Source organism: Pseudotabrizicola sp. 4114 (assembly GCF_031457365.1).
Taxonomy (GTDB): domain Bacteria; phylum Pseudomonadota; class Alphaproteobacteria; order Rhodobacterales; family Rhodobacteraceae; genus Pseudotabrizicola.
This window is the reverse complement of sequence record NZ_JAVDWP010000008.1, coordinates 114010-155858: the sequence shown is the minus strand read 5'-3', so window position 1 is coordinate 155858 and position 41849 is coordinate 114010. Positions and strand designations below refer to the sequence as shown.

General features: G+C 63.4%; 44 protein-coding genes and 2 tRNA genes. 25 read left to right on the top strand and 21 right to left on the bottom strand.

What is annotated here, in order from left to right; all coding sequences use genetic code 11:
- The first annotated feature begins 123 nt into the window (after positions 1–123).
- From J2X53_RS17240 to J2X53_RS17205, 8 genes are all read left to right on the top strand, one after another.
- Complete coding sequence (locus J2X53_RS17240; protein WP_349038729.1) at positions 124–687, top strand: hypothetical protein; 564 nt, start codon at positions 124–126, stop codon at positions 685–687.
- A 327-nt stretch (positions 688–1014) separates the two neighbouring features.
- The gene (locus J2X53_RS17235; protein ID WP_349038728.1) at positions 1015–1383 is read left to right on the top strand and encodes a hypothetical protein; all 369 of its coding nucleotides are present in this window, start codon (positions 1015–1017) and stop codon (positions 1381–1383) included.
- 97 nt (positions 1384–1480) lie between these two features.
- Positions 1481–1891, top strand: a complete 411-nt coding sequence (locus tag J2X53_RS17230; protein WP_349038727.1) for a hypothetical protein — start codon at positions 1481–1483, stop codon at positions 1889–1891.
- Between the two features lie 171 nt (positions 1892–2062).
- Entirely contained in the window at positions 2063–2893 is an 831-nt protein-coding gene (locus J2X53_RS17225) for a hypothetical protein (RefSeq protein WP_349038726.1), read from the top strand.
- A gap of 12 nt (positions 2894–2905) precedes the next feature.
- Positions 2906–3208 carry a hypothetical protein gene (locus J2X53_RS17220; RefSeq protein WP_349038725.1) on the top strand — a complete coding sequence of 101 codons (303 nt, stop codon included), beginning with the start codon at positions 2906–2908 and terminating at the stop codon, positions 3206–3208.
- Complete coding sequence (locus J2X53_RS17215; RefSeq protein WP_349038724.1) at positions 3208–3903, top strand: hypothetical protein; 696 nt, start codon at positions 3208–3210, stop codon at positions 3901–3903. The genes J2X53_RS17220 and J2X53_RS17215 overlap by 1 nt, the downstream gene beginning before the upstream one ends.
- 94 nt (positions 3904–3997) lie before the next feature.
- Complete coding sequence (locus J2X53_RS17210) at positions 3998–4129, top strand: hypothetical protein (RefSeq protein WP_349038723.1); 132 nt, start codon at positions 3998–4000, stop codon at positions 4127–4129.
- Positions 4126–4320, top strand: coding sequence for a hypothetical protein (locus tag J2X53_RS17205; RefSeq protein ID WP_349038722.1), 195 nt, complete (start codon positions 4126–4128; stop codon positions 4318–4320). Before J2X53_RS17210 ends, J2X53_RS17205 begins: the two co-directional genes overlap by 4 nt.
- 172 nt (positions 4321–4492) lie before the next feature.
- On the opposite strand, the gene J2X53_RS17200 is transcribed toward J2X53_RS17205, so the two are convergent.
- The 10 genes from J2X53_RS17200 to J2X53_RS17155 all read right to left on the bottom strand — a co-directional run bounded on the left by J2X53_RS17200 (position 4493) and on the right by J2X53_RS17155 (position 12648).
- The gene (locus tag J2X53_RS17200) at positions 4493–4795 is read right to left on the bottom strand and encodes a hypothetical protein (protein ID WP_349038721.1); all 303 of its coding nucleotides are present in this window, start codon (positions 4793–4795) and stop codon (positions 4493–4495) included.
- A gap of 649 nt (positions 4796–5444) precedes the next feature.
- Positions 5445–5518, bottom strand: a tRNA-Gly gene (locus J2X53_RS17195).
- Between the two features lie 487 nt (positions 5519–6005).
- Positions 6006–6548 (bottom strand): fasciclin domain-containing protein, encoded by a 543-nt coding sequence (locus J2X53_RS17190; RefSeq protein WP_349038720.1) that lies wholly within the window; start codon positions 6546–6548, stop codon positions 6006–6008.
- Positions 6549–6676: 128 nt separating this feature from the next.
- Positions 6677–7321 carry an anti-sigma factor gene (locus J2X53_RS17185; protein WP_349038719.1) on the bottom strand — a complete coding sequence of 215 codons (645 nt, stop codon included), beginning with the start codon at positions 7319–7321 and terminating at the stop codon, positions 6677–6679.
- Positions 7318–7872, bottom strand: a complete 555-nt coding sequence (locus J2X53_RS17180) for a sigma-70 family RNA polymerase sigma factor (RefSeq protein ID WP_349038718.1) — start codon at positions 7870–7872, stop codon at positions 7318–7320. Before J2X53_RS17180 ends, J2X53_RS17185 begins: the two co-directional genes overlap by 4 nt.
- A gap of 51 nt (positions 7873–7923) precedes the next feature.
- Positions 7924–9954: an ASKHA domain-containing protein gene (locus J2X53_RS17175; RefSeq protein WP_349038717.1), complete on the bottom strand. Its 2031-nt coding sequence runs from the start codon at positions 9952–9954 to the stop codon at positions 7924–7926.
- Positions 9955–10131: 177 nt separating this feature from the next.
- Positions 10132–10359 (bottom strand): N-(5'-phosphoribosyl)anthranilate isomerase, encoded by a 228-nt coding sequence (locus tag J2X53_RS17170; RefSeq protein WP_349038716.1) that lies wholly within the window; start codon positions 10357–10359, stop codon positions 10132–10134.
- A 38-nt stretch (positions 10360–10397) separates the two neighbouring features.
- A complete protein-coding gene (locus tag J2X53_RS17165; protein ID WP_349038715.1) occupies positions 10398–11378 on the bottom strand; it encodes a methyltetrahydrofolate cobalamin methyltransferase in 981 nt (326 codons plus the stop codon).
- Positions 11379–11393: 15 nt separating this feature from the next.
- Complete coding sequence (locus J2X53_RS17160; protein WP_349038714.1) at positions 11394–12314, bottom strand: methylenetetrahydrofolate reductase; 921 nt, start codon at positions 12312–12314, stop codon at positions 11394–11396.
- A 31-nt stretch (positions 12315–12345) separates the two neighbouring features.
- Positions 12346–12648, bottom strand: a complete 303-nt coding sequence (locus J2X53_RS17155) for a virulence factor (protein WP_349038713.1) — start codon at positions 12646–12648, stop codon at positions 12346–12348.
- A 260-nt stretch (positions 12649–12908) separates the two neighbouring features.
- Between J2X53_RS17155 and J2X53_RS17150 the strand changes: the two genes are divergently transcribed.
- The gene (locus J2X53_RS17150) at positions 12909–14045 is read left to right on the top strand and encodes a Ppx/GppA phosphatase family protein (RefSeq protein WP_349038712.1); all 1137 of its coding nucleotides are present in this window, start codon (positions 12909–12911) and stop codon (positions 14043–14045) included.
- Positions 14042–14791: an RlmE family RNA methyltransferase gene (locus J2X53_RS17145; RefSeq protein ID WP_349038711.1), complete on the top strand. Its 750-nt coding sequence runs from the start codon at positions 14042–14044 to the stop codon at positions 14789–14791. The genes J2X53_RS17150 and J2X53_RS17145 overlap by 4 nt, the downstream gene beginning before the upstream one ends.
- 91 nt (positions 14792–14882) lie before the next feature.
- Here J2X53_RS17145 and J2X53_RS17140 read toward each other — a convergent pair whose 3' ends face one another.
- Positions 14883–15452 carry a DUF882 domain-containing protein gene (locus J2X53_RS17140; protein ID WP_349038710.1) on the bottom strand — a complete coding sequence of 190 codons (570 nt, stop codon included), beginning with the start codon at positions 15450–15452 and terminating at the stop codon, positions 14883–14885.
- A 350-nt stretch (positions 15453–15802) separates the two neighbouring features.
- Between J2X53_RS17140 and J2X53_RS17135 the strand changes: the two genes are divergently transcribed.
- From J2X53_RS17135 to J2X53_RS17120, 4 genes are read left to right on the top strand one after another with little or no spacing between them, the layout of a single operon-like run.
- Positions 15803–17386, top strand: coding sequence for a L,D-transpeptidase family protein (locus J2X53_RS17135; RefSeq protein ID WP_349038709.1), 1584 nt, complete (start codon positions 15803–15805; stop codon positions 17384–17386).
- Between the two features lie 42 nt (positions 17387–17428).
- Entirely contained in the window at positions 17429–18508 is a 1080-nt protein-coding gene (locus J2X53_RS17130) for a UDP-3-O-(3-hydroxymyristoyl)glucosamine N-acyltransferase (protein WP_349038708.1), read from the top strand.
- Between the two features lie 40 nt (positions 18509–18548).
- Complete coding sequence (locus J2X53_RS17125) at positions 18549–18812, top strand: acyl carrier protein (RefSeq protein WP_349038707.1); 264 nt, start codon at positions 18549–18551, stop codon at positions 18810–18812.
- Positions 18813–18818: 6 nt separating this feature from the next.
- Entirely contained in the window at positions 18819–20021 is a 1203-nt protein-coding gene (locus J2X53_RS17120; RefSeq protein ID WP_349038706.1) for a beta-ketoacyl-[acyl-carrier-protein] synthase family protein, read from the top strand.
- Between the two features lie 78 nt (positions 20022–20099).
- Here J2X53_RS17120 and J2X53_RS17115 read toward each other — a convergent pair whose 3' ends face one another.
- A complete protein-coding gene (locus J2X53_RS17115) occupies positions 20100–20777 on the bottom strand; it encodes an invasion associated locus B family protein (protein ID WP_349038705.1) in 678 nt (225 codons plus the stop codon).
- A gap of 483 nt (positions 20778–21260) precedes the next feature.
- Between J2X53_RS17115 and J2X53_RS17110 the strand changes: the two genes are divergently transcribed.
- Positions 21261–22826: a helicase HerA-like domain-containing protein gene (locus J2X53_RS17110; RefSeq protein ID WP_349038704.1), complete on the top strand. Its 1566-nt coding sequence runs from the start codon at positions 21261–21263 to the stop codon at positions 22824–22826.
- Between the two features lie 42 nt (positions 22827–22868).
- On the opposite strand, the gene J2X53_RS17105 is transcribed toward J2X53_RS17110, so the two are convergent.
- Genes J2X53_RS17105 through J2X53_RS17090 form a run of 4 tightly spaced genes read right to left on the bottom strand, consistent with a single transcriptional unit; the run spans position 22869 to position 26901 of the window.
- Complete coding sequence (locus tag J2X53_RS17105; protein WP_349038703.1) at positions 22869–24173, bottom strand: HlyC/CorC family transporter; 1305 nt, start codon at positions 24171–24173, stop codon at positions 22869–22871.
- A gap of 58 nt (positions 24174–24231) precedes the next feature.
- Positions 24232–25185: a site-specific tyrosine recombinase XerD gene (locus J2X53_RS17100; RefSeq protein WP_349038702.1), complete on the bottom strand. Its 954-nt coding sequence runs from the start codon at positions 25183–25185 to the stop codon at positions 24232–24234.
- Positions 25182–26735, bottom strand: coding sequence for a hypothetical protein (locus J2X53_RS17095; RefSeq protein ID WP_349038701.1), 1554 nt, complete (start codon positions 26733–26735; stop codon positions 25182–25184). Before J2X53_RS17095 ends, J2X53_RS17100 begins: the two co-directional genes overlap by 4 nt.
- Positions 26725–26901, bottom strand: coding sequence for a hypothetical protein (locus tag J2X53_RS17090; protein ID WP_349038700.1), 177 nt, complete (start codon positions 26899–26901; stop codon positions 26725–26727). The genes J2X53_RS17095 and J2X53_RS17090 overlap by 11 nt, the downstream gene beginning before the upstream one ends.
- Before the next feature lie 214 nt (positions 26902–27115).
- Between J2X53_RS17090 and J2X53_RS17085 the strand changes: the two genes are divergently transcribed.
- Both J2X53_RS17085 and aroB read left to right on the top strand, forming a co-directional pair.
- Complete coding sequence (locus J2X53_RS17085) at positions 27116–27694, top strand: shikimate kinase (RefSeq protein WP_349038699.1); 579 nt, start codon at positions 27116–27118, stop codon at positions 27692–27694.
- Positions 27691–28806 (top strand): 3-dehydroquinate synthase, encoded by a 1116-nt coding sequence (aroB, locus tag J2X53_RS17080; protein ID WP_349038698.1) that lies wholly within the window; start codon positions 27691–27693, stop codon positions 28804–28806. The genes J2X53_RS17085 and aroB overlap by 4 nt, the downstream gene beginning before the upstream one ends.
- Positions 28807–28881: 75 nt before the next feature.
- Here the strand turns inward: aroB and J2X53_RS17075 are convergent, their stop codons facing one another.
- Both J2X53_RS17075 and J2X53_RS17070 read right to left on the bottom strand, forming a co-directional pair.
- A complete protein-coding gene (locus J2X53_RS17075) occupies positions 28882–29184 on the bottom strand; it encodes a hypothetical protein (protein WP_349038697.1) in 303 nt (100 codons plus the stop codon).
- A gap of 55 nt (positions 29185–29239) precedes the next feature.
- Positions 29240–29314 (bottom strand) — tRNA-Gln (locus tag J2X53_RS17070).
- Between the two features lie 134 nt (positions 29315–29448).
- On the opposite strand from J2X53_RS17070, the gene J2X53_RS17065 reads away from it, so the two are divergent.
- Positions 29449–30630 (top strand): NAD(P)/FAD-dependent oxidoreductase, encoded by a 1182-nt coding sequence (locus J2X53_RS17065; protein ID WP_349038735.1) that lies wholly within the window; start codon positions 29449–29451, stop codon positions 30628–30630.
- Positions 30631–30666: 36 nt separating this feature from the next.
- Here the strand turns inward: J2X53_RS17065 and J2X53_RS17060 are convergent, their stop codons facing one another.
- The gene (locus J2X53_RS17060) at positions 30667–31713 is read right to left on the bottom strand and encodes a lysine-2,3-aminomutase-like protein (protein WP_349038696.1); all 1047 of its coding nucleotides are present in this window, start codon (positions 31711–31713) and stop codon (positions 30667–30669) included.
- An 8-nt stretch (positions 31714–31721) separates the two neighbouring features.
- A complete protein-coding gene (locus J2X53_RS17055; RefSeq protein ID WP_349038695.1) occupies positions 31722–32195 on the bottom strand; it encodes a lytic transglycosylase domain-containing protein in 474 nt (157 codons plus the stop codon).
- A gap of 157 nt (positions 32196–32352) precedes the next feature.
- Here J2X53_RS17055 and J2X53_RS17050 point away from each other — a divergent pair, with 157 nt between their 5' ends.
- The 7 genes from J2X53_RS17050 to J2X53_RS17020 all read left to right on the top strand — a co-directional run bounded on the left by J2X53_RS17050 (position 32353) and on the right by J2X53_RS17020 (position 40863).
- Complete coding sequence (locus J2X53_RS17050; protein ID WP_349038694.1) at positions 32353–33069, top strand: response regulator transcription factor; 717 nt, start codon at positions 32353–32355, stop codon at positions 33067–33069.
- Positions 33070–33123: 54 nt separating this feature from the next.
- The gene (locus J2X53_RS17045; RefSeq protein WP_349038693.1) at positions 33124–34344 is read left to right on the top strand and encodes an FIST N-terminal domain-containing protein; all 1221 of its coding nucleotides are present in this window, start codon (positions 33124–33126) and stop codon (positions 34342–34344) included.
- Positions 34337–36535: a PAS-domain containing protein gene (locus tag J2X53_RS17040; RefSeq protein ID WP_349038692.1), complete on the top strand. Its 2199-nt coding sequence runs from the start codon at positions 34337–34339 to the stop codon at positions 36533–36535. Before J2X53_RS17045 ends, J2X53_RS17040 begins: the two co-directional genes overlap by 8 nt.
- Before the next feature lie 82 nt (positions 36536–36617).
- The gene (locus tag J2X53_RS17035; protein ID WP_349038691.1) at positions 36618–37148 is read left to right on the top strand and encodes a carbon monoxide dehydrogenase subunit G; all 531 of its coding nucleotides are present in this window, start codon (positions 36618–36620) and stop codon (positions 37146–37148) included.
- Positions 37149–37188: 40 nt separating this feature from the next.
- Entirely contained in the window at positions 37189–37674 is a 486-nt protein-coding gene (locus J2X53_RS17030; RefSeq protein WP_349038690.1) for a (2Fe-2S)-binding protein, read from the top strand.
- 9 nt (positions 37675–37683) lie between these two features.
- Entirely contained in the window at positions 37684–40062 is a 2379-nt protein-coding gene (locus J2X53_RS17025) for a xanthine dehydrogenase family protein molybdopterin-binding subunit (protein WP_349038689.1), read from the top strand.
- A gap of 12 nt (positions 40063–40074) precedes the next feature.
- Positions 40075–40863: a xanthine dehydrogenase family protein subunit M gene (locus tag J2X53_RS17020; RefSeq protein WP_349038688.1), complete on the top strand. Its 789-nt coding sequence runs from the start codon at positions 40075–40077 to the stop codon at positions 40861–40863.
- 142 nt (positions 40864–41005) lie between these two features.
- Here J2X53_RS17020 and J2X53_RS17015 read toward each other — a convergent pair whose 3' ends face one another.
- A complete protein-coding gene (locus J2X53_RS17015) occupies positions 41006–41743 on the bottom strand; it encodes a DsbA family protein (RefSeq protein WP_349038687.1) in 738 nt (245 codons plus the stop codon).
- Positions 41744–41849: the final 106 nt, after the last annotated feature.

The window sequence follows — 41849 nt, the reverse complement described above, 5'->3', positions numbered from 1 at the left end:
GCTGGAAGACATGCTGCGCTCCGGCGCGGTGGCCGATCAGGTCATCGGCGCCTGAATCTGGTCCTAAGCTCCTGATATAAAATCCATATTGCTGCCCCGCCCCGGCACCTTGAATTGCAATCATTGGAAACGATCAATCGCAAGCTGGCATCGCATATCGGAAAGTATGACGGCCTATTCGCCCGGCTTTGTGTGATCTGGCATTGTGTGGAGTATGTGGAAAGCACAATGCTTTGCGATGCGCCCGAGTTTGACAGCGCCGGATTGCCCGGCACGGTCACGGAGGCGACTGCACAGCGCGTTGCCGAGTTTCTGCACCGATTCCTGCTTGCGCACTCTATCGCCTTCTACAGCGGCGTTTTGGGCTTGTCTGATGACCACGACAGACTGACCTCAATCGCCGGGCATATCCTTGCGCATAAACTGGAGCGGATCACCAACCGCGATGTTCAGCGCGGCGACAAAACAATGCGCGGATTGAAGGAATTTGAAATCCGCCCGCTACTCGAACAACTGGCCGCGCTTGGATGGCTGGACAAGCTGGAAGGGCCGCGTCCGTCATCGCCACCGCATTGGCAGGTAAACCCCATGGTGCATTCAAGGTTTGCTGCACGCGGCCAGCGTGAGTTGGCACGGCGGAAAGAGGCACGCGAAACTATTCAGGCACTAGCAGGCAGCAGGCAATGACTTTTGTCACAAATGTCCCTTGCGCATACGTCACAGGGGCAGAGAAAGACCTCTTTTTCTATAGCGACAAGTTTCTATCTCACGCGCGCAAGGGACAACGGTGACAAATCTTGGCGATGGTCGCGCGTTATATCCGGCTGGAAATATCGCACCCTCGACCGTGTTTTAGTCCAGATCGACAGAAACGGCGGTTCGGTTCACCATACTGCACCCGATGCAACAGAATGAAATAGTGATAACAACGCCTTAGCGTGTTACATTATATCAATCCGCCCTTTAACCTGCCCTTAATGCAGTCGAGGGCATCCATTCAAGGCCGCGCATAGCATGACCAAAGCACCACCACCGCCACAGTTTAGCACCCGGAAAGGCACCGGGGCAGTGGTGCTGGCCGGGGTTGATGGGCGATCCATGATGGCGCGACGGTTCCGCGAGATCACCGCCACGATTGAAAGTGATCTGGGGGGCGATCTGTCAGAGGCGCAAAGGCATCTGGTCGCACGGGCGGCAACGCTGGCGTGCTGGTGCGAGGAACGCGAGACCGAACTGGCACAAGGTCAAGACTTTGACGCCAGCCAATACGCCACCATCGCCAATGCCTTGCGGCGCTTGCTTTCTGATCTGGGGCTAGAGCGCAAAGCCCGTGACGTGACGCCAAGTCTTCAAAGCTACATCGCACGGAAGGTGGCGCAATGATTGCTCTTGCTCTTGTCCTGACCCGTGATCCGGCCCTTGCCTTTATCCTTGGCCTTGCCGCTGATTTGCTGGCCGTTGCTGCATGGCGGGCCATGCGATGACAGTCACGATCCGCGATGCGATGACAGATCAGGCGTTGTTCGGCGGTGTCTTCGGCGGGGACAGTTTCACCGCGTGGCGGGCTTTGCTTTCGGGCTTTTACGGGCTGGAACTGGACGCCACCGATCTGGACACGTTCCGCACCCTTACTGGACGCCGGAGCGCGCCACTGGACGCCTTTGTAGAGTTGTGGCTGGCAATCGGGCGTCGTGGTGGCAAGAGCCATGCAGCGGCGTTTCTGGCCGTGTATCTTGCCGCGTTCCATGACTACAGCGCCAAGCTGGCACCGGGCGAGGTGGCAACTGTGATGGTCATCGCTGCGGATCGAAAGCAGGCGCGGGCCGTCATGCGCTACATCAGCGGCATGGTGAACGAAAACCCCATGTTGCGGCGCATGGTGGAGCGGTAAAACTCGGAACAGATCGAGTTGAACAACCGCACCGTGATCGAGATCACCACGGCGTCACACCGATCTGTCCGGGGCTATACCTTGGCCGCGTGCATCTGCGACGAAATCGCATTCTGGCATGTTGACGGGGCCAGCCCTGACCGCGAAATCATCGCGGCAATCCGGCCAGCCTTGGCAACGCTTGGGGGCAAGCTGATTGCCCTGTCATCGCCCTACGCCAAGCGCGGCGTTTTGTGGGATACGTTCAAGCGCGCCTTTGGGGATGATACAGACAGCCGCGTTCTGGTGGCGCAGGCACCATCCCGCCTTATGAACCCGACCTTGCCGCAACGTGTCATTGATGACGCCATGCGTGATGATGCGGCACGGGCGTCTGCTGAATATCTGGCACAGTTTCGGAGCGACATTGCCAGCCTGATTGACCCCACATTGATCGAGGAATGCACCCGGCCCAAGCCGCGCGAATTACCCATGGTGCGTGGCGTTGAATACCACGCCTTCACCGACCCGGCAGGGGGCGGGCAAGACGAATTCACCTTGGCAATAGGACACCAGGAAGGTGACTGCATTGTGATCGACTTGGCGCGGGGTCTGAAAGGTTCCCCTGCTGAGATCGTCGGCGAGTATGCGCGGGTATTGAACGCATATGGCATTAGCAACGTGACAGGCGACCGATACGCGGGGCGCTGGCCGAGGGATGAATTCAGCAAGCACGGGATCAATTACACCGTGTCGGAACTGGACCGATCCGGCCTTTACCTTGAACTGCTTGCCGCCCTGAGTTCCGGTCGCGTGGAATTGCCGCCCGATCCGAAACTAAGCCGACAGCTTGCGGCTTTGGAACGTCGCACGGGCCGGGGCCGCGACAGTATCGACCATTCACCCGGCGGACACGATGACCTTGCCAACGCTGTTGCGGGCGTCGTCGCTAATCTCTGCACCAGACCCGTAACGGCGATGGTTTTCATGAAGGCGCGACACCGCGCCGAAACGCTCACATAAGGAGACACCACAATGGGCGCTAAGCACTATCTCACCGCCAACAAACAACCTTCCCCGGCCTTTGTCGAAATGTCCACCATGCTTGACGGCATGAGCAAACAAATCGACGAATTGCGCGAAATGCTGCAATTGCTGGGGGCCGCGTCCGAGGTCATCAAGGGCAAAGCCGCCAAGGCTGATGTCACAAAGCAGACCAATGTGCGCCAGCTTGATCGTGCATCGCTGGCAGGAACGTTTCTAGCCGATGACCAGATGGATCGCCCTGCGCTGGCTGGTTCGCTGGCCGGACTGTTCCCGACAGAAGGAACACACTGATGCAGGCAGAATTGCAGGATGATGATGCAGACACCGCGCCAGAGGTCAGGGATACCGCTTCCCCCGATCTGACCATGATTGTCGATGTGGAGGCGCTTTGGCACAAGCCAGAGGATTGCCCGGTGGGCCTGTTCGATCTGGACCCGACATTGCCCCAAGCCGAGGAAATGCTGGCGGGGCTTGCTCGTCGCTGCAATGGGGGGAAGCCGACCCGCAAGCCGACCCCGGCGGAATGCGCGGCAGCTTTGGCAACGCATTTTTCAGAGCGAAATCGGGCGATCAGTGGCCAGTGGGAACGGCAGTGGGATGCGATGGGCGGGCCTTTCGCAGACCTTGCCCCTAGCAGCCGGTCGCGCTCGTCGTTTGATATTGTCCAGGCGGTTTACTTGCGCGGGCATGTCAGGCGGTTGCAACATGCCGCTGATCAGGCGACCAAGCGGCGGCAGGCCGATGCAGCACGGGTGCAGACGGCAAAGGTAAGTGCTTTCGCTGGTCACCTGCAACGGATGGAAGCCGAGATTGCAGCCAGCACAGAGGCGGCGGCGCGTCATGCGCAGCGCGTCAAGGATGAGGGGATGGCGCGTGCGCTTCCCTATCTGCGGATCGATCTTGAGCGTGTCTGGCGAGAGGCTTGCACAGCGGCGGAAGCAATCGGGGAGATTGCCCCGCCGAGGCCGTCAATCTTGGACCAATGAACCCCGCGCCGTCAGGCACGGGTGGCAGCGAGGTGTCCCGCTGCTTTGGGGCAGGCTTTCGGGCTTGCCCCATTCAACAAGAGAGGGGCTTCACATGTATCTGCTGACAATCCGACCCGGCCCTGTGCTGCATGTTTGGCGTGACGGGAAAGAAGTTGCCGCCGTGCCTATGGATCATGGGGCGGCGCTTTGCCTTCTGCGCGATCTGGTGGGGGCGATCCGATGAAAAACCCCGATCTGCACCTATGGCGTTCTGTCCTGATCATGGGCCTGCATGACGCTGCGAAGGGCAAGGAAGCCGACTGGCTAGGATCACCCGACTTTGTGCAAGTCTGCTATCTGGCACAGGTTGAGCCGCAAGCGGTGCTGCGCGCCTATCGCCCGGAAAGGTTCGAGAGGTTCCGGCAGGCGGCTTAAGGGCAGGCATCTTGATGCGCTTTTTCGTTTTGGGGGCGCATAAGACAGAACCCGGAGTTGCACTTGTGGCGCACCGTCCTAGCCTTGGCCTTGCGGCATGGTGGTGCTGCGCGCCGGATCAGGACCGACGACGGGTTGCGGCAGAGGGCTGTGTGTTCAAGTCAGAGCGGGCCTATGGCTTCTTCTTGCCCTTATTGAAAGCGGTGTAGCAGTCAAATTCGCGGTCATTGCGAAATTTGGCAATAATCATGTTTTTGTCGCCAAACACCATAAGAGGCTCTCGATAGGCAAGCATGACGAGTTCTTTCAGCAGATCAATGGAAGCGTAGCCCATGACGGTGGACATGGGCACGTTATCTTGGCGCATTCGCATAATTTCTTCGGCGCGGTTGCCATAATCTTTACAAAGTCCGCCATCTTGTGCTGGTGCGGGAGACGCAGCGGCGATACAGGCCGCAAGAACAAAATAGCGCATGCGAAGTCATTTTTAGGTTTAGGCGGCAAGCATGGCCCTGCGAAGGTTACTATTCAATGGTCTACGCTCTGGCTTACCAGACAAGCCATTTGAACACCTAGTAAGCGGTTGCTTCGTGTTCAGGGACCTTAAAGCCTCTCGCTTCGTATGCGTCACACGCTCTTTTGTGGTTATCGGAACTAAACGCCCCTCGTGCAAATTCACATTCGACGAAGATTGTGCTTGCTGTGCCGTGTTCGTGCTCGCTTGCCGAGACACCTTGGGAAGCGGGATACCTTAGTTCCCAAATCGTACGGCGGACAATGAAAGTTTCGTATCCTACTTCTTCGTCACGCAAGATCGAAATGTAGTCGCCCGTTTGTGGAATCGCCGGTAGCTCAAACTGCAGTTGATAGTCCGCCTCACCCCCGCCGGGGGGCACGAAAATAAGCCTTACCTTCATGGCCTTGAAATTCCTTCTCTCTTGTATGGAGGCAGAACGTGTCAAATGAGGTTGAATTGTTCAAGTGCCATCTGGCACGGCAAGCAGGGGCTGGGCACACCCCTCTTGTTGTTACTTTCTAGCAACTATCTAAGGGCGGATTGAAGGGGGTGTTGAAAACTCTGATCCAAAAGAAATGGTTTAATTTCAATATTTTACAAGAGAGAATGGAGCGGGTGAAGGGAATCGAACCCTCGTCATCAGCTTGGGAAGCTGCTTCTCTACCATTGAGATACACCCGCAACGGCATATCAGGTAAGCCAGCCGCGCGCCCGCGTCAAGCGGCAACGCGCGGGTTCGGGCACGGGATGGCCGCTGGCATTTGCTGCTTGGCAAATACTCCCGCGCGGAGCGCTCTTTTCTTTCCTGACGACCGCCAGATTGCCGGAGGGCGGTTCGGGCGGCGGGGCAGGGCGCGGGTCACAGACGGCGGGCAGGGCCGGTCGGGTCAGGTCCTGCCAGTCGCAGGGGCAGGACGCGCCAGGTGTTCGGTAGTGCCGTCCGCGCGGGCCAAGGACAGCAGAAACAGACAGCGGCGCGGGATGTTGGTGTGCATCGGCGATCATCACCACGGCTGCGCAAAACTGAAAAGCCCCCGGTACCAAGGTACCGGGGGCGGGCCACGCATCGCCTTGCCGTGTCCGAGGGACATAAAAGACCACGGCGACCGATGCGGGCATCCAGAGCACGAAGGGGAGTGACGCCCCCGTGCCCTGTCCTTTTGCGCGCTTACATGGCGGGCAGAAGCACCGTGTCGATCACGTGGATCACGCCATTCGACTGCTTGACATCGGCAATCGTGACAGTGGCGACATTGCCCATGCCATCGGTGATGTTGACCGCATCGCCATTCATCGTGATGGCAAAGTCACAGCCGCCAACGGTGCTGACGGTATGGGTGCCGCCGCCATCCGTGATCATCTTGCCGATGTCAGCTGCCATCGCATTGGCGGCCACGACATGGCAGGTCAGGATCTTGGTCAGCTGATCCTTGTTTTCCGGCATCAGCAGGGTTTCAACCGTGCCAGCGGGCAGCTTGGCAAAGGCGTCATTGGTCGGCGCGAACACGGTGAACGGGCCCTCACCCGACAGGGTTTCCACCAGACCGGCGGCCTGCACGGCGGCAACCAGCGTGGTGTGGTCGGCCGAGTTCACGGCGTTTTCGACGATGGTCTTGTCTTCGAACATCGCGGCACCGCCGACCATCGGGTTTTCGGCAAAGGCCGCCATGGTGGACAGCGCAAGGATCGAAGCTGCAAGGGTCAGTTTCATCAGACATCTCCCGGTAAGGTGAGGCAGGATCATCCTGCCTTCCCCCTGAGATACGAGCGCTGTCCGGGGCGAGTTTCAGGTGTCGGAAAAAATAGAGCAGGCTCACGGGTCTGTGATGACGGAGCCGTTCAGAGTTCCGCAGTCAGGATCACCGGGCCGGTCGGCGCGCCAGTGGGCGAGCCGCCCGCCGGTTCGACCGAGACCGCCAGCACCCAGCCCGCAGGCGGGCGCGGATATTCGACATCCAGCGGATCGGTGCCCAACAGGCCCAGCGAGACCGGGGCTGCACCGGGGGCAATCACCCACAGCTCATGGGTCTGACCCTCTGGCGCCGGAGTGCCCGCCACGCGGGTCACCAGCAGGTGCGATCCGTCATGACGCGCCTCATAGACCAGCGCCGAGCCGCCGTCGCCGAGGCTGGCGATCACCGCACCCGGTGCTGTCGGCGGCATCAGCATGAACACGCCAACGCCGACCACCGCCGTCACCGTCCCGGCCAGCCACAACCGCCAGCCGCCCCGCAGGGCGCTGGCCTTGGGGAACAGCCGGGACTCGATCTTGGGCAGCAGATCGGGCGGCACCGGCACGCTGGCATAGGCCTCGTTCAGCGGCGCGAAATGCGCCACCCAGACCGAGACCCGCGCGGCAAGATCCATATCGGTTTTCAGCCGCGCCTCAACCGCCAGCCGTTCGGGCAAGGGCAGCACGCCCAGCACATATTCGGCGGCGAGCGCGTCATCTTCTTCCAATGGGGTCAACGGGGTGTCGGTCATTGCTCCAGACACTCCTTGAGCTTCAGCAGGCTGCGGCGCAGCCAGGTGCGCATGGTGTTGAGCGGAATGCTGTGTCGGGCGGCCAATGCTTCATAGGACAGACCGTCCAGATAGGCCCCGCGTACGGCATCGGCACGGGCCGGTTCCAGTGTGTCAAAGCATTCCGTGACCCGGCGCGCCTCGCCTTGCGCAATCAGCCGGGTTTCGGCGCGCGGCGCGGTGTCTGCAATCAGCTCTGCCACGCCATCATCAGTCTGTTCGGGCTTGCGGGCGCGCAGCCGGTCAATCGCGTGGTTGCGGCTCAGTGCCACCAGCCAGGTCATGCCTGCGCCGCGCGACGGATCAAACCGCCCCGCCCGCAACCAGACTCTGGTAAACACCTCTTGCAACGCATCCTCCGCCTCTGACCTTGTGCCAAGGATACGCAGCAGCACGCCCATTAGTTTCGGACCGGCAGAATGATAGAGGTCGCGGAACGCCGTCCGGTCCTGCTGCGAGATACGCTCCAGCAGCAGGCAGGTTTCGGTGCGGATCTGGGCCGTGGCGTTCATGCCGGTGACGCTATCATGCAAAGCTGGCGTTGCCAGCCCCAAAACCGGCGCTCAACTGCGCCGCCGCCGCCCTTCGCGCCCGCCCGAGGTGTTGAACGACACATCCGGCAAGGTCACCACCGCCGCCAGCGACGGAAAGCTGTCAACCGCATGCGGAATTGCGTTGGCGTTGACGAAATGCTCCTGAAACCTTGGCTCGATTGCGGTCTCGACCTTGTGGATCTGATGGACGGTCGCCTCGATCTGATCGCGCGCGGCGACATTGCACAGGGCAATCCGCGCGCCGGTGCCAGCGGCATTGCCGGCACTGGTCACCTTGTCCAACGGCGCATCGGGGATCATGCCCAGCACCATGGCGTGTTTCGGGCTGATATGCGCGCCAAAGGCCCCCGCAAGGGTCACCCGGTCGACATGATCAATCCCCATTTCATCCATCAACAACCGCGCCCCGGCATAAAGCGCTGATTTTGCCAGCTGAATCGCGCGGATATCGCCTTGGGTCACCAGAATGCGCGGCCCGCCGTCCGCGCTGCCATCATGCAGCAGATAGCTGTGAGTGCGGCCTTCGGGCACGCAGCGCAGCGTTCCGGTCTGGTCCGGCCCGCCGATCAGCCCGCCGGGATCAACCAGCCCCGCCATCCGCATCTCGGCCACCGCCTCGATGATGCCGGAGCCGCAGATGCCGGTGATGCCAAAGGTTTCGGTGGCTTTGGCAAAACCGGGATCATCCGACCACAGATCCGAGCCGATCACCCTGAACCGCGGCTCTTTGGTCAGCGGATCAATCTCCACCCGTTCAATTGCGCCGGGGGCGGCGCGCTGGCCGGAACTGATCTGCGCGCCTTCAAACGCCGGACCGGTGGGCGAGGAACAGGCCAGCACCCGTGTCTTGTTGCCCAGAAGCAGCTCGGCATTGGTGCCGACATCGACGATCAGCACCATATCTTCCGACTTGCCCGGCTCTTCCGACAAGGCCACCGCTGCGGCGTCGGCCCCGACATGGCCCGCGATGCAGGGCAGCAGATAAACCCGCGCCGAACGGTTGATCGCGGCCAGATCCAGATCACGCGCATCAAGGCTGAGACTGCCCGAAGTGGCCAGCGCAAACGGCGCCTGACCCAGCTCCACCGGATCAATGCCCAGAAGCAGATGGTGCATCACCGGGTTGCAGACCACGACTGCCTCGTAAATGCTGGCCGGATCAATGCCCGCCTCCGCCGCGATCGACCCCGCCAGCGCATTCAGCGCCTCGCGCACCACGCGGGTCATTTCGACATCGCCGCCCGCGTTCATCATCACATAAGACACCCGGCTCATCAGATCCTCGCCAAAGCGGATCTGCGGGTTCATCACCCCGCCCGAGGCCAGCACCCGCCCGTCGCGCAGATCGCACAGATGCGCCGCGATGGTGGTGGAGCCAAGGTCAATGGCCAGACCGTGAATCGCGCCGTCATGGAAGCCGGGCCAGAGGTCGAGAATGCGGGGGCGGGCGTCGTGATTGCCCTTGTGCAACGCCACGGTCACCTTCCATGCGCCTTTGCGCAAGGCGGGCTGCAGACGGCGCAGGATCGCCAGATCGGCGGTCACATCCTCAACCTGCCACTGATCGCGCAGGGCGCGGGCGAGGCGTTCAAAATCGCCGGTTGGTTCGTGCATGTCGGGCTCTGCCACCTCGACGTAAAGCAGACGGGTGGCGGGATCCATCGCGATGACCCGTTCGGTCGCCGACTTGCGGATCACCTGTTTGTGGACCTGGCTTTCGGGCGGCACGTCGATGACGACATCGCCCATCACCTGCGCCTGACAGCCCAGACGGCGGCCATCCAGCATGCCGCGTTTGGATTTGTAGCGCTCTTCAACCGCGTTCCATTCGCTCAGCGCATCCTCGGCCACGGTGACGCCGTGCTTGGGGAATTCGCCGTAACCGGGGCTGATCTGGCATTTGGAGCAGATGCCGCGCCCGCCACAGACCGAGTCGAGATCGACCCCCAATTGGCGGGCGGCAGTCAGGACCGGGGTGCCAAGCGGAAAGTGCCCCCGCTTGCCCGAAGGGGTAAAGATCACGAGGGGGTCGTCAGACATGGGGGTACTCCTGCGCGCGTCGGTTCTGCAGACTCTGGCGCGACGGCAATTGGACTGAGAGCGCGATTTTTCTGCGAAAAATCAAAGGATCGAACTTTCTGCGAAAATTCAGTGTGCCGGTCGCGATCATGAGTTTTCGCAGAAAACTCGATATGCAGAATTTTCGCAGAAAATTCGTCAGAACAGAATCTGAACCGGTCTTGGATCGCAGATGACGATGAACTGATCGCCGGCCCGCAACAGGTGAAATCCGCGGGCGCGCACCTCCTGCACAAATCGGTCGCGTCCAATTTCGCGCTCCACCCAGGGCACCGCGCGGCGGACCACACCGCCGCGCGCCTGCCGGGCCGCAAAGACCTGATCCACCCAGTAATCCGCGCTGCTTTGCCTGATGATCGGTTCCATGCGGCAAGCTTAGCCGCCCCATGGTTAACATCCGGTTATCATGCCCGCCCGCGGCGGCCGCCACGACGCCCCCCGGCAGACTGGCTGGCCGCAGCCGAGGCCTCGGCAAAGCTTAGCCCGCCTTCAACCGCTTCCAGCACCTTGGCAAAGCGGATCCACTCGCCGCCATTGGAATCGTGGTTCATCAGGAAGTTGGCGGCACGGATCGCCTCCATCTCGACCTGACGCACCGGGTTCATGATCGCGCTGGTCATCCCGGCCCCGATTGCCATCGGCAGGAACGCCGCGTTGATGCCATGCCGGTGCGGCAGACCAAAGCTGATGTTTGACGCGCCACAGGTGGTGTTCACGCCCAACTCTTCACGCAACCGGCGCACCAGCGCAAACACCTGCTGCCCGGCGCTGCCCATGGCACCCACCGGCATCACCAGCGGATCGACCACGATGTCATGCGCAGGAATGCCGAAATCTGCGGCGCGTTCGACGATCTTTTTTGCCACCGCAAAGCGCACATCCGGGTCGGGCGAAATGCCGGTGTCGTCGTTCGAGATCGCGACCACCGGCACGTTGTATTTCTTGACCAGCGGCAGAACCAGTTCCATCCGGTCCTCTTCTCCGGTCACCGAGTTCAACAGCGGGCGGCCCTCGCAGGCGGCCAGACCGGCCTCCAGTGCTGCGGGCACCGACGAGTCGATGCACAGGGGCACGTCGACGGTCGCCTGGATGATCTCGATCAGCGCTTTCATCAGCGGCGGCTCGACAAAGTTGTTGTCGGCATAGCGCGGGTCAAGCGCCATCTTGTTGGTGAACACCGCGCCGGAGTTCACATCCAGCACCGTCGCACCGCAGGCGACCTGTTCCAGCGCGTCGCGGATCACGGTCTCGAAGTTGCCGGCCTCCAGCTCGGCGGCCAGTTTCTTGCGGCCGGTGGGGTTGATCCGCTCACCGATAACGCAGAACGGCTCGTCAAAGCCGATGATGACGGTTTTTGTCTTTGATTCGAGGACTGTGCGGGTCATTCTTAAACCTTTGTCTCAAGCGGCCTTGGCGGGTTTGCCAGCGGCGCCGCCATGTTCTGTCACCCATTGGGCGTTGGTCTTGATTCCCCCCAGCGGGAAGAAATGCACCTGTTCGATGCCAAATTCCGGATTGCGTGCCTTGTGCGCGGCAAGCGCTTCCAGCACGTCGGTCGGCTCATAGGGCATCAGCAGCTTGGTCACATCCATCGCCCGCTTTTGCAACACTTTCAGCGACGGACCGACACCGCAGGCAATGGCGAACTTGATCAGGGTCTGCAGTTTGGCAGGGCCCGCCACGCCGATATGCACCGGCAGCTTCACGCCCTCGGTCTGCAGTCGGTTGACCCAGTCAATCACGGGTTCCGCATCAAAGCAGAACTGCGTCGCCATCGCCATCTGCGCATCGGTGCGTTCGGCAAAGGCTGATTTCCAGCGCGCGGCCTCTATCACCATATGGTCAGATCCATCGGGGTCGATGTCCTTGTTCCCCTCGGGGTGGCCCGCGACATGCAGCCGGTCAAAACCGTCAAACGCGCCGGACTCCAGCAGTTGCATCGAGCTATGAAAGTCGCCCACCGGCTGCGCCACACCACCGGCGAGCAACAGGCCCTGCCGCACGCCGACATCGCGGTAGCGCGCGACCCAATCAGTCAGCGTTGCCCGGTCCTTGATGATGCGCGCCGGGAAATGCGGCATGGCGGTAAAGCCCTCATCCGCCAGACGCCGCGCGGTGGCGACCATCTCGTCAATCGCGGTGCCGTCGAGATGGGCGATATAGACCCGGGTGCCGGTCGGCAGCAGGGTGCGGAAATCTTCGACCTTTTCGGCGGTGCGTGGCATCACCTCGATGGAGTAGCCCTGCAGAAAGGCTTCCATCTGACCCTGCGCCGGAGCGGGGGCCTGCGCGGTCTTGCTGCGGAAATTGAACAGTGCCATCAACCTCTCCTTCAGGGTCATGCGCGGACTCTCAGGCCTTTGCCCAGCCATCTGCGGCGATCAGTGCTTTCAGATGTTCGGTGTCGTATTCGGCTTCAAGCCGGGCCGCCTCGGCGCGGGCAACCTCGTCCTGATCGCCCTCCACCTCATAGGCGGGCGCTTTTCGCCATTCGGCCAGATAGGCATCGGCATCGCGCGCGCCGATCTTCATGGCACAACGGTCGATCGCCTGTTCAAAGCGTTCGGTCAGCTGCACCTTGGCCCCGCGCCGTCCTTTGCCGACAATCACCTGAGCCGGAATGTCGCGCCAAAAGACCACTGTAACCTCGGCCATGCCCTGATTCCCCTTCCGCACGTTCTCTTCCGTTCTAATCGCCCGTTTGCGACAAGAGGGTGCGTTTTCGACATGGCGCATTGCATCTGCGACCCGGGGCATCAACAGGGGGGTGCATAAGCGGCGGCAACAGCGGTCGGATGCCCGAAGGCCAAGCGCACAGCCGGTGTTCAAAGCTGCTGAAATCCGTGCCCGCATGAGAGCTTGCGGCAACGGGGGATCGGCGCTACCCTGACTGCAACCACATATGGAGGGCGGCTATGACGCCCGAGCGTCCCCGAGGGGGGGGCGCGTCGCAAACACCGGTCGAGCCTGAAAAAGGCTCTCGTGTCGCCGAATCGTCACCCCCTCAAAAGCCGGGGCAGGGCACGCTATACGCGGCGCTTGACCTTGGCACCAACAGTTGCCGGATGCTGATTGCCCAGCCAAAGGGCAGTCAGTTTACGGTCGTGGACAGTTTTTCGAAAACTGTTCAGCTGGGCATCGGGCTGGAAGCCTCGGGCCGGCTGTCGCGTGCGTCAATGGGACGGACGGTGCAGGCGTTGCGGATCTGCCAGAAAAAGATCGAGCGGCATGGCGTCAACCGGATGCGGCTGGTGGCCACCGAAGCCTGCCGCCGCGCCCGCAATGCCCGCGATTTCATCCGTCAGGTCAAGCGCGAGACCGGTCTGCAGCTGGAGATCATCTCGCCCGAGGAAGAGGCGCGGCTGGCGGTGATCTCTTGCGCGCCGCTGGTCAATGAGCGGACCGAACAGCTGCTGGTGGTCGATATCGGCGGCGGTTCGACCGAGCTGGTCTGGATCGACCTGTCGGGCGTTGTGCCGGAAAACCGGCCGCGCGCGATCATGAGCCTGCACACCGGGTTCGACGCCCAACCCGAAGGCGGGGCGCGGGTGGTGGACTGGATCTCGGTGCCGCTGGGGGTGGCGACTTTGCGCGACCAGTTTGGCGATGTCGATGATGATGCCGCCCGCTTCGCGCTGATGAGCTGGTTTTTCGAGGAACAGCTGGCCAGCTTTTCGCCCTATAACGCCCAGCATCCGCGCGAAGGGTTTCAGATCATCGGCACTTCTGGCACGGTAACAACGGTGGCGGCCAGCTATCTTGGCCTGCGCCGCTATGACCGGACCAAGGTGGACGGGTTGCAGATGACCAGTGATCAGATTGATTTCGTGATCCGTGACTATCTGGCGCTGGGGCCAGAGGGGCGGCGCACCGATCCGCGCATTGGCCGTGACCGGCATGCCCTGATCATGTCCGGTGCGGCTATCCTTCAGGCGCTGATGCGGATATGGCCCACGGACCGCCTTTCCGTGGCCGACCGTGGCCTGCGTGAAGGGCTTTTATATGCGCAGATGACCGTTGATGGCGTCTTGACCGAAGGACCATTCACATGAGTGAAAAGAACATATCCGGCCGGGGCCAGCGTGAGCTGCGGGTGCGGGTGAAAACCGCCAAGGGCCGCAAACTGTCGTCGACCCTGTGGCTGGAGCGGCAGCTGAACGACCCTTACGTGATCCGCGCCCGCAAGGAAGGGTTTCGCGGTCGCGCCGCCTACAAGATCCTGGAGCTGGATGACCGCTATGGATTCCTGAAACCCGGCGCGCGGGTGGTGGATCTGGGCTGTGCGCCGGGCGGCTGGTGTCAGGTCGCGGTGGCGCGGGTCAATGCGCTGGGGCAAAACCCGAAAAAGCCGGTCGGCACCGTGCTGGGCGTCGATCTGCAAGAGATAGAGCCGATTTCCGGTGCCGAATTGCATCAGCTGGATTTCCTGTCCGACGGGGCGGATGATCTGGTCAAGGGCTGGCTGGGCGGACGGGCCGATGTGGTGATGTCGGATATGGCGGCGGCGGCGTCGGGGCACAAGGCGACCGACCACCTGCGCATCGTGGCCCTGATCGAGGCGGCGCTGGATTTTGCCTTTGACGTGCTGGAAGACGACGGCACCTTTGTCGCCAAGGTTCTGGCGGGGGGCGCGGAAAACACCATGCAGGCCACGCTGAAAAAGAACTTCCGCAAGGTGGCGAACGTGAAGCCCCCGGCCAGCCGGTCGGACAGTTCCGAAAAATTTGTGGTGGCGACCGGCTATCGTGGCCGCGCGATTGCGGCGGCCCAGGCGGCCGATGACGACAGCGACGACTGACCGCGAATGGCTGCACGAGAAAGGCACCCCGCAGGGTGCCTTTTCACGAAAATTCTGCGAATTTTCAGCCCATTCTGTCGGACCTGTCCGCTCAGCCGCCCCAGCTGCGCACCGGACCGCAATCCATATGCACAAAGTTCGAGCGGGAATACCGGCCCACGCCGCCAGAGGCACAGGCGGCCGCTGCCTTGGCCATCTGACCGACCGATCGCGACTTGAGCCGCAGATCTGCTGCCTGACCCTTGAGGTGAAGCGAGTTCTTGGCCACGCCGCCCGATTGCGAGCGCAGCATGGCGTTGGTGCGGGGGCTGCGATAGCCCGACAGCATCATATAGGGCTCTTTGACATCCATCAGACGATGGGCGGCGGCCATGATATCCACCGTGCGCGCGTCGATGCCGATCACGTCATTGGACCGCCAGTCGCGCATGAAGTGATTTACTTCGGTCATGACCTCGGGAATGTACTTCCCTTCGATCCAGTAGATCGTGTCGATGCTTTCGCCGGTCCGTCCTGAATACATACGGATCCGGCGAATGTCGCCAGCCCCGCGCAACAGACCGAAAGCGTTGGAGTAAGTCGGAGCTGCAACCACAATGGATGCCGCAAACGCACCCAGCAGGCCACGCCGCGAAATCCCGAACTTCGATGTATCTGCCATTCTAGCGCCTGTCCCGTCGCAATTCTTGACCACCTTGATGGCGGTTCGTCTGCACTTCATCCCCAAGTGTGCCAGTCTTATGCCACAGCATGTTTTGCAACCCAAGCGCAGATTCTCCGCTGGTTCCCGGTTTAGCGGGCATCGGCAAATTTTTGCTGAAAGGCGCGGAAACAATGCGCTGCATTTTTCTTACCTCACTGTTGCCGGAAAGTAACGAAATCGGGGGTGATCGTGAGGATCTGGCCGGAACGTGAATGGACAGTGCTGCCAACTTCGCGGAAAGTCGGGGAAATTCGGCAAAGACGGACGGGGACGATCTCACGATGACTCGATTGACTGGTGGTTCTGGTATGCGTGGGCTGTTGCTCTCGGCTGCGATTTTTATGCTTGCCATGCCCGCGTCGGCGCAGGAGTTTCCCAGCCCCTTCGTTCAGACCATCGCCGCCGAGGCATCCGGGGATGAGGTGATTGCCGCCTTCTACCGCGAGAGCGGCTATCGCACGCTGTGGACCGGCCCGGAAGAGCAGGATGCGCAGCGGCGTTCGGCCTTGCTCTCGGCCCTGTCGCGGGCGGGGGCGCATGGCTTGCCGGTCGCGCGCTATGATGCCGCAAAGCTGACTGCACTGCTGAGCACCGCGCAGACCGAAGGCGACCGTGCCCGGGCCGAGGTGGCGCTGACCCGCGCCTATCTGGCTTTTGCCCGCGATGTGAAAACCGGCGCCACCGATCCGAAAACCGTCGATCCCGGCATCGTGCGCGAGATTGCGCGGCCTGACCCTGCGTTGTTGCTGGCGCAGATGCAGGCGCGCAACCCGGTGGAGCTGCTCCATGGGCTGCTGCCCGACTCGCCGCGCTATGCGCAGCTGATGCGGGCCAAACTGGCGCTTGAGTCGCGGATCGCCCAAGGCGGCTGGGGCCCGGTGGTGCGGGCCAAGGCGCTGCGGCAGGGCGACACTGGTGAGGCGGTCGTCGCCTTGCGCGAGCGTCTGGTCGCGATGGGCTATCTGACCCGCTCGGCCACCCGCAGCTATGATGCCACCATTCAGAACGCGGTGCAGCGGTTTCAGCTGGATCACGGGCTGACCGCCGATGGCATCGCGGCAGAGGCGACGCTGGCCGAGCTGAACATCGCGGCAGATGAGCGGCTGAAATCGGTGATTGTCGCGATGGAGCGGGTGCGCTGGATGCATGACACCCCGCTTGGCGACCGTCATATCTGGGTCAACCTGCCCGATTTTACCGCCAAGGTCATGGATCATGGCAAAGTCACATTCGAGACCCGGTCGGTGATCGGCAAGGATGTGATGGATCAGCACACGCCCGAGTTTTCCGACCAGATGGCGCATATGGTGATCAACCCGAGCTGGGGGGTGCCGCGCTCGATCATCGTCAAGGAATACCTGCCGCTTCTGCAGCGCAACCCGAATGCGGTCAGCCATCTGCAGGTGATCGACAATCGCGGCCGCGTGGTGCCACGCGGGGCGGTCAATTTCGCCGGATATTCGGCGCGGACCTTTCCGTTTGGTCTGCGCCAGCCGCCGTCAGACGGCAATGCGCTGGGGCTGGTAAAGTTCATGTTCCCTAACAAGTACAACATCTATCTGCATGATACGCCTTCGAAAAACCTGTTTGCCCATGACGTGCGTGCCTATAGCCACGGCTGCATCCGTCTGGCCGATCCGTTCGATTTTGCCTATGCGCTGCTGGCGCTGCAATCGGATGACCCGCAGGCAGAATTTGTCCGCCATCTGAAGACCGGCAATGAAACGACGGTCAAGCTGGAGCAAAAGGTGCCGGTGCATCTGGTCTATTTCACCGCGTATCCGGGGGCCAAGGGGCAGATGACCTATCGCCGCGACATCTATGGCCGGGATGCCAAACTGTTTCAGGCGCTTGAGGCGGCCGGGGTGGTCTTGCCTGTGGTTCAGGGCTAAACCTCCGGTCAGCTGCAAAGACGCAGTGAAAGGAGCATCATCATGGCCCATTGCATCGCTGACATCGCCGCCGCCCTTGGGGCGGAGTTCGCGGGGGATGGCGCGCTGATGGTGCAGGGTGCGGCAGAGCCGCAGCATGCCGGGCCAGAGGATCTGGCCTTGGCGGTGAACCCCAAATATGTGGATGGTCTGGCTCTGGGGCAGGCACGGGCGGCGCTGCTGTGGCCGGGGGCGGACTGGCAGGCGCTCGGTCTGCAGGCCGCGATCTTTGCGCCGCGCGGGCGGCTGGCGATGGCGGGGCTGACGCGGATGCTCGATCCCGGCCCGGCGATTGCGCCGGGCATTCATCCGATGAGCGTGATTGATCCGACCGCGCAGATCGGCGCGGGCGCGGCGATCGGGCCGTTTGTCACCATCGGCGCCGGGGTGATCCTTGGGGCCAATGCCCGCATTGCCAGCCATGTCAGCCTTGCCGAAGGCGCGCAAATCGGGCCGGAGGCGTTGATCCTGCAGGGCGCACGGGTGGGTGCCCGGGTGCAGATCGGCGCGCGGGTTGTGATTCAGCCGGGCGCGGTGATCGGGGCGGATGGGTTTTCCTTTGTCACGCCCGAGAAATCGGGGGTCGAAGAGATTCGCGAAACTCTGGGCCAGCGCGACGAGATCCGGGCGCAAAGCTGGACCCGGATTCATTCTCTGGGTGCGGTCAGCATCGGCGATGATGTGGAAATCGGCGCGAATGTCTGCATCGACCGGGGCACGATCCGCGATACCCGCATCGGCAACGGCACCAAGCTGGATAACCTTGTCCATATCGGCCACAACGTGCAGGTGGGCGACGATTGCCTGCTGTGCGGGCAGGTCGGCGTGGCAGGATCGGCGCGGATCGGCAACCGGGTGGTGCTGGCCGGGCAGTGCGGGGTCAATGACAATATCTTTATCGGCGATGACGTGATCTGCGGCGGCGCGACCAAGGTTTTCACCAATGCGCCAGCCGGTCGGGTGCTGCTGGGGTATCCGGCGGTCAGGCTGGAAACGCATGTAGAGATGCAAAAAGCGCTGCGCCGGCTGCCACGTCTGGCCGCAAAGGTTGCCGCAATCGAGAAAGTCATTCAAAAGTCATGAAGGCTTTCTATAAGTCGCGCGAACAGGAAGGAATGATCGCATGACCCAGACCGCACAGACCATTATCGGGATCATTGCCGAAAAGGCATTGCTGGAACCCGGCGATCTGACCATCGACACCCGGCTGGAGGCGCTTGCGCTGGACAGTCTGGCCATGGTGGAGCTGGTGTTCGCGCTGGAAGAGACCTTCGACATCTCGGTGCCTTTCAACGCCAATGACCCGGGCACCGATGACTTTGACCTGTCGTCGGTGGGCGCGATCATTGCCGCGGTTGAAGGCCTTGTTTCGCAAAAGGCCGCCTGAGCCTTTATGCCCAGAGTTGTGATCACCGGCGCGGGCACCATCAATGCCCTTGGCCATGACGTGCCCTCGACCTTTGATGCCTTTGCCAATGCGCAGGGCGGGATCGGCCCGCTGGATATTCCCGATGTTGACCGGTTGTCGGTCCGGGTCGCGGGGCAGGTCCGCGACTGGACCGCCACCGAACATTTCGATCTGCGCGGCCTCAGCCTCTATGACCGGATGACCCAGTTTGCGCTGTGGTCGGCCCGGCAGGCGGTGGCGCAGTCGGGGCTGGTGTTTGACGAGGCGCTTGGCCTGCGCGCGGGGGTCATTCTGGGCACGGCGGGCGGCGGTCTGGGCACCATCGACGACAGCTATCGCGCGGTTTATGCCGAGGGCAAGAACCGGGTGCATCCGCTGACCGTGCCCCGGCTGATGGCCAGTGCCGGGGTCAGCCACATCAGCATGACCTATGGTCTGCGCGGCCCGGCCTTTACCGTCTCGACCGCCTGCGCCAGTTCCAATCATGCGATGGGGCTGGCCTATCAGATGGTGCGCTCGGGTGCTGCTCCGGTCATGCTGACCGGCGGGGCCGAGGCGATGCTGACCTTTGGCGGGTTGAAGGCGTGGGAGGGGCTGCGCGTGATGGCCACCGATGCCTGCCGCCCGTTTTCTGCGGATCGCACCGGGATGGTGCAGAGCGAAGGTGCTGCGGTCTTTGTGTTCGAGGCCTACAAGCATGCCCGCGCCCGGGGGGCGACCATTCTTGCCGAAGTGGTCGGGTTTTCCATGTGCTCTGACGCGCATGACATCGTGATGCCATCGGCAGACGGTGCGGTGCGCGCGATGCGTGGCGCGCTGGAAGATGCGGGGCTGGAGCCGGGGCAGGTGGATTACATCAACGCCCATGGCACCGGCACCCGTGCCAATGATGCCAATGAGGCGATGGCGATCCGCACGGTGTTTGGCCCCAGCCCGCCGCTGGTGTCATCGACCAAGGGCGCCCATGGCCATATCATCGGTGGCACTGGCGCGGTGGAGGCGCTGGCCTGTCTGATGGCGCTGCGCGATGGGGTGGTGGCGCCCACGCTGGGCTATCAGAAACCGGACCCCGATTGCGCGCTCGATGTGGTGCCCAACACCGCCCGCAAGGCCGATGTAAAGGTGGCAATGACCAATGCCTTTGCGTTTGGCGGGTTGAATGCGGTGCTGGTGCTGCGCCGGATCTGACCGAACTCTTTGATCCGCCATGCAAAAGGCCGCGCCCATCGGGCGCGGCCTGTGTGTTCAACGATGCAATCGCGCGTGTCAGTTGGTGGCAGAGACAGCCGCATAACCGGCTGTAAAGCCCTTGAGCGACACCTCAACCGACACCTTCTGGTCGGGGGCGACGACGGGTACAATGGTGATAACCGCTTTCGCACCCTTCTTGAACTGCTCAACCTCGGCAGCCGTAAAGCCGACCCGCGCCACGCAGCCCAGGTTTGAGCAGAAGGTAAACGGATAAACCCGTGGGGTGGTGCCATCAACGGCCATCAGCAGGTTTTCGGTCAGCAGCGTTTCCAGCGGCACGACAACGGTTGCCCCGGCGGCGGCCTGACCTCCAGCGGGCAGGTTGAACATGCTGAATTCGGCAACCGCGTTGCCGTCACTGTCTTTCAGCAGCTGATACAGCTGGCAGGGATCAGAACCATCTTCGGTGCGGACGCAGCGCTGTTCCCAGGCCTCGAAATTTGCCTGCACATAGGCGCTGCCAATGCCATCAGCGGCGGGTGCCCCCTCGGCCCCGGCCTCGGTGCCCATCGACAGACCCGGTTCGGTCGCAGCATCTGCCGGCGGGGCAGGGTCTGCGGCCGGTGCTTGGGTGCCTTCGGTCGCGGGGGGCGTTGTTGCCTCTTGCGCCCAAAGGCCGGATGCGGCGGAGGACGCAAGCAAAAGGGTCAGGGCAAAGGATTTGGAAAGGGTCGATGTCACTGCAAAGGTCATGTCAGGTCCATATTTCGCTGTTGGGCTTTCACCGCTTGCGCCGCTCTAGCATGTTGCGCCTGAGCTGTCAGGTGCCAAAAGCGTGACCCGGCGCGGGACTGCCGGTCAAAAGCGGCAATGGCGGCTATGCGACCGGGCAGGGCGTGTATGGGGGGAGGACGAAAATGAAAAAGGGCCAGTGGCCCGGCCCTTTTTCACATTTATTGTTTGCTCCCTGTCGGACTGGCCGACTTCATGGCGCTGACGCTACGGCGGAATATCGCATCCGTCAACCGGGAATCGGATCACAATATCGCCTGTAAAACATGAAGAAACGGCGCATGGTTTCCTGACCCTGCCTCACCGGACGGGCCATGTGCAGGACCGCAGAGAGCGGCACTGACTGCAGCCAATATCAAGGCTGGTATCAGGGGGTTAAGATTGTATTGTCGGCTCGCGCGGGTCTGATCCGGCGTGAAGAATTGTGTGACGGGGAGATGGCGCGTGTCAGAAGAACCTTCAGTATTTGTCGGGGGTGGTGGCGCGGAGTATGGCGATCCGCAGCGGCTGCTGCTGGGTTTTGGCAACCGCCATGGTCTGATTGCCGGCGCGACCGGCACCGGCAAGACGGTCACGTTGCAGATCCTGGCCGAAGGGTTTTCGGCCGCAGGTGTCCCGGTGTTTCTGTCGGACGTAAAGGGCGATCTGTCGGGCCTGGCCGTCGCGGGCGACCCCATGGGCAAGCTGCACACGCCGTTCATCACGCGGGCTGCCACCATCGGGCTGGATCTGGCGTACCGCGCCTTTCCGGTGACGTTCTGGGATCTGTTCGGCCAGCAGGGTCATCCGATCCGCGCCACTGTGGCCGAGATGGGGCCGCTGCTGCTGGCGCGGCTGCTGGAACTGACCGATGCGCAGGAAGGCGTGCTGAACGTCGCCTTCCGGCTGGCGGATGAGGAAGAGCTGCCGCTCTTGGATCTGAAGGATCTGCAGGCGCTGCTGGTGTTCATCGGCGAAAACGCCAGCACGATTTCCAATCGCTATGGTCTGGTCGCGCCTGCATCAATCGGGGCGATCCAGCGCCGGTTGCTGGTGCTGGAGAATGAGGGCGGGGCCGGGTTCTTTGGCGAACCGGCGCTGGATCTGGCCGATCTGATGCTGACCGATGCGGAAGGCATGGGGCGGATCAACATTCTGGCTGCCGACCGGCTGATGAACAGCCCGCGTCTCTATGCAACCTTTCTGCTTTGGCTGCTGTCCGAGCTGTTCGAGAGCCTGCCCGAAGTGGGCGACCCGGAAAAGCCGAAGCTGGTGTTCTTTTTCGACGAGGCGCATCTGCTGTTTTCTGATGCGCCCAAGGCGCTGGTGCAAAAGGTGGAACAGGTGGCGCGGCTGATCCGGTCCAAGGGGGTGGGGGTGTATTTCATCACCCAGAACCCGGCGGATGTGCCCGAAACCATCCTTGGCCAGCTTGGCAACCGGGTGCAGCACGCCTTGCGCGCCTTTACCGCCAAAGACCGACAAGACCTGCGGCTTGCCGCCCAGACCTATCGCGACAATCCGGCGTTCCAGACCGAAGACGCAATCCGCGATGTCGGCACCGGCGAGGCGGTCACGTCGTTTCTGGAGCGCAAGGGGATTCCGGGCATCGTGCAACGCACGCTGATCCGCCCGCCGTCAAGCCAGCTAGGGCCGATTGATCCGGCTGTGCGGGCGGAGCTGATGGCGGCATCGCCGCTGGCGGGCAAATACGACACGGTGATCGACCGCGACAGTGCCTATGAGCGGCTGCGCGCGCGCGCGCAAAAGGCGGCGGCAGAGGCGGCACAAACCGAGGCAGACCCGCGTCGGGAAGCTGCCGATCCGGGCGAGGAGACCAACGAATTCAGCCGGGGCCGTCGCTATGATGGCGGCAGCACACGCAACAAGGCGCCTGCGCCCAAAACCAGCGGCCGCCGAAGTGACTCGGTCGGCGAGGCCTTTGCCAAGAGCTTTGCCCGCCAGCTGGGCACCCGGTCAGGGCAGGCCATAGTGCGTGGCGTGCTGGGATCGTTGTTCAAAAAGCGTTGAGCAGGGACAGCCGGGCAGGGCTTACCTGCCCGGCGGCGCGTTTCAGAGCGGCCGCAGTTTCAGCTTCACGATCCGGTTTTCGCGTTTCTGAACCACTTCGAACCGGAAGCCGTGGAAGCTGAAGGCCTGCCCTTCATTCGGGATCATCTGCGCCTCGTGGATCACCAGACCGGCAATGGTATTGGCCTCATCATCGGGCAGATTCCAGTCGGTCGCACGGTTCAGATCGCGGATCGTCATCTGACCTTCGATCAGATAATCGCCGTTTTCGGCCCGTTTCAGCGCCTCATCCTTTTGCACCACGTCAAACTCATCGGTGATCTCGCCGACGATCTCTTCCAGAATATCTTCCAGCGTGATCAGGCCCTGCAAACCGCCGTATTCATCGACAACCAGCGCAAAATGGGTGCGGCGTTTCAGGAATTCGCGCATCTGTTCATCCAGCGCGGTGGTGTCGGGGATGAAATACGGCGCCATCGCGACTGCGGCGATATCCAGATCCTTGACCGAGCCCAGCGTTCCGTCTGCGGTCCGGAGCAGCCGGTCCACCTCGCGCAGAAGGTCCTTGGCATGGACGACCCCCAGAATATTCTCCTCATTGCCGCGGAACAGCGGCAGGCGGGTGTGGGGTGAGGCAAGCACCTTGGTCAGAATGTCATCCGGCGACAGATCGGCATCCAGCATTTCGATATGACGCCGGTGGCGCATGATCTCGTCCACCGTGCGGCTGCCCAGATCCAGCGCGCCCAGCAGCCGGTCGCGGTCTTCCTTTTCCACGGCACCTTCGGAATGGCCAAGGGCAATTGCGCCCATGATTTCTTCACGCAAGGCCAGGATCTTGCCTTCGGGGTCGGCGCGGACGCCGAACACCCGCAACACCCCGCGCACCAGAACGCGGACGACGGAAACAATGGGCGAGAACAGCAGGATAAGCACCCGGATGATGGGTGCCACACGCGTCGCGACCCCTTCGGGAAAGGTGATGGCCAGTGTCTTGGGCAGCACTTCGCCAAAGATCAGCACCAGAATGGTCATACCCAAAGTGGCGAACGCCACCCCGGAATCGCCCAGCACCCGGGTCAGCAGCGCGGTGGCGAGCGAGGCCGACAGAATGTTGACCACGTTGTTGCCGAGCAGAATCGCACCGATCATCCGCTCATTGTCTTCGGTGATTTTCATCGCCGACTGCGCCCCGAGCGAACCCTTGTCGGCAAGGGTTTTCAGCTTGGCGCGCGAGGCGGCGGTCAATGCGGTTTCCGAGCCGGAAAAGAACGCAGACAGCACCAGCAGACACATGATTCCCGCGGCAGTCAGCCAGAAGGCAGAGTCGAGGGCAGAGTTTTCCATATCAATCTTTTTTCTGTTGCGAGGATTAAAGAAGTTATGCGGGGAGTTGGCCTGTGCTTCAAGAACCCTTGGCCGGTTTTGCCAACGGGTGATGCTGCAGCACCAATGATTTCAGGTGATCATCCAGCACATGGGTATAAATCTCGGTGGTGGACAGATCTGCATGGCCCAGCAGGGTCTGGATCACCCGCAGATCGGCCCCGCCTGCCAGCAGATGGGTGGCAAAGGCATGGCGCAGCGCGTGCGGGGTGACCCGTGCGGGCGAGACCCCGGCGGCGATGGCAATCTGTTTGAGCATCAGGTGGAAATGCTGCCGGGTCAGATGCCCGTCTGCGCCCGGTCCGGGGAACAACTGACGCGAGGGCGCGTGGCCTGCCAGCCGCGCCTTGTCTTCGGCCTGATCGCGCAGCTTCAGCCAGACGGCAAGTGCGGCGCGTGCGGGGCCGGACAGCGGCACCATCCGTTCCTTGCCCCCTTTGCCGCGCACCAGGATCATGCGCGGATCGCCACGCGCGGCGGAAACCGGCAGGCTGACCAGTTCTGTCACCCGCATGCCGGTGGCATAGACCAGCTCCAGCAAGGCGGTGTTGCGGGCGCGGTCACTATCGGTTCGGCCGTGGCTGCGCGCGGCGTCCATCAGGCGGGTGACATCGTCCTGTGACAGGGCATCGGGCAAGCGCTGCACTGCGCCGGGCCCTTTGATCCGGATCGCCGGATTGTCGGCGCGCCAGCCCTCGTCATGGGCAAAACGGTACATTTGCCGGATCGACGACAAGCGGCGGGCGCGGGTGGCCTTCGACAGGCCATTGGCATCGCAGGAGACCAGATAGGCCTCCACATCCTCGCGCGTGGCGGCGGCAAAGCCAATGCCGCGATGCGCGACCCAGGCGGCAAAATCCTTGAGATCCCGGCCATAGGCCAGCTGCGTGTTGCGCGCGGCGTCCAGTTCGGCGGCATGGGCATCGAGAAAGGTCGAAATCCAGCCGTCCGACGTGGCAGGGCCTGCGGTCATCCGCGCCGCTCCAACAGCATCAGCTCCAGCGCGGTCTGGCGGGCGGTGTCTTCCAGCCCGATATGGCGCAGAAAGGCCAGCCCATCGGTCACCCCCGACAGATCGCCCTGCACCCCGCGCCCGATTTTCTCGACCGCGAGCAAGATCGCCTCGCCCATGCGGCGCTGCTCCATCAGGCTGGCAAATTCGGGGGCGGCGGCCGAGCGCAGAAACGCCGGGGCAATCGCGCGGCCGAGCGTGTCCGGCGGGATCGCCCCGGCCAGCGACCCGGTCGCCAGCCCGATCAGGAAGGCCTCGCGCGGGCTTTCCGGCTTGCGGGCCTTGGCGAGGGTTTCATACTCCGGCGACAACAGTCCCAGGTCAAACGCAATGCGCCCGGCCTGACCCGTCAGCGGCAAACGCGACAGGTCTTCGGCAAAGAGCGTGGCAAAAGGCACCTCCAGCTCGGCCCCGGCCATCTGGGTCCAGGCGGCGGGCAGGCTTTGCGCCACAGCGCCCGGGTCGCCGGCGCGCAGGGCGGTTTCAAACCGCTGGAACGCATCCACCCGGTCCCAGACCCCACCCGAGGCGGCGGGCAACCGCTCGGTATACAGCCCCAGCAGCACATTGGGCGCAATCACCCCGGCCCGTGCCAGCCGTTCGGCCGACTCGATCTGGCTTTTCCAGCCCGCCGTGTCACGCAACTCGGCATGGGCAAAGGCCAGCGGCAGGGTGGCCGTGGATTGCGGCTCGCCGATGGCTTCGAACATGCGCCAGGACAGCGGGGTCATCCGTGCCGGAACCGGGGGCAGGGCATCGCCTTCATAGAGATCGGGGTCAAGGAAGCGCGACAACAGCGAATCTTCCTCCTCGGTTACATATCCCAGCGCCTGCGCCGTGCGCAGCGTCAGCGCTGCCGCATTCCAGTCGCCGGAGCGGGCCACGCAAAAGATGCGGGCAGGAAAGGTCGGGGCCAGATTGGGGGTGGCCTGCATCATCTCGCAGCCGCGTTCCTCGTGCCCGGTCAGCAGCGCCACGTCAAAGGCGCGGCGGAACAGTTCGGGGTCGCCCGGCGGGGCCGCGTCCAGCAAGGCCGCCGCCTGATCCAGCGCGCCCATGGCCAGCAGACGGTCGATCCGCGCCAGCAGCAGCGCCCCCTTGCCACTGCTGTCGGCCGGGGGGGCCGCTTCGGCCAGCATCAGGGTCATAGTCAGGGCGTGCAGGGCGGGCAACAGGTCGCTGCGGTCTTTGGCAATCGCGGCCCGCACCTCTTCCTCCAGCCCCATGCCCCAAAGATTGCGGGGCAGGCCGGTGGTCGCGGGGGCAAGCAGCCCGATGGCATCGGGAGAGGGCGCATCCAGCACCGACACCGCGACATCCTGCGGCAAGGCCCCGCCCGTCGTCACCGGTGCCTCTGCCGGTCTGGCGGGCGTGCCGATGGCCGAGCCTGCAGGCGATGCGACCGAGCTGGACAGCCAGTCGATGGCCGACAACGGATCATCCGCCCGGACCGGCGCAGGCGCCCATGTGACCACGCAGCACAGCGCGGCCAGTGCTGCCCTAGTCGGCATTCAGCGTCACCGGAACCGTCACTTCGGTCTGACCGGGCGACAGATCTGCCAGATATGCATAGCCCGTCAGTGCAGCAAACCCCACAATACCCAATACAATCATCGCCTTGAGGATACGCCCCACCATTGCCATCTGCCCTTTCAGCCCGATATTCCTGCGTGTCACGGGTTCACCCCGCCGTCTTGTCGCAGCAGCCTCTTTGCCCGTCTTGTCACCGCCACCCGCACTCAGGGCCCCATGGTGGCGACTTTCCGCGCGATTATATATGGCATTCGCGGCGAGTTCACGCCATGAACAAAAAAATGCGCGTGATGCGGGCGAAACGCCGCTGTTGCAGGCAAAGGCAGCCCTGCATGGCCAAGGAATCGAAGGAGGCAACGTGGCACGCCTGAAAAAGACGGTCGCCATGGTGGGGATGATGGGGGCGGGCAAGACCGCTGTGGGCACCGCGCTGGCCCGGGCGCTTGGGGTTCCGTTTGTTGATTCGGATGAGGAAATCGTCCGCGCGGCCAGCCGCTCGATTGCCGAGATCTTTGAGCGCGACGGCGAGCCGTTCTTTCGCGCCCGCGAATCCGAGGTGCTGGCCCGTCTGCTGCGCGGCCCGCCTTGCGTGCTGTCGACCGGCGGCGGGGCCTATCTGGCCGAAGCCAACCGGCAGCTGATTTCCGAGTCCGGGGTGGCCGTCTGGCTGCGTGCCGACCTTGATCTGCTCTGGAACCGGGTGCGGCACAAATCGACCCGGCCGCTGTTGCGCACGGCAAATCCGCGCGAAACCCTGCGTGCCTTGTATGAGGCCCGCGTGCCGTTTTACAGCCAGGCCGATGTGACGGTCGATGCCAGCCCCGATCTGTCGATCGAGGCCATGGCCGGGCGCGTGATCGAGGCGCTGCTGGCCCGGCCCGATGTACTGGGGCCTGAAGGTCTGGGCCCCGACGTTTTGAAAGGAGAGCCGGCATGACGGTGGATGTGGTCCCGGTCGATCTGGGCGCGCGCAGCTATGAGGTGCGGATCGGCCCCGGTCTGATCGACGGGGCGGGGGCGCAGATCCTGCCATTCCTGCGGCGGCGCAAGGTGGCCGTGGTCACCGACGGTGCGGTGGCCGCTCTGCATCTGGACCGGCTGCTTGCGTCCTTTGCGGCGCAAGGGATCGAGGCGACAGCACTGGCGCTGCCTGCCGGGGAGAGCACCAAGGGCTGGCCGGAATTTGCCCGCGCCACCGAATGGCTTCTGGAGCAAAAGATCGAGCGGCGCGATGTCGTGGTGGCCTTTGGCGGCGGGGTGATCGGCGATCTGGCAGGGTTTGCGGCGGCCGTGCTGCGGCGCGGGGTCCGCTTTGTGCAGATCCCGACCACGCTGCTGTCGCAGGTCGACAGCTCGGTCGGTGGCAAAACCGGGATCAACACGGCGCAGGGCAAGAACCTGATCGGCGCGTTTCATCAGCCCACACTGGTGCTGGCCGACATCGACGTGCTGGCCACCCTGCCGCGCCGCGATTTTCTGGCGGGCTATGGCGAGGTGGTGAAATACGGGCTGCTGGGCGATGCGGCGTTCTTTGACTGGCTGGAGGTGAACGCCCCCGCTATGGCAGGCGATGCCGGTTTGCGCCAATATGCCGTGCGCCGTTCGGTCGAGATGAAAGCCGGGATCGTCAGCCGCGATGAGACCGAAGAGGGCGAGCGCGCGCTGTTGAACCTGGGCCACACCTTTTGCCACGCGCTGGAAAAGGCCACCGGCTATTCGGACCGGCTCTTGCATGGCGAAGGCGTGGCGATCGGGTGCGCGCTGGCGTTCGAGCTGTCGCAGCGTCTGGGCCTGTGCGCGCAAGAGGCCCCCAGCCGGGTGCGCGCGCATCTGCGCAGCATGGGCACCAAGGTCGACCTCCGGGATATCCCCGGCGATCTGCCGGATGCCGATGCGCTGCTGACGCTGATGGGGCAGGACAAGAAAGTGGTGGATGGCCAGCTGCGCTTTATCCTTGCGCGCGGCATCGGGCAGGCTTTTGTCGCGGCTGACGTGCCGGGGGATGTTGTGAAAACCCTGTTGAAAGAGGCGCTTGCCGGTCGGACCTAGAGTTTTGCCTTAACCTGTGACCCGCCCGATCGGCGGGTCATATCTTTGCAATAACCATCTGGCCTTCAGGCCAGGTTACCGGGAAAATGCGTCCGCAGGGATGCCCAGCTTTGCCAGTGAATCAGCCGATGGCTGACGACCGTTCTGGACTGCGCCCGACGCCTCGATTGCCGCGCCGATCAACGCGAAGAACTCCATGAAGGTCGCGAAGATTCCACGATTTTCGGGAGTGTAGTGCAAAGCGCTGTTTGCTGAAATTGCCATCTGAGGTTCCTGACATTGCTCGTCTCTCTGAGGAAGAGATAAACACAGCCCGCCCATGCTGCAATGCAGCAAAACGGTCTTGCCGTCATGCGTCAGGTGCATGGCTCGGCTCATAAATGCCTGTCCCCAAAGGGACGGGACTGCATTAATCGTGATTATCAGGAGTGGTTGGCTGGGGCGCCAGGATTCGAACCTGGGTATGTCGGTACCAAAAACCGATGCCTTACCGCTTGGCGACGCCCCAACCGTGCGGCGGTTATTAGCCAAGGGTGTTGGCGGGTGCAAGGGGGTTCATCACAAAAATGCAAAGATGCCCGCAGCAACATGTATCGCACTGCAAAGATGGACGCGCGGGGCGGTGCGCGCTATGGGGCGGGCATGGAAAAGCTGGATATCATCGTTCTGGGGGCCGGGGCTGCGGGCCTGTTTTGTGGAATCGAGGCCGCAAGGCGCGGGCGGCGGGTGCGGGTGATCGACCATGCCAAGGCACCGGGGGAAAAGATTCGGATCTCGGGCGGCGGGCGGTGCAATTTCACCAATCTGGAGATTGCCCCCGACCGCTTTCTGTCGCGCAACCCGCGCTTTGCGCTGTCGGCGCTCAAACGCTTTACCCAATGGGATTTTATCGCGCGGATGGACGCTTGGGGCATCGCCTGGCATGAGAAAACGCTGGGGCAGCTGTTCTGCGACGGCCCGGCGACTCAGGTCGTCGATGCGCTGACCCGTGATCTGGCGCGGGCCGGGGGCGAGCTGTGGCTGGGCTGTGAGGTGGGCGCGGTTGACGCGCTGCCGGGGGGCGGTTTCACTGTTACCACACAGCGTGGCACGCTGATCTGCGACTCGCTGGTGGTGGCGACCGGGGGCAAGTCGATTCCGAAAATGGGGGCGACGGGCTTTGGCTATCGTCTGGCCGAGCAGTTCGGTCTGCCGCTGGTGGAAACCCGGCCTGGCCTGGTGCCGCTGACCTTTGCCGAGCAGGAGCTGGTCTGGATGAAGCCGCTGTCGGGTCTGTCGGTCGAAGGCCGGGTGCGGCACGGGCGGACCGAATTTGCCGAAGGCATGCTGTTTACCCATCGCGGCTTGTCCGGCCCGGCGATTCTGCAGATCTCCAGCTACTGGCGCGAAGGCGAGCCGATTGCGCTGGATGTCAGCATGGGGCGCGATGTGGCGGCGCATTTGCGAGCGGCGCGGGCGGAAGGCCCGAAACTGGCGCTGCGCACGGCTCTGGCGGGGCTGGTGCCAGAGCGGCTGGCGCGGCATCTGGAAACCGTGATCGCGCCTGTGGGGCCGCTTGGCACGCTGTCCAACGCTGCGTTGGAGCAGGTGGCCGAGGTGTTGCGCAACTGGCGGCTGATGCCGGTGGGGTCAGAGGGCTATCGCACGGCCGAGGTCACGCTGGGCGGGGTCGATACTGATGCGCTGGATGCCCGTACAATGCAGGCCAAAACGGTGGCAGGGTTGTATTTTGTCGGTGAGGTGGTGGATGTGACCGGCTGGCTCGGCGGATACAACTTCCAATGGGCCTGGTCATCGGGCTGGGCTGCGGGGCAGGTCGCCTGATATCAAGGGGTTGCGCGACTTTCCTCGCGCAATCTCTCAGCTCGGTTCAGGGTCTTCATACCGATGCTGCCGACCATTCGGATCGGTCACCGTCCAGCCTTGCGGATCTTGCACCAGATACTCCGGCCCGATCGGCACTTTGCCGTAACCGCCCGGAATATCCAGAACATAGGTCGGCAGAGCCGTGCCGGACAGCCGCCCGCGCAGGGCTGCCATGATCGCCTGACCCGCCGCAATCGTGGTGCGGAAATGGCCCGCCCCGCGCGCCAGATCGCAATGGTGCAGGTAATAGGGCTTCACCCGCAACCGGATCAGGGCGCGGAACAGCGCCTCCAGAACTTCGGCACTGTCATTCACCCCGCGCAGCAGCACCGATTGCGACAAGAGCGGGATGCCGGCATCGGCCAGCCGGGTCAGGGCGGCCCGGGCCTCGGCTGTCAGCTCATCGGCATGGTTGGTATGGATCACCACCCAGACCGACGGATGCTGTTTCAGCGCCGCGATCAGCGCGTCGGTGATCCGGTCGGGGGCCACCACCGGCACCCGCGTGTGCAGGCGCAGCACGCCGACATGCGGGATCGCGGCCAGCCGCGCCACCAGATCGGCGATGCGCCGCGCCGACAGCACAAGTGGGTCGCCGCCAGTGAGGATCACCTCCCAGATTGCGGGGGTGCGGGCGATGTAGTCGAGCGCGGCCTCCAGCTGGTCGGGCGGCAAATGTCCTGTCTCGCCAACGGTTTCGCGGCGAAAGCAAAAGCGGCAATAGACCTCGCAGGTCTTGGTGACATGCACGATCACCCGGTCAGGATAACGATGCGTCAGACCCGGCACCGGGGCGTGGGTATCGTCGCCAATGGGGTCAAACCTGTCCTCGGGCCGCTCGATCAGCTCTGCCGCTGTCGGCACGAATTGCCGGGCGACGCCTTCCGACAGTTGCGACGCGGCGCGCATCTGCGGGGTCAGGCGCAGGCGGAAATCCTGCGCCACACGGGTAAGAACCGGCGTATCCGTGGCCTGCGTCAGGCCATCGGCGACCAGATCGGCGATGGTCAGCGCCGGGCGAAGGGGGGTGTTGCCGTCCATCTGTGGGGTCAGCTGCGCAGGCCGGTGGCCGCCAGCAATCCGCGCCGCTTGGCCTCGTAATAATAGCCGCGCGCATACCACATCACCGCCCGGTCATGGCTGCCGTTTGACACCATCCACGCCCCGCGCAGGTATTTCACCGCGTAGCGCAGGTTGGTTTCGGCATCCAGCAGATCGGTCGGCTGCCCGCGAAAGCCCATGGTGCGCGCGGTCTGCGGCGCAATCTGCATCAGCCCCATGTACTGCCCGTTGCGGGCACGGGGGTTGTAGCCGGATTCGCGTTGCACCACCCGGTGCACCAGACTGACCGGCACATCATATTCGCGGGCGTACCTGACGATCAGCGCGCGCAGCTCGGGCGTCTCGCCCGGATGCAACCCGCCGCCACCCACAAGATTGCGGTCGCCGCCGCGCCCGCCACAGGCAGAGAGCGCCAGCGCAAGACCCAGTGACAACGCAGCACGGCGAGAGATCGGGGGCATGGGCAGCGTCCTTTTTGCCTTGTCTTGCGGGTGTTTTAGCGCATGTGCTGCCAAGGCTCCAGTCCCCCGCCATAACATTGCCGGGATAGGACTTTAGGCGGGCTATGCGGTCAGGGTCGCGCCTGTTACGCTGGGTCAAAGCAGCCTCAGGTGAGCCATGACTGTGCATACCATGCCCTTGCCCTTGCCCCAGACCGATCTGCCCCGCACCTTGCATTCGGCGCTGGTGGTGGATGATCATCCGCTGTTTTGCGACGCGCTGTCGATGACGCTCAAGGCGGTGGCGGGGATCACCCGGATCGAAACCGCTGACCGGCTGGAGAGCGCGATTGCCCGGCTGGACCGCGCGCCGATGCCCGATGTGGTGGTGCTGGATCTGAACCTGCCCGATGTGGACGGTCTTGACGGGCTGATCCGGCTGAAAACGGTGGTGGGGGCGGTGCCGGTGGTGGTGGTGTCGTCGCTGGCCGACAACCGGGTGGTCAGTGCCGCGCTGCGTGCCGGGGCATCGGGCTTTGTGCCAAAGCATTCGCACCGCGAGGTGTTCCGCGCCGCGTTCGAGGCGATCCGGCAGGGGCGGGCCTATCACCCCGATGGTTATGTGCCGCAGAATGACCCGAAGGCACCCGCCAGCCAGCGCGAAGAGGCGGTGGCGCGTCTGTCGCTGCTGACCCGGCAGCAGGCCCGGATTCTGCAGCTGATCTGCGAGGGCAAGCTGAACAAGCAGATCGCCTGGGAGCTGACGATTGCCGAAACCACGGTCAAGGCGCATGTGACGGCAATCATGCGCAAACTGGGGGTGCAAAGCCGCACGCAGGCGGTGCTGATCGCGCGCGGGGCCAGTTTTGACAGCCTGATGCCGGAAGGCGATTGAACCGCTTGCCGAAGCCGGGGGCAGGTCATAGCCTGAAGGCTGGGGGAGATGCGGATGGATGACGGGAGTGGCATGGACGGCGGGCCGCCGGAACCGCCGCAACAGACAGCGCCTGCCGGGATTCTGGTGACCGCTTCGGTGTGCGCCACCGCGCCGGATGCGGCAGCGCAACTGTGTCAGGCGCTTGGCGACGGGCCGTTTTCACGCGTGGTGCTGTTTGTGTCGCCCGAGGCCGATCTTGCACGGCTGTGCGCCGGGCTGAGCCAGTGCTTCCCGCCCGGTCTGGTGATCGGCTGCACCACGGCGGGGGAAATCTCGCGAAATGGCTATACCGAAGGCGAGATCGTTGCCACAGGGTTTCCGGCCGCGCATTTCAGCACCGACTGCCTGCTGGTGCCGGACCTTACCCGGATCGACGCGCAGGATCTGATCGGCCAGCTGATCCGGGCGCGTGTCGGGCTGCAACAGGACCGTGCCGGATGGGATCATGAATTCGCGTTCATGATGGTCGACGGGCTGTCCACGCTGGAGGATGATCTGGCCGCCGCCGTGGCCGCCGGTCTGGGCCCGGTGCCGCTGTTCGGCGGCTCCGCGGCCGATGGGGTGCGGTTCGGGCAGACCCATGTGATCTGGCACGGGCAGGCATGGACCAATGCAGCGATCGTGATGCTGGTGCGCAGCGATTGCCGGGTAAAAGTGTTCAACCTTGACCATCTGGTACCGACCGACCGGCGCATGGTGGTGACACAGGCCGATCCCGCGCGGCGGATCGTGCGGCAGATCAATGCGGAACCCGCAGCGCAGGAATATGCGCGGCTGCTGGGCAAGGACCCGGGCCAGCTGACCACCTTTACCTTTGCCGCCCATCCGGTGGTGGTGCGGGTCGGCGGGCGGCATCATGTGCGGGCGATCCAGCGGATGGATGCCAATGGCGACCTCGTGTTCTTCTCGGCCATCGACGAGGGGCTGGTGCTGACCCTGGCCGAGCCGCAGGACATGGTGGCGCATCTGGACCGCGAGCTGTCGCGCCTGTCTGACCATGGCCCGCCCGCCGCCGTTCTGGCCTGCGACTGCATTTTGCGCCGGATGGAGGCGTTGGAAAAGCAGATGTCGGGCGCGATCTCCACTGTTTTGCGCGCGCACAATGTGGTGGGCTTTTCCACCTATGGCGAGCAGTGGAATTCGATGCATGTGAACCAGACCATGACCGGGGTGGCGATTTATCCACCAGATCCGGCCATGCCGGAGCCCTCATGTCAGAAACCTCATGATTGACACGCTGATCAACCCCGCCGACCCCCCTGAGCGGCAGATGGCCAAGCTGATGACCATCACGCAGGTGCTGATGCGGCGGGTGGAATCGGACACCGATGACAATGGCGCGGCCTATGCGCAGTTCCAGCGCGCGGTGATGCTGGAAGATCAGGTCCGCGACCGCACCCGCGATCTGGAACGCGCGCTCGACCTTCTGAACGACTCCAACGCCCGTCTGGGCGAGGCCACCCGCAGCGCCGAGGCGGCGCGGCAGAACCTGGCCAATGCCATCGAGACCATTCAAGAGGGTTTTGCGCTGTTTGATGCCGATGATGTGCTGGTGCTGTGCAACTCACGCTTTGGCATGCATATGGAGGATATTCACGATGATCTGCGCCCCGGCCTGAGCTTTGACGCCTATGTTGACCGGGTCAGCCACTCGCATTTTCTGGCGCTGCCAGAGCGCGAGACACCCGAAGACTGGGCGATCCGGCGCAAGCGGCGGCATCAGGACCGGCACGTGATCTTCAACGTCCGCATGATCTGGGACCGCTGGGTGCAGGTCTCTGAACACCGCACGGCGGATGGCGGCACGGTGATCTTGCAGACCGATGTGACCGACATCATCCGAAGCGAACGGCAGGAGCGGGGCAAGCTGCTGGACGATCAGGCAAGGATGATCCGCGCCACGCTGGACCATATCAATCAGGGCGTGTCGATCTTTGACACGCAGGCGCGGCTGGTGGGGTGGAATGCCCGGCTGAGCCAGCTGTTATCGGTTCCCATCGCGCGGTTCCGGGTGGGGGCGTCGTTTGATTATCTGCTGGCCCGCTTCCAGGAGGAAATCACCCTCTCCGACGGCATGACCGATGCGGAGCTGCAATCCTGGGTCATGGCCGATCATGGCCGCAGCCCGCTGTCATTTGAGGTGCGGCGCGGCGATGATCTGATTCTGGCGGTGTTTGCGCAGGAAATGCCGGATGGTGGCTTTGTGATGAGCTTTACCGATGTCACCGCCGAGCGCGCCGCGATCGAGGCGCTGAGCCGGGCCAATGAAACGCTGGAGGCGCGGGTGATGGACCGCACGCTGGAGCTGGAAGATGCCCTCGCGCATGCCGAGCGCGCCAATGCCAGCCGCTCGCGCTTTGTGGCGGCCGCGAGCCATGATCTGTTGCAGCCCCTGTCGGCGGCCAAGCTGTTCATCGCCAGCATCGGCGGCGAAGGCGTGCCGCCCGAAGCGGTGGAGGCGCTGGAAAAGGCGCAGAATGCGCTGGTGTCCGTCGAGGGGATATTGGATGCGCTGCTCGACATCTCCAAACTGGAATCGGGGCGTGCGGCGGTGTCGGTGGGGCAGGTGGCCCTGCACCCTATTCTGGCGCAGCTGGCGGCGGAATTTACCGCCATCGCCGCCGCCAAGGGATTGCGGCTGACGGTGCGGCTGTCGGATGCGGTGGTGATGACCGACCCGTCCTACCTGCGCCGCATTCTGCAAAACCTGATCGGCAATGCGATCCGCTACACCATGCGCGGTCGCGTCGTGGTGGCGGCGCGCAAACGCGGTGGCATGATCCGGCTGGAGGTCTGGGACACCGGCCCCGGCATCCCCGAGGAAGAGCAGGACAATATCTTCAAGGAGTTTCACCGCCTGAACGCGCGGGCGTCCGCGAGTGAGGGCATGGGGCTGGGGCTGGCGATTGTGGAACGCGCCTGTGCGCTGCTGGGGCATCCGCTGGGGCTGTCGTCCCGGCTGGGGCGCGGCACCTGTTTCATGCTGCAACTGCCTTTGGTCACAGCGGCGGATGCGCTGCCAGCACCTGCGCCTGCGGCCCCCCGGCAACGGATGCGCCTGCAAGGCAAAATCGGCTTTCTGGTGGAAAATGACCCCGACCTGTGCCGCGCCATGGGGCTCTTGCTGGAAAAATGGGGCCTGTCGGTGCTGGATGCCGACAGCGGCGAGGCGGCCTTGGCGCTGATCGACGAGCTGGGCATCCTGCCCGATTTCTTTCTGGTCGATCATCAGCTGGGCGATGGCATGACCGGGGTCGACTTCATCCGCACCCTGCGCCAGCTGCATGGCGATGTGCCGGCCCGTCTGGTCACCGCCAACCGCAGCCCGGAAGTACAGGCCATGGCACAGGCCGAAGGGATCGAGATAATGATGAAACCGATTGATGCCCGCGCACTCGAGGCATTCTTGCGCGATCTGGCCTAGGCGCGCCGGTGTCCTACGACTTATGTTCCATAGCGCCGCAATGGCACGGGTTCTAAACTGCCCCCAAGGGAGACTTACCATCATGCAAATGAGCGATACCCGCGAGATCAAGGCCGCGCCATCTGACGTATGGGCGGCAATCCTGAACCCCGACGTGCTGAAAGAGTGCATCCCCGGCTGTACCGAAGTCACCGGCAACCGGGAGGAGGGGTTCGAGGCGACCGTCACGCAAAAGGTCGGCCCGGTGAAAGCCACCTTCAAGGGCGCAGTCACCCTGTCCGACATCACCGAAGGCGAGGCGGTGACCATTTCCGGCGAGGGCAAGGGCGGACCGGCGGGCTTTGCCAAGGGCGGGGCCGTGGTGCGGCTGGAGCCGATCCCGGAGGGCACGCGGCTGTCGTATGAGGTGGAGGCCAATGTCGGCGGCAAGCTGGCGCAGCTGGGCAGCCGGATCATCGACGGCTTTGCCAAGAAGATGGCGGATGAGTTTTTCAACCGCTTTCAGCAGGCGGTCGAGGGCCCGGCAGAGCCCGAGCCTGCGGTCCCCGACGCGGCAGAGGCGACAGATGACGAGACCAAGAAAAAGGGCTGGTTCAAACGGCTGATCAGCTGAACCAAAAACATACCCAGGACAGATCCAAGGGAGGAAAACCATGACGAAAGTCACGATGACCGTGAACGGAAAATCCGTCTCGGCCGAGGCAGAGGGGCGCACCCTTCTGGTCAGTTACCTGCGCGAAGGGCTGGGGCTGACCGGCACCCATGTTGGCTGCGACACCAGCCAGTGCGGTGCTTGCGTGGTGCATGTCGATGGCAAGGCCGTCAAATCCTGCACCGTGTTCGCGATGGATGTGGCGGGGTCAGAGGTGCGCACGATCGAGGGCATGGCCAATGCCGATGGCAGCCTTGGCGTGGTGCAACAGGCGTTTCAGGACCATCACGGGCTGCAATGCGGGTTCTGCACGCCGGGCATGGTGATGACCACCGCAGCCCTGCTGGCCAACAATCCAAAGCCGTCCGAGGCCGAAGTGCGCCATGAGCTGGAGGGCAATATCTGCCGCTGCACCGGCTATCACAACATCGTCAAAGCGGTTCTCGCCGCGTCCGGTCAGGACGCAGGCGCGATGGCTGCGGAATAGGGGTGTAAGATGCCAAAAGATACCGGAATAGGCGCCTCTACCAAGCGGCGCGAAGATGTGCGGTTCCTCACCGGCAAAGGGGTCTATACCGATGACCTGAGCCTCTTTGGTCAGGCCCATGCCGTGATGGTCCGCTCGACCGTGGCCCATGGTCGGATCGTGTCGATTGATACGTCCGCCGTCGAGGCGATGCCCGGCGTGCTGGCCGTGTTCACCGGCGAGGATTTCAAGGATGTCGGCGGCAACCCGGCGGGCTGGCTGATCAACAGCCGCGACGGCACGCCGATGCGCGAACCCAAGCGCCCGGTGCTGGCGCATGGCAAGGTGCGCCATGTCGGCGACGCCTATGCCGCCGTAATCGCCGAGAGCTATGCGCAGGCCAAGGATGCCGCGCAGGTTTTGTCCGACGCGACCGAGATCGAGGAGTTGCCCGCCATCGTCGACATGAAGGCGGCGGCGGCGGATGCGTCCAACCGCGTGCATGACGAGATCCCTGACAACATCTGCTTTGACTGGGGTTGGATCGAAGACAACCGCGCCGCGGTGGATGCCGCGATGAAAGCAGCACCCCATGTGGTGACGCTGGAGCTGACCAACAACCGGCTGGTGCCCAATGCGATGGAGCCGCGCGCCAGCATCGGCGAATATTTCCCCGGCACCGGTGACTACAAGCTGACCACCACCAGCCAGAACCCGCACCTGACCCGGCTGTTGATCTGCGCCTTTGTGATGGGCATTCCCGAGAACAAGCTGCAGGTCGTGGCCCCCGATGTGGGCGGCGGTTTTGGCTCCAAGATCTATCACTACGGCGAGGAAGCACTCGTGCTGGCCGCCGCCAAACGCCTTGGCCGCCCGGTGCGCTGGACGGCGGAGCGGACCGAAAGCTTTCTGTCCGACGCGCATGGCCGCGATCATGTGACCAAGATCGAGCTGGGCTGCACCAAGGAAGGCGACATTCTCGCCATCCGCACCGAGACCTATGCCAATGTCGGCGCGTACCTTTCGAACTTCTCGACCGCCACGCCGACCTTTCTGCATGGCACGCTGATGGCGGGGCCCTACAAGGTGCCGCATGTCTATGTGAACGTGAAAACCGTGTTCACCAACACCGCCCCGGTTGACGCCTATCGCGGGGCCGGTCGGCCCGAGGCGACCTATAGCATCGAGCGGGTGGTCGACAAAATGTGCCGCGAACTGGGTCTTGACCCGTTCGAGGTGCGCCGGCGCAACCTGCTGACGCCCGATCAGTTCCCCTACACCACCCCGGTCGGGCTGGTCTATGACACCGGCAACTATCAGGCCACGCTGGATAAAGCGGTGGAACTCGCCGATGTGGCCGGGTTTGAGGCGCGGCGGGCGGAGTCTGCCAAACGCGGGCGCTTGCGTGGCATGGGGCTTTCGACCTGGATCGAGGCTTGCGGGATCGCGCCGTCGCATCTGGTGGGCATCTTGGGCGCGCGCGTGGGTCTGTATGACGCGGCCACGGTGCGGGTGAATGCCACCGGCACCATCTCGGTGATGACCGGGGCGCACAGCCACGGGCAGGGCCATGAAACCGTGTTCCCGCAGATCGTGGCGGAAAAGCTGGGCATCCCGGCCTCGTCGGTCGAGATTGTGCATGGCGACACCGCCAAGATCCCGTTCGGGATGGGGTCTTATGGCTCGCGCAGCCTCGCGGTTGCGGGATCGGCCATGGACCGCGCCATCGACAAGATCATCGCCAAGGGCAAAAAGATCGCCGCCCATATGCTGGAAGCTGCCGAAGGCGACATCACCTTTGCCGATGGCAAGTTTTCTGTTGCGGGCACCGACAAGGCCAAGACCTTTGGCGAAATCGCCTTCTCCGCTTACGTCCCGCACAACTACCCGCTGGAGACGCTGGAACCGGGGCTGGAGGAAACCGCCTTTTATGATCCCGCCAACTTCACCTATCCCGCAGGCGCCTATATCTGCGAGGTCGAGGTCGATGAGGGCACCGGCAAGGTCGATGTGGTCGCCTTTACCTGCGCCGATGACTTCGGCAATGTGATGAACCCGATGATTGTTGAGGGTCAGGTGCATGGCGGTGTCGGGCAGGGGATTGGTCAGGCGGTGCTGGAAAGCACCAGCTATGACGAAAACGGCCAGCTGCTGACCGGATCGTATATGGATTATGCCATGCCGCGCGCCGATGATGTGCCGTTCTACACGGTGGATCACTCGTGTTCCACGCCCTGCACCCACAACCCGCTGGGGGTCAAGGGCTGCGGCGAGGCTGGGGCCATCGGCTCGCCGCCTGCGGTGGTCAACGCGGTGATTGACGCGCTGCAGCGCGGCGGCCACAGCCATGTGACACATATCGACATGCCCGTCTCGCCCAACCGGGTGTGGCAGGCGATGAACGCGTAAGGAGGGTTAGCTATGCACAACTTCGAATTCGTCAAACCCTCCAGCATCGCCGATGCGGTCACGGCTCTGGCAACCGAGGGCGCACAGCCGCTGTCGGGCGGTCAGACCCTGCTACCGACGATGAAACAGCGGCTGGCCGCGCCCGATGTGCTGGTCAGCCTGACCGGCATTGCCGAAATGCAGGGCGTCTGCATGGGGGATGGCGGCTTGCACATCGGCGGTGCCACGCCACATGCGGTTGTGGCGCAGGAGGCTGCAAGCCACTATCCGGCGCTGGCCGCCCTTGCCGGTGGCATCGGTGATCCGGCGGTGCGCAATCGCGGCACCATCGGTGGCTCGGTCGCCAACAACGACCCCGCCGCCTGCTATCCGGCGGCGGTTCTGGCCTCGGGGGCAACGGTGGTGACCAGCACCCGGCAGATTGCGGCAGACGACTACTTTCAGGGCATGTTCACCACTGCGCTGGACGAGGGGGAGTTCATCACCTCGGTGATCTTCCCGATCCCGCAGGCAGCCGCCTATGTGAAGTTCAACCAGCCCGCCAGCCGCTTTGCCCTGACGGCGGTGTTCGTGGCGCGCTTTGCAGATGGCGTCCGCGTGGCGGTGACCGGAGCCTCGAACAACGGCGTGTTTCGCTGGGAAGAGGCCGAGGCGGCGCTGTCGGCTGATTTCTCGGCTGCTGCGATTGCCGGGCTGACCGCATCGGCGGAGGATATGATCAGCGATCTGCACGGATCGGCGGCCTATCGTGCCAATCTGGTCAAGGTTCTGACTGGTCGCGCCGTGACCGCGGCGCGCTGATCTGATTGGGGTGAAAGAGCATCCCCGGTCGCAAGGCCGGGGGTGTTTTCATGCCTGCCATCGCGCCGCCCCCCACCCCATCCCTCCCCACAAGGGGGAGGGAGGCGATTGGTTTGCAACCGAGTTCCTTTGCGGTGCCGGTTCAGCCTTCGCGCTGGCCGGCGACGATCTGGCGCATGCCTTCGAGCGGGACGTAGCCGCGCACCATGGTTTCATCAATGACGAAGGTGGGGGTGCCGTTGATTTCCATCATCGTGCCAAGCGCGTGGTTGGTGTCGATGATTGCCTGCACCTCGGGCGATTTCATACGCTCGGCAATGGCAGCGGGGTCGTGGCCCAGATCGGTGGCCAGACGGGCAAAGGTTTCGGCATTGGCATCGCCGCGCAGGGTGATCAGCGCGTCATGGGCGGCTTTGTAGGCGTCATCGCCGTGCAGCTGGCGCACCGCGATGGCAAATTGCGACGACAGCAGCGACTGTTCGCCCAGGATCGGGAATTCCTTGAGCACCAGCCGGATGTTGCCATCCGATTCCACCAGCTCGGTCACCTCGTCATGCGCCTTGCGGCAATAACCGCAGCGGTAATCGACGAATTCCACGATTGTGAGGTCGGCCTCCAGATTGCCACCGGCCCAGGAGTTGGGGTCGCGGTAGATCAGATCGGCATTGTCGCGCAGCATTGCCAGATCACGCTCTGCGGCGCTCTGGTCCTGACGGCTTTGCAGCACCTCCATCGCCTCGACCAGCACTTCGGGCTCTTCGAGCAGGAATTCGCGCACCTCGGCCCGGAACGCCTCGCGCTCGGTCTCGGTCATCTCGGCAAGGGCGACTGTGGAGGTCATCATCATGGCGGTGATGCCGATCAGGGTTCTCAGGATCATGGATCGTCTCTGATAAGGTGCGGCGAAGGTGCGGCGCAGGCGTTTGTCGGGGGTCGGGCTTGACCTTGCCCCGCGAACCGGGACACTTCGGGCAAACCATAGAGGG

Bases quoted from the DNA above. Each gene is read 5' to 3' on its own strand.
- J2X53_RS17235 (WP_349038728.1), top strand. From the start codon at position 1,015: ATGACCAAAGCACCACCACCGCCACAGTTTAGCACCCGGAAAGGCACC.
- J2X53_RS17230 (WP_349038727.1), top strand. From the start codon at position 1,481: ATGACAGTCACGATCCGCGATGCGATGACAGATCAGGCGTTGTTCGGC.
- J2X53_RS17220 (WP_349038725.1), top strand. From the start codon at position 2,906: ATGGGCGCTAAGCACTATCTCACCGCCAACAAACAACCTTCCCCGGCC.
- J2X53_RS17215 (WP_349038724.1), top strand. From the start codon at position 3,208: ATGCAGGCAGAATTGCAGGATGATGATGCAGACACCGCGCCAGAGGTC.
- J2X53_RS17210 (WP_349038723.1), top strand. From the start codon at position 3,998: ATGTATCTGCTGACAATCCGACCCGGCCCTGTGCTGCATGTTTGGCGT.
- J2X53_RS17205 (WP_349038722.1), top strand. From the start codon at position 4,126: ATGAAAAACCCCGATCTGCACCTATGGCGTTCTGTCCTGATCATGGGC.
- J2X53_RS17200 (WP_349038721.1), bottom strand. From the start codon at position 4,795: ATGCGCTATTTTGTTCTTGCGGCCTGTATCGCCGCTGCGTCTCCCGCA.
- J2X53_RS17190 (WP_349038720.1), bottom strand. From the start codon at position 6,548: ATGAAACTGACCCTTGCAGCTTCGATCCTTGCGCTGTCCACCATGGCG.
- J2X53_RS17185 (WP_349038719.1), bottom strand. From the start codon at position 7,321: ATGACCGACACCCCGTTGACCCCATTGGAAGAAGATGACGCGCTCGCC.
- J2X53_RS17180 (WP_349038718.1), bottom strand. From the start codon at position 7,872: ATGAACGCCACGGCCCAGATCCGCACCGAAACCTGCCTGCTGCTGGAG.
- J2X53_RS17175 (WP_349038717.1), bottom strand. From the start codon at position 9,954: ATGTCTGACGACCCCCTCGTGATCTTTACCCCTTCGGGCAAGCGGGGG.
- J2X53_RS17170 (WP_349038716.1), bottom strand. From the start codon at position 10,359: ATGGAACCGATCATCAGGCAAAGCAGCGCGGATTACTGGGTGGATCAG.
- J2X53_RS17165 (WP_349038715.1), bottom strand. From the start codon at position 11,378: ATGACCCGCACAGTCCTCGAATCAAAGACAAAAACCGTCATCATCGGC.
- J2X53_RS17160 (WP_349038714.1), bottom strand. From the start codon at position 12,314: ATGGCACTGTTCAATTTCCGCAGCAAGACCGCGCAGGCCCCCGCTCCG.
- J2X53_RS17155 (WP_349038713.1), bottom strand. From the start codon at position 12,648: ATGGCCGAGGTTACAGTGGTCTTTTGGCGCGACATTCCGGCTCAGGTG.
- J2X53_RS17150 (WP_349038712.1), top strand. From the start codon at position 12,909: ATGACGCCCGAGCGTCCCCGAGGGGGGGGCGCGTCGCAAACACCGGTC.
- J2X53_RS17145 (WP_349038711.1), top strand. From the start codon at position 14,042: ATGAGTGAAAAGAACATATCCGGCCGGGGCCAGCGTGAGCTGCGGGTG.
- J2X53_RS17140 (WP_349038710.1), bottom strand. From the start codon at position 15,452: ATGGCAGATACATCGAAGTTCGGGATTTCGCGGCGTGGCCTGCTGGGT.
- J2X53_RS17135 (WP_349038709.1), top strand. From the start codon at position 15,803: ATGCGTGGGCTGTTGCTCTCGGCTGCGATTTTTATGCTTGCCATGCCC.
- J2X53_RS17130 (WP_349038708.1), top strand. From the start codon at position 17,429: ATGGCCCATTGCATCGCTGACATCGCCGCCGCCCTTGGGGCGGAGTTC.
- J2X53_RS17125 (WP_349038707.1), top strand. From the start codon at position 18,549: ATGACCCAGACCGCACAGACCATTATCGGGATCATTGCCGAAAAGGCA.
- J2X53_RS17120 (WP_349038706.1), top strand. From the start codon at position 18,819: ATGCCCAGAGTTGTGATCACCGGCGCGGGCACCATCAATGCCCTTGGC.
- J2X53_RS17115 (WP_349038705.1), bottom strand. From the start codon at position 20,777: ATGACCTTTGCAGTGACATCGACCCTTTCCAAATCCTTTGCCCTGACC.
- J2X53_RS17105 (WP_349038703.1), bottom strand. From the start codon at position 24,173: ATGGAAAACTCTGCCCTCGACTCTGCCTTCTGGCTGACTGCCGCGGGA.
- J2X53_RS17100 (WP_349038702.1), bottom strand. From the start codon at position 25,185: ATGACCGCAGGCCCTGCCACGTCGGACGGCTGGATTTCGACCTTTCTC.
- J2X53_RS17095 (WP_349038701.1), bottom strand. From the start codon at position 26,735: ATGCCGACTAGGGCAGCACTGGCCGCGCTGTGCTGCGTGGTCACATGG.
- aroB (WP_349038698.1), top strand. From the start codon at position 27,691: ATGACGGTGGATGTGGTCCCGGTCGATCTGGGCGCGCGCAGCTATGAG.
- J2X53_RS17075 (WP_349038697.1), bottom strand. From the start codon at position 29,184: ATGAGCCGAGCCATGCACCTGACGCATGACGGCAAGACCGTTTTGCTG.
- J2X53_RS17065 (WP_349038735.1), top strand. From the start codon at position 29,449: ATGGAAAAGCTGGATATCATCGTTCTGGGGGCCGGGGCTGCGGGCCTG.
- J2X53_RS17060 (WP_349038696.1), bottom strand. From the start codon at position 31,713: ATGGACGGCAACACCCCCCTTCGCCCGGCGCTGACCATCGCCGATCTG.
- J2X53_RS17055 (WP_349038695.1), bottom strand. From the start codon at position 32,195: ATGCCCCCGATCTCTCGCCGTGCTGCGTTGTCACTGGGTCTTGCGCTG.
- J2X53_RS17050 (WP_349038694.1), top strand. From the start codon at position 32,353: ATGACTGTGCATACCATGCCCTTGCCCTTGCCCCAGACCGATCTGCCC.
- J2X53_RS17045 (WP_349038693.1), top strand. From the start codon at position 33,124: ATGGATGACGGGAGTGGCATGGACGGCGGGCCGCCGGAACCGCCGCAA.
- J2X53_RS17040 (WP_349038692.1), top strand. From the start codon at position 34,337: ATGATTGACACGCTGATCAACCCCGCCGACCCCCCTGAGCGGCAGATG.
- J2X53_RS17035 (WP_349038691.1), top strand. From the start codon at position 36,618: ATGCAAATGAGCGATACCCGCGAGATCAAGGCCGCGCCATCTGACGTA.
- J2X53_RS17030 (WP_349038690.1), top strand. From the start codon at position 37,189: ATGACGAAAGTCACGATGACCGTGAACGGAAAATCCGTCTCGGCCGAG.
- J2X53_RS17025 (WP_349038689.1), top strand. From the start codon at position 37,684: ATGCCAAAAGATACCGGAATAGGCGCCTCTACCAAGCGGCGCGAAGAT.
- J2X53_RS17020 (WP_349038688.1), top strand. From the start codon at position 40,075: ATGCACAACTTCGAATTCGTCAAACCCTCCAGCATCGCCGATGCGGTC.
- J2X53_RS17015 (WP_349038687.1), bottom strand. From the start codon at position 41,743: ATGATCCTGAGAACCCTGATCGGCATCACCGCCATGATGATGACCTCC.